Origin of the sequence: Desulfohalobium retbaense DSM 5692 (genome assembly GCF_000024325.1) — a bacterium.
In the GTDB taxonomy this organism is placed as follows: Bacteria; Desulfobacterota; Desulfovibrionia; order Desulfovibrionales; family Desulfohalobiaceae; genus Desulfohalobium; species Desulfohalobium retbaense.
Genome location: NC_013223.1, coordinates 978964 through 1036634, shown reverse-complemented (window position 1 = coordinate 1036634; position 57671 = coordinate 978964). Strand labels below are relative to the sequence as shown.

The 57671-nt window shown below is 57.7% G+C and carries 50 protein-coding genes and 1 tRNA gene (2 of these 51 only partly in view); 28 read left to right on the top strand and 23 right to left on the bottom strand.

Annotated features, from left to right (window positions below; all coding sequences use genetic code 11):
* The 13 genes from DRET_RS04425 to DRET_RS04370 all read left to right on the top strand — a co-directional run.
* On the top strand, positions 1-152 hold the final stretch of the coding sequence (locus DRET_RS04425; RefSeq protein ID WP_015751327.1) for a PAS domain S-box protein. It extends 2131 nt beyond the left edge of the window; 152 of the gene's 2283 nt are visible here — the last part of the coding sequence; the start codon falls outside the window, past its left edge; it ends in the stop codon at positions 150-152.
* A gap of 221 nt (positions 153-373) precedes the next feature.
* Positions 374-2047 (top strand): sulfate respiration complex hexadecaheme cytochrome HmcA, encoded by a 1674-nt coding sequence (gene hmcA, locus DRET_RS04420; RefSeq protein WP_015751326.1) that lies wholly within the window; start codon positions 374-376, stop codon positions 2045-2047.
* A gap of 101 nt (positions 2048-2148) precedes the next feature.
* Positions 2149-3207 carry a sulfate respiration complex iron-sulfur protein HmcB gene (hmcB, locus tag DRET_RS04415; RefSeq protein WP_015751325.1) on the top strand — a complete coding sequence of 353 codons (1059 nt, stop codon included), beginning with the start codon at positions 2149-2151 and terminating at the stop codon, positions 3205-3207.
* Positions 3208-4416 carry a sulfate respiration complex protein HmcC gene (gene hmcC, locus DRET_RS04410; RefSeq protein WP_015751324.1) on the top strand — a complete coding sequence of 403 codons (1209 nt, stop codon included), beginning with the start codon at positions 3208-3210 and terminating at the stop codon, positions 4414-4416.
* A gap of 15 nt (positions 4417-4431) precedes the next feature.
* Positions 4432-4563, top strand: a complete 132-nt coding sequence (gene hmcD, locus DRET_RS14010) for a sulfate respiration complex protein HmcD (protein ID WP_015751323.1) — start codon at positions 4432-4434, stop codon at positions 4561-4563.
* 24 nt (positions 4564-4587) lie between these two features.
* Positions 4588-5265: a sulfate respiration complex protein HmcE gene (hmcE, locus tag DRET_RS04405; protein WP_015751322.1), complete on the top strand. Its 678-nt coding sequence runs from the start codon at positions 4588-4590 to the stop codon at positions 5263-5265.
* A 78-nt stretch (positions 5266-5343) separates the two neighbouring features.
* A complete protein-coding gene (hmcF, locus tag DRET_RS04400) occupies positions 5344-6729 on the top strand; it encodes a sulfate respiration complex iron-sulfur protein HmcF (RefSeq protein WP_015751321.1) in 1386 nt (461 codons plus the stop codon).
* A gap of 67 nt (positions 6730-6796) precedes the next feature.
* Positions 6797-7711: a universal stress protein gene (locus DRET_RS04395; RefSeq protein ID WP_015751320.1), complete on the top strand. Its 915-nt coding sequence runs from the start codon at positions 6797-6799 to the stop codon at positions 7709-7711.
* A gap of 132 nt (positions 7712-7843) precedes the next feature.
* The gene (gene divK, locus DRET_RS04390) at positions 7844-8197 is read left to right on the top strand and encodes a DVU0259 family response regulator domain-containing protein (protein WP_015751319.1); all 354 of its coding nucleotides are present in this window, start codon (positions 7844-7846) and stop codon (positions 8195-8197) included.
* 56 nt (positions 8198-8253) lie between these two features.
* Positions 8254-8613, top strand: coding sequence for a DVU0259 family response regulator domain-containing protein (gene divK, locus DRET_RS04385; protein ID WP_015751318.1), 360 nt, complete (start codon positions 8254-8256; stop codon positions 8611-8613).
* A gap of 213 nt (positions 8614-8826) precedes the next feature.
* Positions 8827-10779, top strand: a complete 1953-nt coding sequence (locus DRET_RS04380; RefSeq protein WP_015751317.1) for a hybrid sensor histidine kinase/response regulator — start codon at positions 8827-8829, stop codon at positions 10777-10779.
* Between the two features lie 127 nt (positions 10780-10906).
* A complete protein-coding gene (locus tag DRET_RS04375) occupies positions 10907-11368 on the top strand; it encodes an RrF2 family transcriptional regulator (RefSeq protein WP_015751316.1) in 462 nt (153 codons plus the stop codon).
* A gap of 294 nt (positions 11369-11662) precedes the next feature.
* On the top strand, positions 11663-11893 hold the full coding sequence (locus DRET_RS04370; protein ID WP_015751315.1) for a hypothetical protein: 231 nt from the start codon (positions 11663-11665) through the stop codon (positions 11891-11893).
* A 123-nt stretch (positions 11894-12016) separates the two neighbouring features.
* On the opposite strand, the gene DRET_RS04365 is transcribed toward DRET_RS04370, so the two are convergent.
* The 7 genes from DRET_RS04365 to DRET_RS04335 form a co-directional block, all read right to left on the bottom strand.
* Complete coding sequence (locus DRET_RS04365; protein WP_015751314.1) at positions 12017-12412, bottom strand: DUF3568 family protein; 396 nt, start codon at positions 12410-12412, stop codon at positions 12017-12019.
* Positions 12413-12472: 60 nt separating this feature from the next.
* Positions 12473-13819, bottom strand: coding sequence for a DNA repair protein RadA (gene radA, locus DRET_RS04360; RefSeq protein WP_015751313.1), 1347 nt, complete (start codon positions 13817-13819; stop codon positions 12473-12475).
* A 325-nt stretch (positions 13820-14144) separates the two neighbouring features.
* Entirely contained in the window at positions 14145-14915 is a 771-nt protein-coding gene (locus tag DRET_RS04355; protein WP_015751312.1) for a DUF3426 domain-containing protein, read from the bottom strand.
* A 179-nt stretch (positions 14916-15094) separates the two neighbouring features.
* A complete protein-coding gene (gene hpt / locus DRET_RS04350) occupies positions 15095-15637 on the bottom strand; it encodes a hypoxanthine phosphoribosyltransferase (RefSeq protein WP_015751311.1) in 543 nt (180 codons plus the stop codon).
* Positions 15638-16026: 389 nt separating this feature from the next.
* Positions 16027-16506 (bottom strand): N-acetyltransferase, encoded by a 480-nt coding sequence (locus DRET_RS04345; RefSeq protein WP_015751310.1) that lies wholly within the window; start codon positions 16504-16506, stop codon positions 16027-16029.
* Positions 16490-16978, bottom strand: a complete 489-nt coding sequence (locus DRET_RS04340; protein ID WP_015751309.1) for a TlpA family protein disulfide reductase — start codon at positions 16976-16978, stop codon at positions 16490-16492. Before DRET_RS04340 ends, DRET_RS04345 begins: the two co-directional genes overlap by 17 nt.
* 15 nt (positions 16979-16993) lie before the next feature.
* Complete coding sequence (locus DRET_RS04335; protein ID WP_015751308.1) at positions 16994-19408, bottom strand: homocysteine S-methyltransferase family protein; 2415 nt, start codon at positions 19406-19408, stop codon at positions 16994-16996.
* Positions 19409-19616: 208 nt separating this feature from the next.
* Here DRET_RS04335 and DRET_RS04330 point away from each other — a divergent pair, with 208 nt between their 5' ends.
* The 8 genes from DRET_RS04330 (at position 19617) to glpX (ending at position 28753) form a co-directional block, all read left to right on the top strand.
* Positions 19617-20669, top strand: coding sequence for a sigma-70 family RNA polymerase sigma factor (locus DRET_RS04330; RefSeq protein ID WP_015751307.1), 1053 nt, complete (start codon positions 19617-19619; stop codon positions 20667-20669).
* Positions 20662-21447: an HD domain-containing protein gene (locus DRET_RS04325; protein WP_015751306.1), complete on the top strand. Its 786-nt coding sequence runs from the start codon at positions 20662-20664 to the stop codon at positions 21445-21447. Before DRET_RS04330 ends, DRET_RS04325 begins: the two co-directional genes overlap by 8 nt.
* A gap of 302 nt (positions 21448-21749) precedes the next feature.
* On the top strand, positions 21750-23441 hold the full coding sequence (locus tag DRET_RS04320) for a tetratricopeptide repeat protein (RefSeq protein WP_015751305.1): 1692 nt from the start codon (positions 21750-21752) through the stop codon (positions 23439-23441).
* The gene (locus tag DRET_RS04315; RefSeq protein ID WP_015751304.1) at positions 23438-24238 is read left to right on the top strand and encodes a hypothetical protein; all 801 of its coding nucleotides are present in this window, start codon (positions 23438-23440) and stop codon (positions 24236-24238) included. Before DRET_RS04320 ends, DRET_RS04315 begins: the two co-directional genes overlap by 4 nt.
* 295 nt (positions 24239-24533) lie before the next feature.
* Positions 24534-24872, top strand: a complete 339-nt coding sequence (locus tag DRET_RS04310; RefSeq protein ID WP_015751302.1) for a hypothetical protein — start codon at positions 24534-24536, stop codon at positions 24870-24872.
* 272 nt (positions 24873-25144) lie between these two features.
* Positions 25145-25597: a ribose 5-phosphate isomerase B gene (gene rpiB / locus DRET_RS04305; protein WP_015751301.1), complete on the top strand. Its 453-nt coding sequence runs from the start codon at positions 25145-25147 to the stop codon at positions 25595-25597.
* Between the two features lie 161 nt (positions 25598-25758).
* A complete protein-coding gene (gene tkt / locus DRET_RS04300; RefSeq protein ID WP_015751300.1) occupies positions 25759-27741 on the top strand; it encodes a transketolase in 1983 nt (660 codons plus the stop codon).
* A gap of 28 nt (positions 27742-27769) precedes the next feature.
* The gene (glpX, locus tag DRET_RS04295) at positions 27770-28753 is read left to right on the top strand and encodes a class II fructose-bisphosphatase (RefSeq protein WP_015751299.1); all 984 of its coding nucleotides are present in this window, start codon (positions 27770-27772) and stop codon (positions 28751-28753) included.
* 93 nt (positions 28754-28846) lie between these two features.
* Here the strand turns inward: glpX and ltrA are convergent, their stop codons facing one another.
* The 13 genes from ltrA to DRET_RS04225 form a co-directional block, all read right to left on the bottom strand.
* Complete coding sequence (gene ltrA, locus DRET_RS04290) at positions 28847-30103, bottom strand: group II intron reverse transcriptase/maturase (protein ID WP_244147922.1); 1257 nt, start codon at positions 30101-30103, stop codon at positions 28847-28849.
* A gap of 628 nt (positions 30104-30731) precedes the next feature.
* On the bottom strand, positions 30732-31811 hold the full coding sequence (secF, locus tag DRET_RS04285) for a protein translocase subunit SecF (RefSeq protein ID WP_015751296.1): 1080 nt from the start codon (positions 31809-31811) through the stop codon (positions 30732-30734).
* A 13-nt stretch (positions 31812-31824) separates the two neighbouring features.
* The gene (secD, locus tag DRET_RS04280) at positions 31825-33426 is read right to left on the bottom strand and encodes a protein translocase subunit SecD (RefSeq protein ID WP_015751295.1); all 1602 of its coding nucleotides are present in this window, start codon (positions 33424-33426) and stop codon (positions 31825-31827) included.
* A gap of 12 nt (positions 33427-33438) precedes the next feature.
* Positions 33439-33870 carry a preprotein translocase subunit YajC gene (gene yajC, locus DRET_RS04275; RefSeq protein ID WP_015751294.1) on the bottom strand — a complete coding sequence of 144 codons (432 nt, stop codon included), beginning with the start codon at positions 33868-33870 and terminating at the stop codon, positions 33439-33441.
* 169 nt (positions 33871-34039) lie between these two features.
* Positions 34040-35452: a beta-barrel assembly-enhancing protease gene (locus DRET_RS04270; protein ID WP_015751293.1), complete on the bottom strand. Its 1413-nt coding sequence runs from the start codon at positions 35450-35452 to the stop codon at positions 34040-34042.
* Between the two features lie 300 nt (positions 35453-35752).
* Positions 35753-37000, bottom strand: a complete 1248-nt coding sequence (gene rho, locus DRET_RS04265; RefSeq protein ID WP_015751292.1) for a transcription termination factor Rho — start codon at positions 36998-37000, stop codon at positions 35753-35755.
* A gap of 633 nt (positions 37001-37633) precedes the next feature.
* The gene (locus DRET_RS04255; protein ID WP_015751291.1) at positions 37634-38158 is read right to left on the bottom strand and encodes a CarD family transcriptional regulator; all 525 of its coding nucleotides are present in this window, start codon (positions 38156-38158) and stop codon (positions 37634-37636) included.
* Between the two features lie 83 nt (positions 38159-38241).
* The gene (gene pth / locus DRET_RS04250; RefSeq protein WP_015751290.1) at positions 38242-38835 is read right to left on the bottom strand and encodes an aminoacyl-tRNA hydrolase; all 594 of its coding nucleotides are present in this window, start codon (positions 38833-38835) and stop codon (positions 38242-38244) included.
* A gap of 258 nt (positions 38836-39093) precedes the next feature.
* The gene (locus DRET_RS04245) at positions 39094-39735 is read right to left on the bottom strand and encodes a 50S ribosomal protein L25 (RefSeq protein ID WP_015751289.1); all 642 of its coding nucleotides are present in this window, start codon (positions 39733-39735) and stop codon (positions 39094-39096) included.
* A gap of 30 nt (positions 39736-39765) precedes the next feature.
* Entirely contained in the window at positions 39766-40719 is a 954-nt protein-coding gene (locus DRET_RS04240) for a ribose-phosphate diphosphokinase (RefSeq protein WP_015751288.1), read from the bottom strand.
* Positions 40720-40742: 23 nt separating this feature from the next.
* Positions 40743-40817, bottom strand: a tRNA-Gln gene (locus DRET_RS04235).
* 6 nt (positions 40818-40823) lie between these two features.
* Positions 40824-41693 carry a 4-(cytidine 5'-diphospho)-2-C-methyl-D-erythritol kinase gene (gene ispE, locus DRET_RS04230; RefSeq protein ID WP_015751287.1) on the bottom strand — a complete coding sequence of 290 codons (870 nt, stop codon included), beginning with the start codon at positions 41691-41693 and terminating at the stop codon, positions 40824-40826.
* A gap of 220 nt (positions 41694-41913) precedes the next feature.
* On the bottom strand, positions 41914-43344 hold the full coding sequence (locus DRET_RS04225) for a DegQ family serine endoprotease (protein WP_015751286.1): 1431 nt from the start codon (positions 43342-43344) through the stop codon (positions 41914-41916).
* 295 nt (positions 43345-43639) lie between these two features.
* On the opposite strand from DRET_RS04225, the gene DRET_RS04220 reads away from it, so the two are divergent.
* The 6 genes from DRET_RS04220 (at position 43640) to DRET_RS04195 (ending at position 53248) form a co-directional block, all read left to right on the top strand.
* Positions 43640-44731 carry an efflux RND transporter periplasmic adaptor subunit gene (locus DRET_RS04220; protein ID WP_015751285.1) on the top strand — a complete coding sequence of 364 codons (1092 nt, stop codon included), beginning with the start codon at positions 43640-43642 and terminating at the stop codon, positions 44729-44731.
* A gap of 146 nt (positions 44732-44877) precedes the next feature.
* A complete protein-coding gene (locus DRET_RS04215; RefSeq protein ID WP_015751284.1) occupies positions 44878-48006 on the top strand; it encodes an efflux RND transporter permease subunit in 3129 nt (1042 codons plus the stop codon).
* 301 nt (positions 48007-48307) lie between these two features.
* Positions 48308-48982: a tetratricopeptide repeat protein gene (locus DRET_RS04210; protein WP_015751283.1), complete on the top strand. Its 675-nt coding sequence runs from the start codon at positions 48308-48310 to the stop codon at positions 48980-48982.
* Between the two features lie 279 nt (positions 48983-49261).
* Entirely contained in the window at positions 49262-51109 is a 1848-nt protein-coding gene (gene iorA / locus DRET_RS04205) for an indolepyruvate ferredoxin oxidoreductase subunit alpha (RefSeq protein WP_015751282.1), read from the top strand.
* The gene (locus DRET_RS04200; RefSeq protein ID WP_015751281.1) at positions 51102-51692 is read left to right on the top strand and encodes an indolepyruvate oxidoreductase subunit beta; all 591 of its coding nucleotides are present in this window, start codon (positions 51102-51104) and stop codon (positions 51690-51692) included. Before iorA ends, DRET_RS04200 begins: the two co-directional genes overlap by 8 nt.
* Positions 51693-51694: 2 nt before the next feature.
* Positions 51695-53248: a sigma-54-dependent Fis family transcriptional regulator gene (locus DRET_RS04195; RefSeq protein ID WP_015751280.1), complete on the top strand. Its 1554-nt coding sequence runs from the start codon at positions 51695-51697 to the stop codon at positions 53246-53248.
* 286 nt (positions 53249-53534) lie between these two features.
* On the opposite strand, the gene DRET_RS04190 is transcribed toward DRET_RS04195, so the two are convergent.
* Entirely contained in the window at positions 53535-55829 is a 2295-nt protein-coding gene (locus DRET_RS04190; RefSeq protein ID WP_015751279.1) for a cysteine synthase, read from the bottom strand.
* Between the two features lie 221 nt (positions 55830-56050).
* Between DRET_RS04190 and DRET_RS13625 the strand changes: the two genes are divergently transcribed.
* Complete coding sequence (locus tag DRET_RS13625; RefSeq protein ID WP_148214014.1) at positions 56051-56311, top strand: hypothetical protein; 261 nt, start codon at positions 56051-56053, stop codon at positions 56309-56311.
* 40 nt (positions 56312-56351) lie between these two features.
* Here DRET_RS13625 and DRET_RS04185 read toward each other — a convergent pair whose 3' ends face one another.
* Entirely contained in the window at positions 56352-57431 is a 1080-nt protein-coding gene (locus DRET_RS04185; RefSeq protein WP_015751278.1) for a phosphotransferase family protein, read from the bottom strand.
* On the bottom strand, positions 57428-57671 hold the 3' portion of the coding sequence (gene cutA / locus DRET_RS04180; protein ID WP_015751277.1) for a divalent-cation tolerance protein CutA. Its footprint extends 107 nt past the window's final position; only the last 244 of its 351 coding nucleotides appear in the window; its start codon lies off the right edge, out of view — the gene reads right to left on this strand; the stop codon is at positions 57428-57430. The genes DRET_RS04185 and cutA overlap by 4 nt, the downstream gene beginning before the upstream one ends.

Sequence of the window (57671 nt, the reverse complement as noted above, 5' to 3'; positions counted from 1 at the left end):
CCAAGGAAGTCGGCAAAGGCACCGGCCTGGGGCTGTCCATCAGCTATGGCATCATCCAGGAGTGTGGTGGCCGGATTACCGTCTTCTCCCACGGCCCCGGACACGGGGCGACATTCAGCCTCCATTTCCCTCCCCACCCGACAAGTGCATGATTCTGCACCACCACTTCCTGTGTGACAGATTTTTCACATTCCCTCTTGACGGCCATTCGACATTCGCCTACTCAGCCGGTAGGTTTTAATACCTACCACTGAAGTAGGATTTCTCATCAACGGGCGTTCCCAGGTGCTTGAGGGAGCCGGCCCTGCACTGGCGGGGCCACCTTGTGGAGGCCTGAGCAACAACGTTCAACCAGAGGGGAAGGAAGGGACTCATGAGAAAAGGGAAACTTGTTTTCGGCGCGGCCCTCGCCTGTGCCTGCGCGGTACTGCTCGCCTTCCAACTCGGGGCTGAAGACAGCCCTGAGGCCGAAGGCCCGCTGACGCGCAGACCGGACGTGATCCGCATCGACACCATGCAGGCTAACGCCACCTTGCAATTGCCTCCGGTGACCTTCAAACACGATGCGCACACCGAGGCGCTGGCTCAAAAAGGCCAACCCGCTGACTGCACCACCTGCCACGCATTCGACGAGGGTCAGCTTGATCCGGCCATGAAAAATGTCGCCGGCAAAGGGTATGACACGGCCAAGAAGGTCTTCCACGACACATGTATTGGCTGTCACACCACTCGCCACGAAGAAAATCGCTCGACTGGACCGCTTGATGGGCAATGCCGTTCCTGCCACGTCGAGGACCCCCAAACCGTGGCCCAACGGCAGGATGGAGGATTCAAGAAAGTCCTCCACGCCCGTCACGTCGCCTCTAAGGACATCGCTTTCAAAGACAAGGACAAAAACTGCGGCAGTTGTCACCACAAGTACGACGAAGCCCAGGACAAACTCATCTGGGCCGAGGGTGAGGAAGGGACCTGTCGCTACTGCCACGGCGAAACCACTCAGGACGACGTCCGGGCTTTGCCTGAAGCCGCCCACACCCAATGTCTCTCGTGCCACCGGTCGCTGATCGAAAAGGACAAGGAAAGCGGACCTCTTTCCTGTCAGGGCTGCCACGGCGAGCAGGGCCGCAAGGAGATTACGGAGAATAACGAGAAGTATCTCGAGAAGCTCTCCGACGGTCTCCCCCGTCTTGAGCGCGGGCAACCCGATCACACGCTGCTCTTTGCCGCTTCGAACGCCACCCAGGCCGAAGGCGACAATAACGGGGAACTGGCCATGAAACCGGTGGCCTTTAACCACAAGGCCCACGAACAGAAAGCGGATACCTGCCGCGAATGCCACCATGCGGCCATGGATTCCTGCCAAAGCGAATGCCACACCTTGACCGGTGCGAAGAAAGGCGAGTTTATCCGCCTGGAGCAGGCCATGCACGAGCCGCAGAGCGAACGAAGCTGTGTTGGCTGCCACGCCCGTGAACAACAACGTCCGGAATGCGCCGGCTGCCACGACAATCCGGTCAAAAAGCCGCAACAAGACAGTTGCGCACAATGCCATGCCGCCCCCACCGGTCCCGACGGACAACCGCTGGGCATGAAAGCCCTGGCCGAGATGCCAGATGAAAAGCTGGAACAAATGGCCGCTGCCTCATTTGAGGCCCGCCCCAGAGCCGATACCACCTACGCGGAAAAGGATATACCGGAAGAAGTGACCATCAAGGTCATGGCTGATGAATACAAACCGGCCACGTTTCCGCACCGCAAAATCGTGAACAAGCTCATGGAGGGCGTCAAAGACAGCGGGCTTGCCACAGCCATGCACTCCGGCAAGGACACAATCTGCAGCAGCTGCCACCACAACAGCCCGGCGAGCAAAAAACCGCCCAAATGCGCCAGTTGTCACGGCAAGCCGTTCGACCCGAATACCCCGCTGCGGCCCGGGCTGAAAGCGGCGTACCACCAACAGTGCATGGGCTGCCATACCCGAATGGAATTGGAAAAACCTGCGGCCACTGACTGCGCCAGCTGCCATCCCAAAAAAGATGCGCAATAGCAGAGCTGGCCGGGGACTTCGCCACATCGAAGCCCCGGCCCGCAGTCGCAAGCGAACGTCGTGGACGATATACGAGACAATGACCGAGGAGAGTTGAGGCTATGAAACGTCGTACGTTTTTAAGCTTGCTCGGCGCCGCAGGGACATCCACCCTGGTGGGCGGCAATGCCCAGGCTGCCGGCAATCACCACTTCGAAGGCTATCCCGACAGCTTCGGGGTCCTTTTCGACAGTACCCAATGCATCGGCTGCCGCAAATGCGAGGCCGCCTGCAATGAAGTCAATGAGCTTCCCCAGCCGGAGGTTCCGTTCGACGACCTGTCGGTTCTTGAAACCCAACGCCGCACCGATGCGGCCAGCTATACGGTGGTCAACAAATACCATCCCGAAGACGCCGCCGATCCGGTTTACCGGAAAATGCAATGCAATCACTGCCAGGAACCAGCCTGTGCGTCAGCCTGCTTCGTCAAGGCCCTGAAAAAGACCGAAACGGGCGCGGTCATCTATGACGAATCGGTCTGCGTCGGCTGCCGGTACTGCATGATCGCCTGCCCGTTCAACATCCCGGCCTACGAATACAACAAAGCCTTAGATCCCGCGGTCATGAAGTGCACCATGTGCTACCCCCGGCTTCAAGAGGGCAAACTGCCTGGGTGCGTCAAGGCCTGCCCCAAGGAGGCCCTGGTCTTTGGCAAGCGGGAGACGCTGCTCAAGCTGGCCCGTCTCAAGATCCAGAAATTTCCACAGCGCTATTTGGACCACATCTACGGCGAAAACGAGATGGGCGGCACTAACTGGCTGTACATCACCGGGACGCCGTATGAACAAATCGGCATGCGTGAAGACCTTGGAACCACCCCGGCGCCCAAACTGACTTCCGGCGCCCTGGCTGCAGTGCCCATGGTGGTCGGTCTCTGGCCGGTTCTGCTCGGCGGATTGTACTACATGAACAAACGCCGGGACAAAGCTGCCCAGCGCGCCAAGGAAGAGGCTGTCTCCGAGGCGGTCTCAGTCACCCAAAACGAGGCCCAGGCGACGCTCAAGCAGGCCAAGGAAAAAGCGGAAGAAGAAAAACAGGCCGCCATCAAACGGGAAGTGCAAAAAGCGCTGGACGAAGCGGCAAAACAGCAAAGCGCAGATAACGACGACGAGGAGGCCTAAATGAGCGGCAAGCAGAACACGACCCAGCCCGCGGCCGGCGGGGTGCTCAGCGCCGCCCGTGCCTTTGTGGGCAAATTCGACCGCTTCACCCAGATCACGGGCACCATTTTGCTGATCGGGGTGGCGATCACCATCGTCCGGTTCACGGCCGGCCTGGGCCCCGTGACCAATCTCTCCCAGGACAACCCCTGGGGGATCTGGATCAGTTTTGACCTCTTATGCGGTGTGGCCCTGGCCGCTGGCGGGTATGTCACCTCAGCGGCCTGCTATCTCTTCGGATACAAACGATTCCATTCAGCGGTGCGCCCCGCCATCCTGACCGCCTTTCTCGGCTACGCCCTGGTGGTCTTCGCCCTGCACTACGATGTCGGGCGTCCCTGGCGACTCCCGTTTCCCATCTTCGTTTCCCAGGGAACGACCTCACTGCTGTTTGAAGTGGGCTTGTGTGTCTTTCTCTACCTGACAGTCCTGTTCCTGGAATTCGTGCCCGCCGCCCTGGAATGGCTGGGGCTGAAAAATGTCCGGCAATGGGCGGTGCGCCTGACACTGGTGTTGACCATTTTCGGTGTTGTTCTCTCCACACTGCACCAGTCTTCCTTGGGCGCCCTGTTCGTCATTGCGCCTTCCAAGGTCCACCCGCTGTGGTACTCCTCGTATCTCCCGGTCTACTTCTTCATTTCCAGTATCGTGGCCGGACTGTCGATGGTCATTTTTGAAGGCTCCCTGTCCCACAAGTACTTCCACCACAAAATGGACGAAGAACACCTGCGCGAACACAACAATGTCATCCTGGGCTTCGGGCGCGCCGCAGCCTTTGTCCTGGCCGGATACTTCTGCATCAAGGTCATCGGATTGGCCAAGGACAACAACTGGCACTACCTCGCTACCGGATACGGGGCGTGGTATTTGGTAGAGATGCTCGGTTTTGTGGCCCTTCCGGCATTGCTGTATGCCATCGGCGTCCGCGAATCGAACTTCAAACTCATTCAATGGACTTCCGCTCTGGCTGTCCTCGGCCTGGTGGTCAACCGGTTCAACGTTTCCATGATCGCCTTCAACTGGCATCTGCCGGCTGAACGGCAATATTTCCCAAGCATCTGGGAATTGTTGATCTCCATCTTCATCGTCACCATCGGCATTCTGGTCTTCAGGTTCATCGTCACCCGGATGCCCATATTCTACACCCACCCGGATTATCCGGAACACTAGTCGAGGGAGGTCGCCATGGAAACCATGTTCCATACGCTGCACCAATTCATGCTCAGCACCAAATCCGTGGTCTACCTGCTCATGGGAGGAACCCTGGTCGGCTTGCTCGGCTTCTGGTTCTTCTTGACCGGCAGAGATGAGGACTAACCCCAGTTATCAGGAGCGAAGCACATGTACGCCTTTGTCACCGGCCCCTTATTGTGGCTGTCATTTCTTATCTGCATCATCGGTGTGCTCTATCGCGTTGTCCAATACATCCGGGGTCTGAATTGGCAGATCGACCGGGTGGCCTACACCGCGTACCCCGGCCAAGGCGCCAAAGCGGCGGCCAAATCCATCCTCCATTGGATCATCCCTTTTGGCAGCCGCAACTGGCGCATCAAACCGCTGTACACCATCATCTTCTTCGCCTTCCATGCCGGCCTGATCCTGGTGCCGCTGTTTCTGGAAGGGCACGTGGCCATCGTTGAACAACGCTGGGGCATCTCCTGGCCGACACTGCCCAGCGGCGTGGCCGACGCGTTGACGATCACCGTCTTCGTCACCGCCGCCTGTCTGATCGTCAGGCGCATCGCCCTGCCCGAGGTCCGGATTCTGACCACCGCTTACGACTATTTCCTGCTGGCATTGACCCTGGCCCCCTTTGTGACCGGCTTTTTTGCCGTCCAGGAAATCGGCAATCCGCAATTCTGGTTGATCCTGCACATCCTTGCGGGTGAGGCCCTGCTCATAGCCATTCCCTTTACCAAGCTCTTCCATATCGTGGGCTTCTTCCTCTCCAGGGCGCAGATCGGCATGGATTTCGGAATCAAGCGCGGCGGTATGAAAGGACGGGGACTGGCCTGGTAACGACAACGCCCGCAGCGCATATGGCGCCGGGGCGGATCTCTGAAGACGCCCGGAAAGGGGCTGGAAGGAGAAGAAAATATGCCCGAAGGAACATTGTGCAACAAACGCCCCATCGAAACCAAAGAAGAGCTCGATGCTCTTCTTTCGGACAAGGGGGGCAAGCTATACTACCAGGAAATGGAAGAACTCGATGTGGACAAAGCCAAGCTGGCCGCATCGCTGGAAAAAACCTGCAATTCCAAAATGCGCACCTGGCTCAATATGTGCGCCCGGTGCGGCCTTTGTGCAGAAAGCTGTTTTCTGTATCAGGTCAACAACCGCGACCCGAAGCAGGTGCCCTCCTACAAGGTCCAGTCCACGCTGGGGGAAATCGTCAAACGCAAGGGCGATGTCGACAACGCCTTCATGCGCATGTGCATGGAAACCGCCTGGTCCAAATGCACCTGTTGCAACCGCTGCGCCATGTACTGCCCCTATGGCATCGATATGGGGGTCATGATCAGTTATCTGCGCGGGTTGCTCTTTTCACAGGGATTCGTGCCCTGGGAGCTGAAGGTCGGGTCTGGCATGCACCGGGTCTACCGGGCCCAGATGGATGTGACCTCCGAAGACTTCACCGAAACCTGCGAATGGATGTGCGAAGAATCCGAGGACGAATGGCCCAACCTTGAAATCCCGGTGGACAAGGAAGACGCGGACATCTTGTACACCATCAATGCCCGCGAAGTGAAACACTACCCCGAAGACATCGCCGAGGCCGCCATCCTGTTCCACCTCGCCGGCGAGAATTGGACTGTCTCCAGCCAAGGATGGGAACAGACCAGCCTGACCATGTTCGCTGGCGACTGGGAAGGCTGCAAGATGCAGGTCAAGGAAGTCTACGACGCCATGGAGCGCCTGCGTCCCAAACGGATGATCGGTACCGAATGCGGTCACGCCCACCGGGCCACGGTCATTGAGGGGCCGTATTGGGCCGGGCGCAAGGACGGCAAGCCCCCTGTTGAATGCATCCACTACGTGGAATGGGTGGCCGAGGCGCTGCGCACCGGCAAATTGAAGATCGACCCGGCCAAAAAGATCAAAGAACCGGTCACGCTACAGGATTCCTGCAACTATGTCCGCAATCATGGTCTGGCCGAAACCACCCGTGAAATCATGAGCTATATCGCCGAGGATTTCCGGGAAATGGCGCCGAACAAGGAACACAACTATTGCTGCGGCGGTGGAGGCGGCTTCAACGGTATCGGCTTGTACCGCGAGCAACGCAATGTGGCCCTGCGCAAAAAACGGGACCAGATCCTGGCCACTGGATGCAAACTGGTCATCGCCCCCTGCCACAATTGCTGGGACGCCATCCGGGACCTGGACGAGGAATACGAAATCGGTATCCGTTGGTCTTTTCTCAAACCGTTACTCATCAGCATGGTCGAGGTTCCCGAGCATCTGAAGCCCGCAGACGAATAAAGCCCCAGGTCCGCCGGTCGAGGAGGCCGGCGGACCGTTGCACCGTTGATCCTGAAGGGGGAAACCTATGTTCAAGAAGATCCTTTTCGCCACCTCCGGCTCGCCGGCCTGCGACAACGCCGCTCGCGTGGCGTTCGACATGGCCAAGCGCTACGACGCTGAGCTGGTCCTGTTCCACTCCCTGGGGGTGCCCACCAGGGGGTTCAGCCAGATTGTCGTCGATGTGCGCACCGGTGAGGAAGTCAGTTTTGACGAGGACTACACGACCTGGGTCGAGGAAGAATTGCGTACGACCTACGCCAAACAGTTGGAGACCCTCTCCAAGGCCCGGGTCGAAATCCGCGTCGGACTGCCGCACACGGAAATCCTGCGCCTGGCCCGAAAGGAAGAAGTGGACCTGATCGTCATGGGCGCTAGCACCCGGGATTCCGAACCTGAGGCACCGCACCGCCGCGGCTTTGCCGGTAGCACGCTGCAAAAAGTAGCCCGAGGGGCGAAATGCCCTGTGCTGACCATCCACCGGCCTGTGGCCTCGTTCTGGGGCGGATTCTCGAATATCGTCTTTGGTACGGATTTTTCCAAAGCGGCCAACTACGCCTTTCGCTTCGCTCTGAATGTGGCCCGGGAACTCGATTGCAAGCTGCACATCTTCCACGCCCTGGATATCAATACCACCGTTGGTCAATTCCAGGCCCAGGACACCATCGAAGACAAGCTTATCGAAGCCAGACGGCGGATGCGCGCCCTGTATGAGCCTCAAATGGACGGATTCACCAATTATGAATTCGAGGTTTGGGAAGGGGTGCCCTTTGTGGAGATCGTCAAATTCACCCGTGAACGCCAGGCGGATCTGCTGGTCATGGCCCACCACACCCGGGAGACCGATCCGGAGAAGGCACGTCTGGGCAGCACCCTGGAACAGGTTGCGTTGCGGGCCACCTGCCCGGTAGCCAGCCTCAACCGGGCCCCGAAAAACGAATAAACCGGTTCCACCTCAAGCGGCCCTGGCTGCGCCAGCCGGAGACGGACTTTCAAGCAACCGGTCCAGGCCCATTCGCCTGGACTACCAGCGGGAGGTATTCCCGCAGACCTCAGCCGAATCAAGGAGGCGGGCATGAGCCACAAGATTATGATCGTTGACGACGATCCGGAAATTGTCAGCTACCTCAAAGAACTGCTGGAAGACAACGGCTACGCGACCTGTGTGGCCACTGACGGCAGCCAGGCCCTGGACATCGTCCGCCAGGAAAATCCGGACCTGATCACCCTGGATTTGGAAATGCCCGACGAGTGGGGACCGCGCTTTTACCGGCGTTTGAGTCAGCACGACGCATTGCGGTCCATCCCGGTTATCGTCATCAGTGGCCTTTCCGGCAGCAAATACGCCATCCCCCGGGCCGTGGCCAGTTTGAACAAGCCGTTTGACAAAGACGAGTTGCTGCGCCTGATCACTCAGACATTGGGCTGATCCGGACGCCTCCGGGGCCGAAACGGCCGACATCCTTATCCCCAGGGAGTAGACTCATGGCCTATAAAATCATGGTTATCGACGACGACCCTGATATAGTGGACTATCTGGTCTCCATTTTTGAAGACAACGACTACGAAACCTGCAAGGCCTACGACGGGCATGACGCCCTGGAAATCGCCCGCAGTGAGCGCCCCGACCTGATTACCCTGGACCTGGAAATGCCCAAGGAATGGGGACCGCGTTTCTACCGCCACATGAGCAAGGACCCTGTGCTCCAGAACACCCCCGTTCTGGTCATCAGCGGGTTGTCCGGCATCCATCTCGCGATCAAAAAAGCTGTAGCCACCATCAACAAGCCTTTTGATCCGGACAAGGTTCTGGACATCGTGCGGACCACACTCAGCGAGGGGTAAAAACCCGTAGCGGCTTGTGACGTTTCACCTGTGCCGCGTCTGCTGCCCGAGACGAGCCCAATCCCGGGACAGCAGGCGCGGCACAGACAAAACCAACGTCAAACAACCTTCCTGTTTGCTCAGCCCAGCAATCCGAACCTGCCGCACAATTGCAGGGAGGCGAAACGGGCAAGTGGAGAAAGGATGACGAACCCCCCAGGCACGGGAGAAGCTATGGACAATGCGCTGTTACTTGTCGACGACGAAGAAGGGATTCGCAAAGTCCTCGGCATCACCCTGGCCGATAGCGGCTACACCGTCCATACCGCGGCCAACGGCAATGAGGCCCTGGAGGTCTGGCGCGAACACAGGCCAGGCATCGTACTCACCGATATCAAAATGCCGGGCATGGACGGCCTGGAACTTCTCCAGGCGCTCAAGGCTGAAGATCCGGAAACCGAAGTGATCATGATCACCGGACACGGGGACATGGACTCGGCCATCGAAAGCCTGCGCAACGACGCCGCCGACTTCATCACCAAGCCCATCAACGACGAAGTCCTCGAATTTTCTCTGCGCCGGGTGCGTGAACGCATTCGCATGCGTCGCCAATTGCAGGAATACACACAGAATCTGGAAAACCTGGTCCGGGAAAAGTCCCAGCGCGTGGTCCAATTGGAACGCCAGCTGGCCGTGGGCCAGGTCGTCGAGGCTCTCGGCTCGGCTGTGGCGGGACTCAGCCGGGAAATGGATCACGGCGATCCGCCCGTTTTCAACGAGTTGCCGTGTTTTGTGGCCATCCACAACCGGGACCAGAAGGTCGTTGCCACGAATGCGCTCTATGCGGAACGGTTCGGCGATCGCAGCGGGAAACCGAGCGCCGAGGTGTATTGCGGCCAAGCCGCTTCCCCGGATGAATGTCCTGTGGGCAGAACCTTGGCCACCGGTCAGCCCCAGCGCTTCCAGGTTACGGCGTGCAGTGCCGAAGGACGGGAATTGCCGCTTATGGTCCACACTGCGCCAGTGCGCAATCACGACGGTGATGTGGACCTGGTCCTCGAAATCTCGGTCGATGTCAGTGAAATAACGCGCCTGCGCGACGAATTGCGTTTTACCCGGCAACGCTATCAGCAGCTGTTCGACGCCGCTCCTTGCTATATCTCCGTGCAGGATATGGACCTGCGCATCGCTGAAACCAACGATCTCTTCAAACAGGATTTCGGGGATTTTTCCGGGGAGTATTGCTACCAGGTCTACCGTCACCGGAGCCGCCCCTGCGACAACTGCCCAGCCTTCGAGACCTTTGAAAGCGGAGAGCCGTTTCATACTGAAGAGATTGTCACTTCCCGCACCGGAGAGCGCTACAACGTTCTGGTCTGGACCGCTCCGATCCGCGATACCAGCGGGGAAGTGGTCCAGGTCATGGAACTGGCCACCAACATCACCCAGATCCGTCAACTCCAGGACCATTTGACCTCCTTGGGCATGCTCCTTGGTTCGGTTTCCCACGGCGTCAAGGGGATGTTGACCGCCCTGGACGGCGGAATCTATCGCCTGGAGTCCGGACTGAAAAAACAGGATTTCGAGCGTATCTCCTCCGCCTCCCAGGTGATCAAGAAGCAAGTTGGCAAAATCCAGCGTATGGTCCTGGATATCCTGTATTATGCCAAATCCCGCGAAATCAATTGGGACGTCGTCTCCGCCCGGGAATTGGCCGAGGAAATCTTGGACACGGCCGGCTCCCGGGCCGAACAGGCCGGCGTGCGGCTGCATTCAGACATCCAGGAAGACCTCCCGAAATTCGAAGCCGATCCCACGGCTGTCTCCTCGGCCGTGGTCAACTTCCTGGAAAACGGCGTCGATGCCTGCACAACAGGCCGCAACGCGGACCCACAGATCCATTTTAGCGTCGAGAGCACAAAAGACCACGTCGTCTTCAGCGTTGAGGACAACGGCCCTGGCATGGACCAGGAGACCCAGGACAAGATCTTCAGTCTGTTCTTTTCCACCAAGGGCAATAAAGGTACCGGGCTGGGCCTTTTTATCGCCAACCAGGTCATTGAACAGCACGGTGGCCGCATTGAGGTTTCCTCCGAACTCGGCAATGGCACCCGATTTATCATCCGCTTACCGCGGCAACTGCCGTCGCATATCAAAAACGCCCCACAACCCCGTTCGACATCCTGAGTTGGATTCCTATCGCCCCCCTTGGATGCCGGTGACGGCAGTCGCATCGATGCTCTCGGGGGGAGGAATGGCCGTCGGCATTTGGACGCTAGACTCTGTATCCGCCGCGCAACCCCACGACTGAGCTATGAAATTTTCCACCCGCAGCCGCTACGGTCTCCATCTCCTGCGCGATATCGCCATCCACGCCGAAAGTGGCCCGGTCTCCATTTCCGAGATCGCGTCGCGGCACAGCATGTCCCTCAAATACACAGAAAAAATCATTCGCCAACTCCGCCAAGGCGGTTGGCTCAGCAGCACCCTCGGCGCCAGGGGAGGCTACCAGTTGACCCGCCAAGCCTCAGCCATGCCCTTGGGCGAGATCGTTCGCTACCTGGAAGACTCCCCTCTGCTCCTCGATTGCCAAAAATTACGCCCCGGATGCCCCCGATGTGGGGTCTGCCTGACCCGCTCACTTTGGCAAGAGGCCCTGGAGGCCATGTACGCCAAGTTGGACTCCTTCACCCTGGCTGACCTGGTCCGCGACACCCAGTTGTGTCCTGTACACGACCCTCCCTCGACGTATTGCTGCGCGCCACGTCGGCAGTAAGCCGTTTCCAGCCGCAAATCGGGCTCAGGAAGAAAAATGGGCATAGCCACGTGTTCAGCGCGTTCGCAAGCGTTGCAGGCCAAGCGGCCCGGTTTGAGGCGTGGGGAATGTTTCCAGAACGGGACTCCCTTTCTATAATCGGTTCTAGCCCATAGACGGGGCCAGGATCCCGGCTTTCCTGGGGGAGGGCTCAACCGGCTCCAGCAAACAACCGGTTGTGAAACTGGGTGCATTGTGCTGGACCTGCGGTCGAAAGTGTGGCAAAGCAGGCCTCGTTTACCAAGGAGGTGCGCAATGATACTAGATGAGAGCTACGTCGACCAATTGCTTGAATACATCCGTTCCGGCCAGTTGGCTGACGACTTTGAATGCAGCGCCGAAGATCGGCGATATGAAATTCTCGATTTTCTGGAAAAAATCATGGAACTTGGCGAAGCTGCTGATGAAGTCGCCACGAAGGTCATTTTCAAAAACTCGGCCCTGGGGCAGCTTATGGGGCAAAGCGATGACGAGACGACGCAATAGCATTGTCTTCTGCCTTTTCTCGCGCGTCTCGGTCGAGACTTGATTTCGTTTTGCAACAAAAAAAGCGCCACAAGGCGCTTTTTTTGTTGCTTAAAAAACGAAGAAAAGATGATGCCGGAGACGTTAACGCAATTGGCTGACAAACTCTTCGTGAATGCGCTGCGAGGCGACTTTATCCCCCAAGAGCCCGACGCGAACCCGCAATTCTGTGCGCCGCGTCGATTGGCTTTCCAGCGTGAACCACACCGTCCGATCGCCGTCAATGGCCGAAACTTTCGCTTCCGAAAGATTGCGGGCCCTGTTTTGAACCTGGAGATCCAAGGCGCGACAGGTCGCCAGGACCGCCTCAAAGGATTGATCCATTCCCGCATTGTATTCCCGCACCAATTGGCCTTTCAAATAGACGTAGGTACCGGCACCCCCCGCGGTTCCGATGGCCACGGCGGCGCACCCTGAGGTCAAAAAGACCAGGGCCAGCACACTGAACACGTACCTGAAACACATCGACGCTTTCACCATTTGACTCTGTCCTCCTGTGCGTAGTGCAAAACTGATCCGGGGGCCAGTTGGCGGACTGTTTTATCCGCTCTGGCGGCCGTGCTCGAAAAGACGATCGCGTAAAGCGACGATACTTGAAATCCCTGAATCCTGATGGGGACAAAAGATGGGTCGGTACCCAAGCCTGCGGGCCTGGTTCCAACGCTTGTCCTGAGCCATCACCGGCCGTACCTGGCCATTGAGGTCAACCTCTCCCCAAAACATCGCTCCGGCCGGCAAGGGACGGTCGTAGAAGGAGGACAACACCGCAGCCACAATTCCCAGATCAAGCCCTGGTTCCTGCAAGCGCAGCCCGCCACCGATCTTGGCGTAAATATCTGACTGGCCTAGATTGACGCGCAGCTTTTTCTCCAAAACCGCCAAAAGCAGATGCATCCGGTTCGCATCAAAACCCAGGGCGGTCCGCCGGGGCATGCTCAAATACGACCGGCTGACCAGGGCCTGAACTTCGACGGCAAAGGGCCGCTGCCCGTCCACGGCCATAACCACGGCTGTGCCGGAAAGTTGAGGATCGCGCGCTTCGAGAAAGAATGTCGAGGGATCGTCGACGGGATCAAGCCCGGAGCCCAGCATGCGCATGACCAGCACATCGTCAGCCGGACCGTAGCGGTTCTTGACCACCCGTAGCAGCCGATAGAGGTGCTGCTTGTCCCCTTCCAGATACAAAACCGTGTCCACCATATGTTCCAGGAGCTTTGGACCGGCGATTTGCCCCTCTTTCGTCACATGACTGACCACGATCACAATGGTCGGAAGCTGCTTGATACGTTCAATGACCGCAGTGGCCACCGCCCGAACCTGGCTGATCGTGCCGGGGGCAGCCTCGGTCTCCCTGAGGCTCATGGTCTGCACCGAATCCAGAACCACCAGGGCCGGCGGGTCGTCCTCAAGGATTTCGAGCAGTTCTTCGGCATTCGTCGTGCTCAAGGCCAGCACATTTTCCGTAAGCACACCGAGCCGCTGGCCGCGCTGCCGCAACTGGGCCAGGGACTCCTCTCCAGAGACATAGACCGCCGTGCGCCCCTGGGCCGCCAGTCCGCCCACGAGTTGGAGCAAAAGAGTCGATTTGCCGATTCCGGGCTCTCCCCCCACCAATACGGCTGAAGAAGGAACCAGTCCGCCGCCAAGCAGCGTATCGAGCCCCGGTGTGCCTGATGGCAACCGCTCGCCGTCACCCTCGGGCAAGTCCTGCAACACAGCGACCTGCGCCCCGCTCGTTCCCGGGGTCGCGGCTGGGCCGGGTTTGCCCGGGGCGGCCCGGACTTCCTGCATGGTGTTCCAGGCCCCGCAGGTCCGGCATTGACCCTGCCATTGTGTGGCGGTGGCGCCACAATCCCGGCAAGCAAATACACGTTTTTCTTTGGCCACGCAGAACTCCTCTTCCATTATCACGGGTGCATCGTCACTCCCCGGCACCGCGGTCCTGGACGAAAAGCCCCTCACAAAGCAGGCCTCGCTGTGAATCATGATCGGATCGAATCAACCCAGGACAGGACGGGCTTGAACGCATTACCCCCCTTGCGCTCAGGAGAGACAAGACTGGCGGGTGTGTTTTGAATGCATCGCGCATTGCAGCCTTGGCAAAAATCCTGTGAGTCGAGGACAAAAAAGCGCAAGATTGCTGGGTATTTTTCTGAACAGAAATGGTGAACATCGTGCCGCTTTTCCCCACAGGGAGATTTGCAGCGACCTGCTAGGAATCGTTGGGCGGGGTCTTGGCCTGCACGACCCGCAGCCCGAATTCCTCTACTGAAGAGGGAGGGGAGAAAAAGACAGCCATGAACGGCACGGATTCCTGGGGGGGCACACTGGTGTTTTTGGTCAGAACCCCGACTTTGGCCGACAGGGCCGATTCCAATTTATCCCGCGAGAGCACCTGCAATTGGAATAAAGAGACCGTGTTGCCGCAAAGCAGGGTCTTTTCCGCGACCACTGTGGAGTTGGCATCGAAGAGTTGGGCTTCGATTTTGATCAAGCCCTTGGGTTCGGCAAATGTGTTGACCGCTTTGCCCTCGATGACAAACAGGTCGCCAAGTTTTTCGTTGTCGACAAAATATTGACGGACATCACGGAGTTCAATCTTTGACAATTCCGCATCCGTCGGAGGCGTGACCGCGGTCTGTTGCGGATTCTGGTCCCCGGGCAAAAAGGGCACCCCTTGAAGGCCGCCCCAATAATACCACCCCGCCCCGGCCAGAACGAGGATCAACAGGAGCAAAAGCATGGCCAGACGCCACCGGGAGGGGCGCCGTGGCGCGGAGGACGTGTCAGCAACACCCGATTCCTCTTCCTCGGATTCCGGACCAAAGGAATTAGAGGCCATCTCGGTGGGAGCCGGTTGCGACTCCTGTTCGGGGACAAAGACATGGCCGCACCAGGTACAGCGCACCCGGACCGTCTTCTCCGAGAGCCGGTCAGCAGCAAGCTGGAATTGTGCCTCGCAATTGGGACAGGTGATGATCATCGGCCGCACTCCCTGTTGCCGTGGTGCCCGGTTGCGGCAGCGGCCAAAGCCGGCTGCCTTCTCCAATCGCCAAGGTGTCTCGTCTGTTCCGGGGGCAAGCACCGGCGCTCAAGGATACGGGCTCCTAGCGCCCCCACAGGACCGGACACCGTTCTCAGAATTGTTTTCCCGTCTCGGTGTTACGCTTCTTCAGGAGGATTGACAAATGTACAAATGGAGTCGAGGTGGCGGTAGCGTTCTGCATAATCAAGGCCATACCCTACAATGAAGCCCTTTTCCAGGTCGAAGCCCGGATAATCCACATGGACATCCACTTCACGCCGCTCCTTTTTGTCCACCAGAGCGCATATCCGAACCGATTTGGGCTTTCGCGCCCACATCACCTGACTCAGGTACTCGATAGAGTGGCCGGTATCGACGATATCCTCGACCAGGAGCACATGGCGATCTGTGACCGGTGTCTCCAAATCCTTGGTGAATTGGACCTTGAAATGGCGTTGTGTCTGCTGCCCATAACTCGCCAGACGGACAAAATCGATCTCCACATCGAGATCCAATTCCCGGACCAGATCGGCAAAAAAAACAAAAGCACCCTTTAACACACAGACGGCCACAATCGGCTCGCGGACATCTTGGTATGCCTCGGTGATTTCCTCCCCGAGGCGCTGAATGCGCTTGGTTATATCCTCACGACTATAGACAACGTGCATTGGCGTGTCCATGAAACGCGTCTCCTCGCAATTCTCGTTTGCTCTCCAATACCATTTCGCACCACGTCTAGCTGTAATTGGCTGGCCCCGATTCTGGAAATCCGCCCACGCTCTTTTTCCAGGCCGAGGACGCCATTGCCGCACCGGGTCACAAATACCCTTGCCGCCAAAGGGCCGGGGCGGCGATTGGGCACACGGCCTGGAAGGGGCCTTCAGCGCCAGAGGAACCAGTGCCGGGAAATATCACCTTGTCGGACGCCATTTCGCTTGTCGCTCGGAGTCCGCCCACGCTCTTTTTCCAGGCCAGGGGCACAATTGCCGCACCGGGTCACAAATACCCTTGCCGCCACAGGGCCCTCTCTACGGATCATCGAAAAGGGCGGCCGTTGCGCCCAGCAAACTCACATCTGCATGAGCATCGCGATTTCGTCACAATCCGGAAATTTCGGGCACCGTAAACAGTCGGCCCAGACCTTTTGCGGGAAAATATCCCTGCTCACGTATTCAAACCCCAGCCCTTCAAAAAACCGCGGCACGTAGGTCAGAGTGAATACGCGGTACACTCCCAGGGTCACCGCTTCACTAAGGCAGGTTTCCACAAGCCGGCGCCCCCATCCCTGTCCCCGGAGCGAGTCGTCAACGACAAGGGAACGTATCTCGGCCAAGTCTTGCCAGGTGATGGTCAGCGCACAACACCCGACCGGACTTTCCCCGTCCCGTCGCGCCACGACATAAAAATCCCGCAAATGGCTATACAATTCGTTATAGGACCGGGGCAGAAGCAATTCCTGTTTGGCGGCCTGCATCAACAGACCGTGGATCGCCGGAACATCCTGGATGATGGCCTTCCGCAGGTACAAAGAGTTAGTTGTTGTGTTCATGAGTGAGCAGTGGGTCGATGGTTTGAGTCAAATCGCCTGTGGACATAAAACCAGTGTGGTCGAGCTGTTTTTGCCCTTTTGGGCCGTAGACAATCGTTTTTGGGATCGTTGTCAAATCGTAGAGCATCTGGATATCCCCGGCCGCGTGGGCCATACGGTAATTGACGGGAAACCGCTCCAGAAAAGCCCGGACAGTGCCGGGATCAGTATCCAAGGACAGGCCCACGATCAGGACCTCGTGGTCCGCATACTTTTCTCGAAGCGCCACGAGTTCCGGGATCTCTTCACGGCATCCGGCGCACCACGTGGCCCAAAAATTCAGGACGACCACTTGTCCCCGGGCCTCGCTGATGGTCTGCAATACGGTATCAACCGAGTACCTCGGCAGGGAAGCGCTTTGGGTCGCCCCCGCCGTCAGCGGTCCGAACACAAGGGCCGCTGTTACCGCTGCCCATACCAGCAAACTGCGCATATTGAACACTCCAGATTACTCCGCCACCAGTTCCTTGGCTTTTTTTACCGCTCCGACAGCATCCGCGGCGTACCCGTGAGCTCCGATGACTCTGGCGTATTCGGGAGTGACGACCGCCCCGCCAACCAGAACCTGGGTTGAGAGCCCCCGCTTGCGAACCAGTTCGAGCGTCTGCTCCATTTTGACCATCGTCGTGGTCATCAATGCTGAAAGACCGATGAGTTCTGCCTCATGCTCCTCCGCTGCCTGAACGATGGTTTCCGCGGGAACGTCTTTGCCCAAATCAACGACCTCGAATCCGTGATTGCGCAACAACAAGGCCACGATATTCTTTCCGATATCATGAATATCGCCTTCAACTGTGGCCAGGATGATCTTTTTCGGTTTCTCCTGGTCCTTGGCGGCTTCCAAGAGCGGACGCAAAAGTTCGAAGCCGGCCTGCATCGCTTCAGCCGAAAGCAGAAGCTGCGGGAGAAAATATTCTTTTTTCTCATATTTCTCACCAACGGCCATGATCCCCGGGATAAGCTCGTTATTCACCAGTTCAAAGGGCTGGCTTCCCTGGCGCAGCGCTTCTTGGACTTCCCGGGTGACCACCTCGGTTTCGCCCTTGATCACCGCGCGCTGCAACACCGTACGCTCCTCCTCTCCCCCTCCCGAGGCGGTGGCCCTGGCTGGCACCGCCCCAGTCCCGGGCGTCCATTCGGCATACCCCTGGATGAAATGCTGGGCCTGAGGATCACGTCCCAGAAGCACTTCTGAAGCGGCCAGGGCTTCCTGAAGCCGAACGGATCCGGGGTTGGCGATACAGCCGGACAACCCGGCTCCCGTAGCCATGGTCAGAAACGTGCTGTTCAGAAGTTCTCGAGCTGGCAGCCCAAAAGAAATATTGGATAATCCAAGCACGGAAGGCACGGCCCACCGCTCCTGGCAGGCCCGGATGGTTTCCAGGCAGGCCCGGGCGGCTTCGGGTTTTGAGGAAACGGTCAATGCTAGAGCGTCGACGACGATGAGACGCTTTGGTACCCCGAGCGCCAATGCCTTGTCGATCAAACGCTGGATAATGGACAGCCGACTTTCTGCGCTGACCGGCAGGGCGCCCCCTTCCAGAGGGAGAAGAATAAATGGAGCTCCGTATCGGACACAAAGAGGCGCCAATCGCTCCATTTTCCCTTCCTCGCCACTGATGGAATTGACCAGAGGGCTGCCCGGTGCAGCCTGCAACCCCAATTCAATGGCGTCTGGGTCCGCAGAATCAAGACACAAAGGGACTTGCTGACGCCGGGAGAGTTCCAGGACGAGCTCTGGAATAAGTTGACTCTCTTCAACCAATGGGGCCCCGACATTGATGTCCAGGACAGTGGCCCCGGCCTGGACCTGTTCAGCGGCCAAAGCGCAGGCTCGCTGGAGTTCTCCGGCTTGCAATTCGGCCGTCAGGTCTTTCTTGCCGGTGGGATTGATCCGTTCTCCGATCAGTGCCAGCGGGCTTTTGGGCCCCAAAGTCACCGAGCCGAAGCGGGAGGTCACCACCACCGGGGGACAAGGCGAAAAAACAGAATTCGCGGCAGCACTTTTCTCCGGGCATTCCCGCCCCAGGGCCCGGATATGATCGGGGCTGGTACCGCAACAGCCGCCGACACACCCAACACCAAGTTCGACAAATTGCCGCATCTGTTGGGCAAAGGCCTCAGGGCCGAGATTGAACACTGTCTCGCCGTCGATCAACTCCGGCAATCCGGCATTGGGCTCGACCAGCAGAGGGGTCTGGAGGCGTGGCAGCATGTCTCTAACCACTTCAACAAGCTGCTCCGGGCCTGCGCTGCAATTGGTAGCCAAGAGGTCCACGTCAAGATTCTGCATGGTGTCCACAAAACAATGCGGCGGCGTCCCGGTCAGACTGCAGCCGCCTTCAAAGGTCATGGACACGCCAACAGGCAGATCGCACTCCTGCCGGGCCGCCACGACGACAGCCTTGGCTTCGGCAAGATCGAAATGGGTTTCCGCCAGAATACAATCCACGCCGCCTTCCACCAGACCACGAATCTGAGTCCGAAACGCTTGGACCAGATCTGTGAACCCCACGTTTCCCAGCGGGCGGACCATATGTCCGGTGGGCCCAACGCTGCCGGCGACAAAATGCTTGTCCCCCGCCTCTTTGCGGGCCACAGCAGCCATCTGGGCATTGAACGCCCGGACATCGATATCCGTTCCAAGTTTGTAGGCCGTTCCCCCGAACGTATTGGTGGTGATCACATCAGCTCCGGCTTCCAGGTAATCCCTGTGTGCCGCAGCCACCGCTTCGGGGTTTGAGCGCCCGAACTGCTCAGGAGATTGCCCTGGAACAAGGCCCCGGCTTTGCAACAAGGTGCCCATGGCCCCATCAAAAATCAGTACCTTGTTCCCCTGTAAAGCCTTGCGAAAAGCGGACACGTCTCGACTCCCTGCTCAATGTGCTCTCTATGTCTTGGAAAAAAAATCATCCCCGTATAGAATGCGGAAAAGGCCTTCGCCTCTCTAGCGCACCCTGCCGTTGATCACGGAAAAACCGGAGGCTCTGGACCCCGGCGGGGCGGAGATGGGTCTACTGAAAATCGTTGAAAAGGACAAATAAAATCTATAGGCTAAAAAGTTCATAGACATGAAACATACTGAAAATAAAGACATCAATTCTATGGAACACGAGCACGATCACGATATCGAACTCGATGAGCCCGAAGCCGGTGAGACCCTTGATGATTCCACCGCTGAAGAGGCGTCGGCCGAATCCCTTCCGGCACCTGCCGCGGTGACAGAACACCTGCCGTCGCTCATCCAGCCGTCGAGCAACGATGTCGCCATTCAGGATCCGCTCAAACTTTACTTGCGCGAGGTCAATCGCTTTCCGTTGCTGGAGCCGGACGAGGAAGTGGAATTGGCCCGGCGGGTCCGTGATGAAAACGATCAGTCTGCAGCCTTCCGCCTGATCAGTTCCCACCTGCGTTTGGTGGTCAAGATCGCCATGGAGTTCCAACGGCGGTGGATGAAAAATGTCCTTGATCTGGTCCAGGAGGGCAATGTGGGGCTGATGAAGGCGGTCCAAAAATTCGACCCCGAGCGGGGTATTAAATTTTCCTACTACGCCTCGTTCTGGATCCGGGCCTATATCCTGAAGTTCATTATGGACAACTGGCGTATGGTCAAATTGGGAACCACCCAGGCCCAGCGCAAACTGTTCTACAATTTGAGCCGAGAAAAACAGCGGTTGCAGGCCCAGGGTTTCGACCCCGACGCCAGTACTCTCTCAGAGAATCTGGATGTCAGTGAAGAAAGTGTCGTGGAAATGACCCAGCGCCTCGGCGGACATGATCTTTCCCTGGACGCCCCCCTGGGCGAAGACTCCTCGAGTTCGCGCATGGATTTCCTTCCAGCCTTGGGGGCAGGCATCGAGGAGTCGCTGGCCCAGCAGGAAATGGGCTCTGCCCTGCGTCAGCATCTGCAGACGATTCTGCCGAAACTCAACGACAAGGAAAAGGAAATCCTGGAACACCGATTGCTGACTGACAGCCCGGTTACCCTGCGGGAAATCGGGGAAAAATACGGAATCACCCGCGAACGCGTCAGACAAATCGAGTCCAGACTCCTGCAAAAACTCAAAACCCATCTCTCCTCAGAAATCCAAGACTTTTCCGAAGACTGGATCGAGCATGAATAATTTACTGCGCCAGCTCAAAGCTGAGGTCAATTCCTGGGCCTGCCGCCGCGAGCCGACGTTTTACATCGAGCATACGGCGGCCATGACCTACGCCCGGAATATGTTCTTCGACCACCCCCTTATCCGGCGGTGCCGCGAAGATGTCCTGCCTTTTCTCAACGACGGCTTCGGACACGGGATCGAGCACTCCAAGAAGGTGGCCATCGAGGCGGGAGCTCTGGTCATGGCCGAATGTGACAGATGGGGCGTAGAGTCGTGCCGGAATATGGCCCTGTGCGCTGAACTCGCGGGGCTGATCCACGACATTTGCCGCATGGAACCGGATCATGCCGCACAAGGCGCTGAAATGTCGGGATTCATCCTCCAAGACTACCCATTGACCGATGTAGACAAAGCCATCATCGCCTTTGCCGTTCGCAACCATGAGGCCTTCAAACCGGTGGAGCGGGTGAACGATCCGGCTTTTGCCTTTCTCAGCGGCGCCCTTTACGATGCCGACAAATTCCGCTGGGGTCCGGACAATTTCGTAACCACCCTCTGGGAAATCTGCGATTACCAGGAGTGGCCACTTGAAAAAATAGTCGAGCGGTTCCCCACGGCCATTGATATGGTCTCGGCGATCAAGGATACATTCCGAACCCAGACCGGCCAGGCCTATGGACCGGAATTCATTGATATCGGGCTTGAACTGGGCCGCCATGTCTTTCGGCGGCTGAAGGTCCTGTGCGAAGAAAAAGACTGTGCCGGACTGACGTTGACTTCCGAGATCGTTTTCTGAGCGCCGGGATAGACCGCTCCGCGCCCGGCACACAGGGCCGGTGAAGAAGTTTTGATGCCGGCCTGCAACCAGAAGCAAAGGCGCACCGGCAAGATTCGAATGGATCGCCCACCCTTACGGCTTGGCACTTCGAGCGATGTTGCTGTACCCTGGTGACGCGGCGACGCCTTCTTCTCCGGCGGTCCCGTCCAGATGAGCGCATTGGACAACAAACAGCTGTCCCCTAAGCATACCGCCTCAAACACGGGCGATTGGTTCATCACTGCTCCCGCTTTACCGTCAACCCGCAGGAATGCAATCCCATGCCGCGAATGCTTCGCTTTGTTCTCGCTTTTCTGGCTCTGGTCTGTGTGGGGTGTACCCCTCGCTCAGCGCCGGATCTCACGCCCCCTGCGCAATGGCAACTTTCACCAGCCGCGAGAACGGATTTTCTTTTCCTGAAAGCTCAGGCGCTGCTGGCCGAGGGAAATGCGCCTGCAGCCGCCCAAGCCCTTTCCCGGGCCTTGGAAGAGGATCCCCAACCGACCCTGTACCTGGAGTTGGCCGAAACCTACTGGCGCAATGAGGAACGGCAAAAGGCCAAAACCATTCTCAAAGAGGCTACCGAACGCTTTCCGGATCAGTTTGCCTTTGTGGCCAACCTGGCCCAGATCTATATGGCCGGGCAACGCCCCAAAGCGGCCGCAGCCACCCTCCGCTCTTATATTCAAGACCACCCCGACAACTGGACGGCCCGGGCTAAACTGGGAGAGATCCAGGTCCGCATCCAGGCGTTTGCCGATGCGGTAGACACATTGCAAACAATCCCCGAGCCTGAACGTGAGCCCGAACACCTCTTCTTCCTCGGCCAGGCCCAGGCTGGGCTGGGACTTTTGCAAAAAGCGTCCGACAACCTGCAAAGCGCAGTGGACAAGGCCCCTCAAATGGCCAAGGCCTGGGCCGAACTCGGGTACATCCGTGAACGGCAAAAAGACTACCCCGCCGCCATCACAGCCTACACCCGGCTGTCTGAATTGCAGCCCGACAATCAGGAGGTCCTGATCCGCCTGATTGAACTCCATCTCGAACTCAATAACCCCGACAAAGCCCAGACCTTGGCCGAGAGCGGGCCGGGTACCGAATCCTTCCGCTTACGCTGTGTGGACGTCTTTTTACAAAACGGGTTCTACACACCAGCCCGGGCAATGCTGGACACCATTCGCGAAAGCGCCGATTTTTCCCCGAAAACTTACCTCTATGAGGCCTTGTACTGGTACCAAAAAGAGCGCAATCCGGCCCGGGCCATCGAAGCCCTGCGTCAGATTCCCGCATCAGCCCCATTTTATAATCAAAGCCTCCACTTCCTCGGCCAAATGCACCTTGAACGGGACCAACCGGAACAGGCCGTGCAGGTCGCCCGGAAAGGCAAGGCGACCTTTCCCGATATCCCCGACTTCTGGCTCTTGCACAGCAACGCCCTGCGGCGTCAGGACAAGCCGCAAAAGGCTCTGGAGGTCATCAACGACGCCCTGGAAAAGTGGCCTGAGGACACCGACCTTTTGTACCAAAAAGGCCTCTTGGCCGAGGCGCTGGACCAAAGCGATACGGCCATGGCCTCCATGGAGCAAATTATTTCTCTGGATCCAGAACACGCCGATGCCCTCAATTTTGTTGGCTATAGCCTGGCCGAACAGGGCCGGGAACTCGACCGCGCTCTTGTATTGATCAAAAATGCCGTAGAACTGCGCCCGGAAAACGGCTACATCCTCGATTCCCTGGCCTGGGTGTATTACCAGAAGGGAAATTACGCCAAGGCCTGGGATATCATCCAGGAGGCGGTACAGCTCAGCACGGAGGACCCGACAATCTGGGAACATTACGGAGACATTGCAGCCAAACTCCAAAAAACAAAAGAGGCCCGCCGGGGCTATCGCAAGGCCATTGAATTGGGCGCCGAAGATCAGACATCAATTGACAAAAAACTCCAAACGCTTCCCGAGCCCGCTCCATTATGAACTCCGGCAGTCAAACCCCAAAATGGGTCTGTGGTCTGTTGGGGCTTTGCCTGCTCCTGCTCCAGGCCTGTCTCCCTCAGGCCCCTCCCTCCCAGCCACAACTGAGCGCAAAAGAGGTCTGGCAACGCTTTCAAACCGACGCCAACGCCACCACCTCCCCTGAAGGGTTCTGGCTCAAGGCGAGTTTGAATTATGCCGGGAACCAGGGGAACCATCGCATTGTTTTCACCATGTGGGGCAATTATAGCCGCCCGGTGCGCATGGATCTCCAGGCCGGTATCGGGACAACCTTTTCCCTGTGGCGCGAAAGCGAGACAGGGTGGATTGCCTATTATCCCGGCCAGGAAAAAGCCTATACCCATGAAAACGGCCGCCGGGGCGCACAAGCCCTTGGCCTGGCAACACCGTTTGATCTTCAGGAATTGTCCAGAGTCATGACCGGCCGCCTCACTGAGATCGTCCCCAACTCCTACCGTTCCGCCACTCGAACACCCCAGGGCACTTTTCACTTCACCTCACCGTCCGGCGCTTCGATTCAGACACTTGAGATAGCACCCAATGGACGGGTACTGGCCGTTACCGGAACGACCCCTCAGCCGTGGACGTTGACCTTTTCCGATTTTCCTAGCACAAAGAGCGCGTTCGCGCGCAAGATCACCCTGGAGGCCGGTGACGCCCACAAGGCGGTCTTACGCCTCAAAGAGGTTCGTTGGAAAAAATCGGGTTGGGACCAGAGCGCGCTCCAGCTCAAACTTCCTCCCGAAACCCTGCGTCTTCGGCTCCACTCCCCCTCTTAGGTTTTCAGCTATGACTGTGCCGGACGAAACGGAGCGGATCATGAACTGTCAATCCCCCCTGTCCCGCAGGCCGTTCAAAAATCCCAAGGAGCGGCAACAAAACGTTCAAGGTCGCACGTTCTCCTTTTGAAATCTCTTTCAAAGGGCGGATGGATCCGTTCGGAAGCGTTGGCAATTTTCTCCGTCTTGCTCCCATTGGAAGATTTTCAGCGGCCTCGCGACGGTCGCTGGGGATGCCTGACCTCTTCCGTTTTGCCTGAGTTCTGTTCTCCACTTGATACCAGGACAAGCGATTATGCCCCACACATCTCACTACCGTTGTACAGGCCTCTTTGATGTTCTCGCGCTGGGTCTGAAAACCTTGGCCAGCGAAATCCGTTGGGGAGCCATTCTCGCCCTGCGCAATGCCGAATTGCGCCAGCTCCGCAAACGGCTTAGCAGCGAATATTGCAATTTGGGACGCCTCCACTCCCAAACCACCGCTGGGGACGCAGCCGAAGCTGCTGAAGCAGATCTCTGCCGTCGTCAAATCGAATTTTATGAACAGGAAATCGACTTTCTGGCCCGGGAAATCACCCAGGCCAGGACCCTGTTCGTCCAGAACCGGCTCCACAAATGGGGCCTGTCACAATAATATTCCCCAGAGCACCCCTTGGGGCAATGGGTATGATCCCGCTCCCCGCTCGCAAGAAGCCCTTAACTGACTGTTATAAAAATTCCTTATACCGTAGGCCGTTCAAAATTCCCCGGGGACGGCGACACAAAGTTCAAGATCGCAGCGTACGTATTCGTCCGGACACGTTGGAGCGTATTACAGCTTTGGAGCCATTGGGACATTTTCAACTCCCTGCTCAGGGGAACGCACCCTCTTCAACACCGAATCACTTATCCGTAAAGGAACGCACCATGCCTGAAGCGCCCATCGTATTCGGCTCCGACCACGCTGGTCTGCCGTTGAAATCCGCTTTACTGGAAATCCTGCAGCAACAAGGAATCGCCACCGAAGACCAGGGCACACACACTTTCGACAGCTGCGACTACCCCGTTTTAGCCTCTGAAGTCTGTCAGCGGATCCAGCAGACCCGGGGCCTCGGCGTGCTGGTCTGTGGTTCAGGACTGGGCATGTCCATGGTCGCCAACCGCTATCAGGGCATTCGTGCGGCTTTGTGCACCAACGAATACCTGGCTCGCATGGCCAGACTCCACAACAACGCCAACATCCTCTGCCTCGGAGACCGGGTACTGGGCATCGATTTGGCCCAAAGCATTCTGGAAACATTTCTCAACACCCCCTTTGAGGGGGGACGTCACCAACGCCGGGTGGATCTGATCGACACCCTGCCTCAAAGGGGGCAGTAAGAGCGCGCAGCCCGTGCTCCACACGACGCTGGGACGACCATGCTCTGCCGCATCCGGCAACGAAATTCCTCGTTGTCCTTTGAAAAATGGCGTGAGTTGCTGCCTGCGGCAGGATCCAAACTCCTTCTCCAAAACCGATCACAAGACCAAAGGACGCTTGCATGCCTTCAGAACACGACCAACACAATATCAATGTCATCAAAGGGTTGATCATGGACGCCACCCGCCGAGCCAATTCCGGCCATCCCGGCGGAGCCATGTCCTCGGCTGATTTTGCCTATATCCTGTTCAAGGAATACCTCAAATTTGATCCCCAGGATCCCGACTGGCCCGACCGGGACCGCTTCGTTCTCTCGGCCGGGCACGAATCCATGCTCCTGTACAGCCTGCTGCGCCTTGTCGGCTACCTCAACGACGACGACTTGCAGTCTTTCCGTCAATACAAAAGCCGGACGCCAGGACACCCGGAACACGATCTGACGCCTGGAGTCGAAGCCACAACCGGTCCGCTGGGTCAGGGATTTGCCATGGCCGGCGGTTTGGCCACTGCTGAACAATTCCTGCGGGGAACCTGGGGTGAGGAGATCACTGACCACTATACCTACGTTCTGGCCTCAGACGGCGATATCCAGGAACCGGTCTGTCTGGGCAGCGCGGCTTTATTCGGGCAATGGGGTCTGGGACGGCTGATCGTTTATTACGACAGCAACGCTATCCAATTGGCCGGCCCTACAGCACGGTGCGATTGCGCCGACAAACGCCGCCTTTTCGAAAGCCTGTGCTGGCAGGTCATCGAAATCGACGGCCACGATCACGAACAGATCCGCACGGCTCTGGACCAGGCTCGTGCGGAAACAACCCGGCCTACATTGATCATCGGCCACACGACCATCGCCAAAGGCAGCGCCTCCCTGGAGGGCAGCGCCGACACCCACGGCGCCCCATTCTCTGAAGAGGAAATCGCCCAAACCAAGGTGAAATTGGGCCTTTCGTCGGAACTATTTGCCATCCCCCAAGAGACTGAAGATGCTTTTCGAGACCGCTTCCCGTTGCTGCGTCAGACGGCGGACGATTGGCGACTCCGGTTGCAGCAGCGCCAGCAAAACGATCCTGCATTCGCTCAGGCATGGGAACGCCAGCACCGCCCAGTGCTGCCGGCTGAGATCACCTGGCCGGAATTCGAGACCGGGAGTAAAGTCGCCACACGCAAAGCCTTCGGCAAATGTCTTGAGAGTCTGATTGAACAACTCCCCCATTTGGTCGGTGGCTCAGCCGACCTGGACCCCTCCAACCAGACAGCGACTTGGCGCGAGAAGGTCGGCATTTTCGGCAACCAGAATCCCGCCGGGCGCAATCTCTGCTTCGGGGTTCGGGAGTTTCCGATGGGAGCGGTGGTCAATGGACTCGCCCTGCACGGCGGTGTCGTTCCCTTCGGGGCCACCTTTCTGGTTTTCTCGGATTATGAGCGCAACGCATTGCGCATGTCAGCGCTCCAAAAACTGCCGGCTCTGCATATCTTCACCCACGACTCCTTTCACGTCGGTGAAGACGGCCCCACCCACCAGCCTGTGGAACATGTCAGCTCCCTGCGCTTGATCCCGAATCTCCTGGTCTTTCGCCCGGCAGATGCGAACGAAAGTCGCGCCTGCATGGAACTCGCCTTGCAACAAAAGGATCGACCGAGCGCCCTGCTCTTTACCCGGCAAGGCGTACCGGTTTTACCTGCCGCCCAGACGCCGGAATTGCAGGAGGGGGTTGGCCGTGGAGCGTACATCGTCCAAGAAGCGCAGGACGGTGCCCCCGACATGATCTTCATGGCCACGGGTTCTGAGGTGCATCTGGCCCTTGAGGCGGCTCAGCAGGTGGATCCTGGCCGCATCCGCGTGGTCAGCATGCCCTGCCTGGAGCTTTTTGAAGAACAGCCACTCGAATACCAGGAACAGATCCTGCCTGCTTCGGTCACGCGCCGGGTGGCCATTGAAGCCGGACGGACCGATATGTGGTATAAGTACACCGGCCGCTACGGTCTGGTCATCGGCCTGGACCATTTCGGAGACTCGGCCCCTGCCGGGGATCTGGTCGAGGCGTACGGATTTACTCCAGAAGCCGTTGCCAAGTCGGTCCGCAGGCACTTCGCCTCCTAACTCACTGGGCAGAGGGAGTATGCCAGCTATGGAAACACCACAACGCAATCTCGCACTGGATCTGGTCCGGGTCACGGAAGCCGCGGCTTTGGCCTCGGCGCGGTGGCTCGGCAAGGGGGATAAACAAAACGGGGACCAGGCAGCCGTGGACGCCATGCGGCTTTCTTTCAATGCTCTGGATATCCAGGGCAGGATCGTCATTGGCGAGGGAGAAAAAGACAAGGCCCCCATGCTATTTAACGGCGAAGCGGTCGGAACCGGACAGGGGCCGGCTGTGGATGTGGCTGTCGACCCTGTGGAAGGAACGAATCTACTCGCCTATGGCCGTCCCAACGCCATAGCTGTAGTCGGGGTGGCTCCGGCCGGAACCATGTACGATCCCGGGCCGAGCTATTATATGCAAAAACTGGTCGTGCCCTCGGCGGCCAAAAATGGTGTCGATCTGGACGCCCCGGTGGGGGAAAACCTCAAAACCATTGCCAAGGCCCTGGGCAAGGATGTGGATGACTTGGTTGTCTTTGTTCTCGATAAACCCCGGCACCAAGACCTCATTGCTGCTATCCGTGAAACAGGAGCCCGTATCCAACTCCATACAGACGGTGATGTGGCCGGGGCGTTGATGGCCGTGGATCCGGAAAGCGAGGTCGATGTCATGATGGGCACCGGCGGAACTCCGGAAGGAGTCCTCTCGGCCTGCGCCATACGTGCCCTTGGTGGTCAGATGCTGGCCCGTCTGGATCCCCAGAAGGAAGCAGAACGCATTGCTTTGGAAGAACGTGGCATTGACACCACTGCAATTCTGGACGTCCATTCCCTGGTTGGGAGCGAGGACGTCTTCTTCGCCGCCACCGGGATTTCCGGCGGAACCTTTTTGCCCGGTGTGGCGTATAAAGGCACTGGTGCCAGCACGCATTCGCTGGTTCTGCGTGGTCGCAGCGGCACCGTGCGCCGCATCGCTTCCTCCCACCGCTGGGACAAACTCATGCGCTTTAGCGCAGTGCAATACGACTAAAATACGCCACGTGGCATGCCAATCGAGTAGGAGGGGGCCTTGCGGCCCCCGTCCTCTCACACCACCGGGCATACGGTTCCGTACCACGGCGGTTCACCTGACACTTTGAGCTTTGCGAAGTTGATCTTGCAGTGACACGAGTCCAAGTGAATCAAAGTATTTCTTGGGGAATGCCTGGTTCATATGCGATGCGCCGGAGTTCCACCATGGCCCGCGGCCGTTGATGGCGGATTTCCAGGCGCGCTCTTCAGTCAGTCCCCGGCGAATCAGGTTCCTTGCTCGGGCGTAGGGTCGTTTCCAATGCCGCCACAGGATATTGCGCAATCTGCGGCGAATCCACATGTCCAGTTCTTCAAAAACTCCCTTTACCTCCGCCAGCTTGAAGTAGTTCATCCAGCCTCGCAGTTTCGGCGCAAGGGTGTCTATCGTCTTCTTGAGCGACCGTCCCCGCCCACGTCGAAATTCCTCCCGTACCGCCTGTTTCAGGCGTTTGACCACACTGGGCGCAACCTTGAGCCGCGGCTGCGTATGCCAGGTCATCGAGTACCCAAGGAATTTCCTTTTCCATGGCCGGTCAACCGCGCTCTTATCCGCGTTGACCCTCAACTTCAACCGCTCTGTCAGAAACCGGGTGATCGAGGCCATTGCGCGTTCGCCGGACCGTTTTGTCTGCACGTAGATATTGCAGTCGTCGGCGTATCGGCAGAACGCGTGGCCTCTGCGTTCAAGCTCCTTGTCCAGGTCATCCAGAAGGATGTTGGACAAGAGCGGCGAGAGGGGGCCGCCTTGCGGCGTGCCCTCCTTTCGTTTCGATGCAATTCCCCCCTGCATCAGCCCCGCTTGCAGGTAACGCCGGATGAGGGCGAGCACCCGCTTGTCCTTCACCTTGCGGGCCACGCGCGCCATGAGCACGTCGTGGTTCACGCGGTCGAAGAACTTCTCCAGGTCCATGTCCACGACCCACCGTTTGCCGGCGGCAGCATGCTCCCGTGCCTTGAGCACGGCCTGATGCGCACTTCGACCGGGCCGGAAGCCGTAGCTGGATTCGGAGAAGTGAGGGTTGAAAATGGGGGAGAGCACCTGGTGCAGCGCCTGCTGTATCAGGCGGTCCAGCGCCGTCGGGATGCCCAGTTGGCGCACCCCGCCGCCGGGTTTAGGGATTTCCACCCCGAGCACCGGCTGCGGCTCGTACCGTCCGTCCAGCAACTCCTCTTTGATTCGGGCCCAGTTGAGCGTGCAATATCCCCATACGTCGTTGACGCTCATGCCGTCGACTCCGGGGACGCCTTTGTTGGCGCGTACACGCTTGTAGGCCGCAAGCATGTTCTCGCGTCCGACCACCGCTTCCATCAAACTCTGCTGCTCCGGATGGGAGTACTCCTTCGTTGCCGTGACGCTTGACGCACCACTACCGTACTCTCGGGGATTCCGTCCCCTACCCTCGGGTGTGGCGACGGGCGTCCCAGCCCGTCCTTCTGCGGCTCCGTTCGTCATCGAAATTTCGGGCTCCCGTCCCGTGTTAGATGTTCGGGCCTTCAGTCCGGTCGGGGGACCTACTATGCCCTCAGCTGACTTCTGCCCGCCCGTCCCGACGACTCGCGACGCCGGTAGCACATGGCAGGCGGACAGACCTCCCCGGGTAATGCGCACCCACCTTCACGCTTATGCCCGCCGCATATACGTCCAAGCTTTCCGTACAAGTACAGGGCTTTGAAGATAATGGACTCCTTACCCGGCATGGCCGCCTCGTATGCGATTCCTGTTCGTCAGGCCAGCGTTTTGCCTGCGGCTTCCTTCAGATCCCACCTCGCGGTGGACACCCTTGCCGTCCGGCTAACAGTTCCCCTTGTCGGGCCTGTAGAGGACTTTCACCTCCAAGTGGGTGCGCCCTGCCGGGCGCACCATCGCAAAAGCCCCCCATCCGGAAACCGGATGGGGGGCTTTTCAATCACACCCCGGCCTGAAAAACCACAGGGAATCAGACGGTTTGTTCTTGAACAGCGTCCTTTTCTTCAGGCGGATCGATCTGAAACCCCAAAAGCAACGGGCTGGCCACAAAGATGGAGGAATATGTCCCGACAATGACGCCGACAAGCAAGGCGAAGGCGAAATTGTGGATCACCCCGCCCCCGAAAAGGAACAACGAGATGACAACCAGCAAAGTCGTTCCCGACGTCAAGATCGTCCGGCTCAAGGTCTGGTTGATGCTGATATTGATCGTTTCCTTCAAAGAGCGGTGTTTGGCGGCCTTGCCCCGGAGATTTTCCCGGATACGGTCAAAGACGATGATCGTATCGTTCAGGGAATATCCAATAATGGTCAAAAGCGCCGCCACGATCGAGAGGTCGAATTCCTTGTTGAGCAAGGAAAACACACCGACAGTGACTAAAACGTCATGGATCAGGGCGATGACCGCCCCAAGGGCAAAATTGAGTTTTAAATACCAACACATTCCCACGGCTATCACCAGGGCGGCGACAACAAGGGCACTGAGCGGAAACCCGGCGATTTGGAGAACATACAGCCCCCCGGCAAGCCCGCCGGCCATGAGCGCCGAAGCCAGCCAGCGGTGTTCAAACCGTCCCGAGATATAAATAGAAATGATCAATATGGCGTAGAACAAGGCTTCTAAAGCCTTGGCCCGTAGATCCGCCCCGACTTTCGGCCCGACCATTTCCAGGCGCCGGATTTCAAAACCGGTATCCATCTCGGCACTCAGGGCCTCCTGGACAGCCTGACGGACCTCAGAGGAACTGATATCCACGGCCGCCACCCGGAACAGATATTCATTGCCCCCCTCTGTACCGAATTTTTGGACATTGAGGCTGGGCAACTCCGCCGTTGCCAGAGCTGCTTTGATATCCTTGAGCGACACATCGGCCGCAAATTGCGTCTGAACGGTGATCCCTCCGGCAAAATCAATGCCGTATTTTGGCCCCCCTTTCAGGAGCAAGGAGCCCAACCCGAGCAGCAGGACCAAGGCCGATACGACCAATGCGATTTTCCGGCGCCCGATGAAATTCACCGCGGTTCCGGGTTTGATCAATTGCAATCCCATACGTCTCGCGCTCCTAAAGCTTCAGGCTCGATGCTGGCTGTTTTCTGCTCAACCACAGGTCGAACATGATCCGGGCCACAAAAATGGCTGTAAACATGGAAGCCACAATACCGAGCGACAAGGTCACAGCAAAGCCGCGGATGGGGCCGGTGCCGAATTGATAAAGAATGATCGCCGCGATGATCGTCGTCACATTGGCATCGAGAATGGTCAATGTGGCTCGTGCAAATCCTTCATCAACCGCTTTCCGGGGACCGAGTCCTCGCCGCAGTTCTTCACGGATGCGCTCGAAAATAAGGACATTGGCATCGACGGCCATACCGATGGTCAGGATGATCCCCGCGATGCCCGGCAGGGTCAGGGTGGCGCCAAACCCGGCCAAACCGGCCAGGATGAGCAGAATATTCAAGGCCAGGACGGTATCGGCCACAATGCCTCCGATCCCGTAATAGATGACCATGAACAACAGAACCAAGGCGCCACCGACGACGATGGACATGATCCCCTGGTCAATCGACTGCTGCCCCAGGGAGGGGCCGACACTGCGCTCCTGAAGGACATCCACCGGCGCGGGCAACGATCCAGCGCGCAGGACAAGAGCCAAGTCATGCGCTTCCTCGGTGGTAAATCCGCCGGTGATGCTGGCCCGTCCTCCGCTGATGCGCTCCTGGATCCTGGGCGCGGAGTAGACCTTGCCGTCCAGGACAATGGCCAATCTATCGCCGACATGTTCCGCGGTTATGCGCTCAAACAGCCTCGACCCCCGTTGATTGAAGCTCAAGGCGACATACGGTTGATTGAAACCGCTGGTGTCAAATTGTGTCGAGGCGTCGGTTATGTATTCACCTGTGAGCAGAGCGTTCTTTTCCAGGACAATCGGCTGCTTCTTGTAGCTGCCGTCCGGCATCTTGCGTTGCAGATAGGCAAGCTCGCTTCCGGGAGGGACAATGCCCCTTTCTGCCTTTTGGGCGTCTGCATCCTCGTCGACCAGCTTGAATTCGAGGTGGGCGGTCTGGCCGATAATCTTGATGGCCCGCTCAGGATCCTCAAGTCCGGGCAATTGGACCTGGATCCGGTTGCCTTGTTGCTTGCGTATATCAGGTTCGGCCACCCCAAACTGGTCCACTCGGTTGCGGATCGTCTTCAAGGCTTGATCCAGAGTCATTTCCTCAAGATGTTCGCGGTATTTGGGGCGGTAGCCGACAGTGTACTTCTGCCGACCGTTGTCGAGGGTTTCCACCCCTTGGATGCTCACATTGGGAAACCTGTCCTCCAAAAGCGCCTGGAGCGTTTCGGATTGTTCCTGTTTGGCCAGCCAAAACTGGAGATTGCCCGCTTTGTCCACTTCCGGTCGCAGGACCAAAATGGACTCCTCCCGCGCCTCGGCCCGGATATCCTGGCCGGTCTGCGACAAGGCGTTCTGGATGGCGGTCTCCAGATCAACCCCCAGGGTCAGGTGCATGCCCCCTTTGAGGTCGAGCCCCAGGTTGACCTCTTTGTCCGGGAGCATTTTCTGTATCCCGGAACCCGACGGCAGCACTGAGGGCAAGGCATATGCCAAGCCAAGCCCCAAGACGATGACTGCCAGCACTATTCTCCATCGCAAGCTGCTCATGGAATCGTGTCCTTATTGTTCGCTGGATTGATCGGCCTTTTCGTCCTCGGCCTGCTCTTGCTGCTTCTTGCCTTTGGCGGGCTTCTTCTCTGCGGGCTTTTCTGCCTCTTTCGATCCGCCCTTCTTGTCCACCAGAGTGGAAATATAATTGCGATTGACCTTCAATTGGACATTATCAGCCACCTCAACGGTCAGCATCTCCTCGGAAGCGGCCACGATCCGGCCGTAGAGTCCGCCGCCGGTAATAACGCGGTCTCCCTTCTTGAGATTGGCCAGCATCTCCTTATGCTCTTTGGCCTTTTTCTGCTGGGGCCGAATGAGCAGGAAATAAAAAATAACAAACAGAATGATCAGAGGCATGAAGGCCATGATCGGATTGCCCTGGGCCGCGCCACCACCGCCGGCTTGCGGGGCCATGGCGTATGCGAGATTTTCGAGAAACATGCATCCTCCTTCACGGGTTGGGAGTCATAGGGGGAATTTCCGTCAGGCCGCTCTGCAGTTGCGGGAAAGGCAGAACAGGCGGGTTGCGCTCACAAAAAAACGCCTGGATTTGCGCCATCGGCGACCTGAGGCAAAGCGGTAGAGCGATACTGCGATTAGAAGAGATATGTCAAGGCGTGAGCTTTTCCAACTTCTTGGACTCCGCCACAGCCTCCTGCAGGGAAGAGAGGCGCTGCCGCTGTTTTTCGGAATGGGCCATCTCTTTGGTTTTCTGAATATGAAACGGGAGTTGCGAGGCGCCGTGTCCATAGAGCGCCGCGTAGGCCAAATGGAGATGGGCTTCAAACAGCTTCCCCCGTTGCCCCTGAAGACGGCCGAGAAAAGCATGGGCCCGCGCATTACGCGGCTCACGACGCACGACCTCTTCTCCAATCCGGATACTGTGCTCTGGATCTCCGGCCTGGGCCAATGTCTGGGCATACCAGAACATCGCCCGGGTATCGGTGTGGCGCTGGTCCAATGCGGCCTTGAGCAAACGTCGGGCTCGGTCCAGTTTGCCCTGGAGATACATAAAGTGACCGGCTTCCCGCTGGACTAAAGGATCGTCCGGCGCACAATCCAGGGCTCGCTCATACGCCTGACCGGCCTCCTCCACCCGTTGCAAGCGTTCCAGGGCGATGGCCCGGCCCAGGGCCAGCATACACGTGTCTTGTTCCGATTGGGTGTCGTTGAAAGCAACAAGGGCACTGCTGGGGTCGGTGTATCTGGCCCGGACCAACATTTGAATGCGCTCAAAACGGGACGTGCCGCTTTGCAACGACGATGATCCAGAAGATTCTCCCTCAACACGGCCCTGTAAGGCGGCAATCCGTTCTCCCACTCCGGGGTGCGTGCTCAGGTAGGTCGGCAAAGAATGGCCTGAGAACCATTTCCGTTTGCGAATGACTTCAAAGGCCTCGACCATGCCCTGGACAGGGTAGCCCGCGTTTTGCAGATAGTGGACCCCTATCTGATCGGCCTCACGCTCGTCCTCGCGCGAATATTTCAGCGCTGCGGCCTGTCCCCCGGCAAGGGAGCCCATGGCCAGGGCTTCACTCCCCTCTCCGCCGCCTCCGAGAAAGACGCCGGCCAGCATACCGGCCAGAGTCCCCAGATTGATCAACTGGCTCCGCTCAATGTTTCGGGCGATATGGCGCTGGGTCACGTGGGCCAATTCGTGGGCGATAACCCCGGCCAATTGGGCCTCGGATTCCAGATGCAAAAGCAACCCGGTGTGAACAAACATGTACCCGGCTGGAGCGGCAAAGGCGTTCAGGCTCTCATCGTTGACAACAGTGACGCTGATGGGAAAAGGCTGGGGAGGAAGATGGCTCTCGATACGCTCAGTGACCGAGCGGACATACTCGGCAACAACCGGATCGTTGAGGAGATCAAAGTGCGAACGAACGAATTGGTTGACTTCACGACCCAATTCAACTTCGTCTTGAATAGTGAAGTCCCCGAGAAGAGCCCCTTGAACAGGGCCGGAAAACAGCAGGCCTGTCAGGGCGACAGCGATCAGTGCCCAACGCAGCACATGCATGGGTCACCTCATTAGACTGGCCCGGCGCGCTGAACAGCACGACCCGCGCCAGCGGGGAACAGGTTCGCAGTACGATTCGATAGAATAAATCTCGAAAAAAATTATCTCCAACGGTGGACAAAGGGCGTGCAACGCACTCTTGAAGAGCCCTCAATGGGCCTGCTGCACAATTGTGTCACTGGCTCGTGTTCACCCCCAACAGGTAGGGGGCAGCAGCACGGCCGCAGCAGCGGTTTGATGACAGACAGAGGTTGAACAGGGCGCCGGTTGGCTCCACCATTGGGCGCTGGGCAGCACCGACTAACTGTTCATCATATCGAGAAACTCGCGGTTGCTCTTTGTGCCGCGCATTTTGTCCAGGAGAAACTCCATGCTCTCCACTGAATTCATGGGAGCCAGAAGCTTACGCAATATCCAAACCCGGTTCAAGACGTTCTCGTCCAAAAGCAGGTCCTCCTTGCGGGTGCCGGAACGGTTGATATCAATGGCCGGAAAGACGCGCTTGTCGGCCAGATGGCGATCCAGGTAAATTTCCATATTTCCGGTGCCCTTGAATTCCTCAAAGATGACCTCATCCATGCGCGATCCGGTATCGATAAGCGCCGTAGCGATAATGGTCAGACTCCCGCCTTCCTCGATATTCCGCGCAGCCCCAAAAAAACGCTTCGGTCGTTGCAGGGCGTTGGAGTCCAGACCGCCAGAGAGGACCCGTCCTGACGAAGGAATGATCGCGTTGTGGGCTCGACCGAAACGGGTGATACTGTCCAGGAGGATAACGACATCTTTTTTGCGTTCCACAAGGCGTTTGGCTTTTTCCAAAACCATTTCCGCCACCTGGACATGACGTTGGGGAGGCTCGTCGAACGTCGAACTGACAACTTCGCCGTCGACGGTACGCTCCATATCCGTCACTTCTTCAGGTCGTTCGTCGATCAGGAGCACAATAAGATAGGAATCAGGGTGGTTGGCGGTAATGGAGTTGGCGATACTTTGCAAAAGCATCGTTTTTCCGGTGCGTGGCGGGGCTACTATGAGCCCGCGCTGTCCCTTACCTATGGGGGCCAGCAGATCCACAACCCGCGAGGAGTAGCTTTCCGCCCCAGTTTCCATGACAAAGCGCTGGTCCGGATAAATCGGCGTTAAATTATCAAACAGGACTAGGTTCTTGGATTCTTCTGGAGTGGCAAACCCAACTTGCTGTACCCGGAGCAAAGCGAAATACCGCTCCCCTTCCTTGGGCGGGCGGATCTGCCCGGAGACCACGTCACCCTTGCGCAGGCCGAAGCGGCGGATCTGCGACGGGGAGACGTAAATATCGTCCGGTCCCGGAATATAGCTGTACATGGGGGAGCGAAGAAAGCCGAACCCGTCGGGCAAAATCTCCAGCACGCCTTCCCCATAGATCGAGCCGTTTTGCGAAGCACAGGAACTGAGGATGGCAAAAATCAGTTCCTGCTTGCGAAGACCGCTTGGGTTTTCGACTTTATACTCCTTGGCCAACTGCATGAGTTCGGCCATGGATTTCCTTTTCATCTCGGATAGATTCATCCCATTCTCCCTTTGCTGTACTCCGAATACTGTCCCCAAATATTGTCAGGCCAAGGGCCTTGAATACATGCCTTCCTTCCCCTTGGACCATATCTCGGCCGAAGGGGTCCTTCACGAGCAAAAATGTATGTGAGTCGTACTGATTTTCGCGAATTACGCCTACAGGAATCGAATAGAGGGGGGGATTGCCTTGGAATCACTACGGACGGCTTCGAGCCGGAATCGCTGTACTGGATCTCCCAAATAGAGTCAATCATCAACCCTGGAGCCAAGACTCCGGTGCCGGGGGATACTCAAGATCTAGAAACGCTTCTGGAAGCCATTCCCTGCCCATGGGGTGGGTCAGGGCACCTTTTCCCACTTGCATACACAATCTGCGGCCAAGCCCTTTTCCGGGTCTCGGACACACTCCTGGCACCGAATGCAAACACGTTTGGCTTCACGGATCCAGAATCCATCACGCCCACCTGTCAACGGCAGGACCGGCCAAACACGTGACTTGTGGGCCCCACCAAGGGGTGGGGCTTGGCGAGATCGAAAATTTTGATACTCTGCAATCGGAAACGATGATGGAGGGTGGGGGAGTCAGGTGGATACCGCTTCGCTGACTAGTTGTGGTGAACAAATGGGCTGCTATACATCCTCTTCATCCGCACCCGGACGTTTGAGAATATCAGCGAATATCTCCTCGATTTCTTTACGCACGGCGTCCTGTTGCGTTCCCAAAGCGTAGGCGATTTCCATAGTGATCAGGGTCATGGCCTGCTCAAGCAACCGCCGCTCCCCAAACGATAACTCCTTGTCTCTACCTATAAGGATCAATTCCTTGAGCACATAGGAGACATCATCCAATTCGCCGCTTTTCAATTTCTCAGAATATTCCCGATACCTGCGGTTCCAATTCTGACCGCTGTATCCCATAAAATCGGAGCGGTCCTTGAGCCCTTCCAGAACCAGACGGCCCTCGTCAGCCCCGCACACCGATCGCAGGCCGACATTTTCGGCATTCGCCACCGGCACCATCAAGGTCACATTATTACTGAGTATGCGGACAATATAAAAATCGGCTCGCGTCCCGCCGATTTCCTGACTTTCTATCCGTTCGACTTCGCCGACTCCCTGAGCCGGGTACACCACCAATTGTTTTTCTGAAAACACGCTGCCCCTCCATTCCTCATATCCAAATTGGAATCTTTGATGTACCAGATTCACCGTGTTTCGTCCATGCCCCGGTACTGTAATCATTCCGCAGGGCGACAAAAATCTTGGGCGCTTTCAAATCCACGGGTGCAATACGCCTGGAGGGCGGAGCTACCGCGCTCACAAAGCTCTTCAAGGTGGGCCTGTTCCTCCAGCGAAAACGGAGAAAGGACATGGTCGACCACACCAACTCCTTCGGTTGGGCGCCCGATGCCGACCCGTAGCCGGGTAAATTCCCTGCTCTGCAAACAATTGGCGATGGATTGCAGACCGCGGTGTCCGGCCAAACCCCCTCCCTGCTTCAACCGCAAGGTGCCGAAAGGCAGATCAAGTTCGTCATGGACCACAACGAGTTGCTCTGGGCCAAGACCCATTGTCTGGCACAACTCAGCCACGGCCTCGCCGCTACGATTCATATAGGTCAAGGGCGTGAGCAATCCCCATGGCAGGACACTACCTGGGACCTCCCACCGCCAGACTCTCCCCCGGACCGGAAGCACGACTTCACGGCAGGGACTTGGGGTGTGGCGCCGCAGGGCGTCAAGAACGAGAAACCCGCAATTATGCCGAGTCCGAGCGTATTGTGGACCGGGATTGCCGAGCCCGACGATAAGACCGGCGAATGCAACGGACATACAAACGTCCTTGGGCAATACAACGTCTATGGGGCCCCGCCCGAAACGGCGAAAACAAAGCCAAGTCCCACACGCAAACAAGTCGGGTGTCAGGAGCGGTGTCCGGTTCAGGCAGGACAAACAAGAAAGGAAACCATTTCCGGCACCCCAGGAGTCGGGTGAGCTTTTCTATGGCCAGAGGGGAGAAGAGCGATTCCGGCCTTTGGCCAGGAAAGGGGGGAACTCAGGGTGCCCCGGAATCCGGGGCACCCTGAACAATTATTCTTCTTCGGCTTCTTCAGCTGGAGCTTCGCCTTCGGCTTCTTCTTCCTCTTCTTCCAAAGAGGCCTCAACGATGGGGTTGACACCAGCCACAGCAAAATTTTCCTCGCCGTCGTAGACCGGAACCACCCCTTCAGGAAAGGTCACGTCCTCAATGTTCACATTCTCGTTCATCTCCAGCGCGGAGACATCAATGCGAATATTTTCAGGAATCGCGTCCGGCAAACAGGAAACAAGCAGCGCCTCATGGTACACGGTCAATTGGCCGCCATCCACAACACCTTGAGCCTCTCCCTCGATCTGCACGGGAATTTCGACCTGAATTTCCTTGCTCATGTCCACCCCGAAAAAATCGACATGGAGAATGAGGTCTTTGACCGGGTGGTGCTGGATATCCCAGATCATGACCGGACGGGGCGTGCCTTGCCCCCCGTTGGCGATCTCCAACTGGATAACGTGGTTTGAGTGGGCCTTTCGGAAGGCCGACTCCAAAGCCCGGTAGCGGACTTTGACCGGGACGTTGTCGCCCTTGGCATCATAATAGATACCGGGAATATATCCTTGCTGGCGGACGGACCGTAGGCCCTGTTTGCCAACTTCATCCCGCTTGAAAGCTTGTAAACGTATTTCCTCAGACATGGACGCGCTCCTTCATCTCACCGACAGCGTTTACGGAGTAAAAAGAACACTGACAGACGATTCAGTATGGATATTGTGAATGGCCTTGGCCAAAAGGCTGGCCACGGAGATGACTTCTATCTTTTCGCAGGCCTGGGCTTCTGGGCGCAAGGGGACAGTGTCCGTGACAAGAATTTTTGAAAAGGCCGACTGCGACAAGCGCTCGATGGCCGGCCCAGATAAGAGCGGATGGGTTGCACAGGCGTAAATCTCGCGAGCCCCTTTTTGGGCTAGCACCTCGGCCCCGGCGACCATGGTGCCGGCGGTATCGACCATATCGTCAAGGACCACAGCGATTTTATCCTGGACATCCCCGATGACTCGCATCGCTTGCGCCTGATTGGGCGCGTCGCGACGCTTGTCGATGATCGCCAGGCTTGCCCCCAACCGCTTGGCATAGGCACGGGCCCGCTCCGTCCCTCCGGCATCGGGAGAAACAATGACCAGATCTTCTGGAGAGCCGATGGACTTGACGTATTCCAGAACAACCTGAGCGGCGTAGAGATTATCGACAGGGACGTCAAAGAAACCTTGGATTTGCCCGGCATGCAGGTCAACGGTGAGCAGCCTGTGAGCGCCAGCCACCGAGATAAAGTCGGCGACCATCTTGGCACTGATCGGAACGCGGGGAACGACCTTCCGGTCCTGGCGGGCGTAGCCGTAGTAGGGCACTACAGCCGTGACGCGATTGGCGCTGGCACGTTTCAAGGCATCCAGAATCAGGCACAATTCCATGAGATTGTGATTGACCGGATGGCAGGTGGGTTGAACGACAAAAACATCGTCACCACGAACGTTGGCCCCAACTTCAACCCGGATTTCCCCGTCGCTAAACGTGCCCACTATGGCAGGAGTGAGATTGCATCCGAGGTGTTCACATATCGCTTCGGCCAGCTTCGGGTTTGCCGAGCCGGTCAAAATCTTGAGTTCACCGTGGCCTGACATGATTCCGCCCCATAAAATAAAATTGGCTGGGGTGGGAGGATTTGAACCCCCGCATGACGGGACCAAAACCCGTTGCCTTACCACTTGGCTACACCCCAGCACGATCAGATGGCATAAAAAGAAACCCGGCGGGCTTCCAACTTCGAGCAGACAGATTCTAATGTCATCGCGTTCCGTGTCAAGCCGACAAGGGCTGAGCCGGAACCACTCATCACACAGGCGTCCATTCCAGCGGCCAGAAGGGCCTGCTTCAGCTTCCCAAGCTCTGGAAAGTAAGGAAAAACGGCCTGCTCGAAACTATTGTAAAGAACCAATGCGCCGCTGGAGCAGCATTGTCTATACGCATGTCGTGGACTTGTCAAGTCTTCCTGGCGGAGAATTTGAAAGGCGGACTGCATCTCATCCCAAATGCGGTAGGCCCAACCGGTTGAAATACTGACGTCAGGACAGACAACCAGAAATCGCCACTGAGCAAAAGAGACCGGTAACGGCTCCAACCGTTCGCCAATGCCACTGACCCAGCACGGCTGACGGTGCAAAAAGAACGGGACATCAGCGCCGACCTGCAAAGCGAGCCGCTGGAGGTCCTGTTCAGGCAGACCTGGACACACATGGGCATGGAGATACTGTAAAACACAGGCGGCGTCGGCGCTGCCCCCTCCGAGGCCCGCCCCTTGGGGAACCTGTTTGTCCAAATGAATCCGGAGATCTGGTGCCTTGTCGCTCACGCTCCGAAAAGTTTCATACGCGACCCGAATACTGTTCGAGGGTGTTGCAAGGTCGGGATCCGAGCAGGTCAATGTCAAACCGCTACCCGGAGCACCGGGTTCGAAATGGATCTGGTCCGAAGGCTGCTGCAAGGGGAGGAAAAGACTTTCCAGTTCGTGGTAACCGTCCTCGCGCTGGCCTGTGATGCGCAAGTACAGATTCGCCTTGCATCCAGGGGCCTGCTGCTGATGGGGCACAGGGGCCATACCGCTTCCTGCTCCTTATTGCTCGTTGCACTCGGTGTGCCGAAATCTTCAAAATTTCAAGACGCAAACAGCGCCAGGGGAACGCCCCGATCGGGAATCGCTCCCGGTTCCGCCTTTGCCTCCAAGCACCTTATCACCTCTTGTTCACACAATCGGCCCGCCAAAAAAAGCGGGGGCAATTTTTCCTTGCCCCCGCTTTTACGGTATCTGATCCCGTGCGTTATTGGCCATCCCCGTCAGTCAGGGGAATGCTTACAAAAAGGTTCTGTCCCTTGCGATTGACGAGGAAAAGAACAGCCCCTTTCTCAGCGGCGTCTTCATTCAGGATCTGCGACAATCCCCGAACGGTTTCTACCTCTTGCCCATTAGCAGCCAGGATGACGTCTCCGGGGCGCAACCCAGCCTCTGCGGCGAGGGAAGCCTGTTCGACATCCTGGATCAAAAGCCCCCTGGCTTCATCCATGCCCAGGGCTCGGGCCTCTTCATCGCGAACCGGCCGGACGACGATGCCGAGTCTGCCGCTGGTTTGCTCAGAATCGGGTTGCTCGGCTCGAGCTTCTTCCTGGGCGGTGTCCCGCTCGCCAAGCACGACGGCGATTTTCTTGACCTTTCCCTGGCGCCAGATCGTCATATTCGCTTTTGTATCTGGCTCCATGCGCCCGATACGACGAGTCAATCCGTCGGCATCCTCCACCGGCTCGCCATTGAGGGAGACGACCACGTCACCTGCCTTAAGACCTGCCTCATCGGCCGGATCACCGGCCCGGACGCCAGCAATCAGGGCGCCTTTGGGCGCGTCAAGACCAAGAGCTTTGGCCATGTTTTCGTCCACGTCCTGGATGGTCACACCCAACCAACCACGCTTGACCTTCTGGTATTTCTTGAGTTGCGCAATAACCTGTTTGGCCATATCAGACGGTATGGCAAAGCCGATGCCCTGGCCGCTGGCAATGATCGCGGTATTGATGCCGATGACCTTACCGTCGGTGTTCAGGAGCGGGCCGCCGCTATTGCCGGGGTTGATCGAAGCATCAGTCTGCAAGAAATCATCATACGGACCGGCACCGATGACTCGTCCTTTGGCGCTGATGATGCCTGCGGTCACGCTGTGGTCGAGGCCAAAAGGATTGCCGATGGCCATAACCCAGTCACCGATTTCCATCTCTCCGGAATCTCCGAATTCGAGAACTGGCAACTCGCGATCGACCTCGATCTTTAAAAGCGCCAGATCGGTTTCAGGATCCCGACCAACAATATCGGCCTGGTAGGAGGTCTCCCCTCCCTGAAGATTGACGGTGATTTTGTCCGCCTGCTCAACAACATGGTTGTTGGTCACGATATAGCCGTCCCGGGACATGATAAACCCCGAGCCCAGCGACCGCTGCTGGCGTTTGGGCATCTGCTGGGGCCCAAAGAAGCGTTCAAATTGATCGAAAAAATCCTCAAAAGGGCCACCACGACGGTGGAAACGATTAAAAAACTCCTCGACCCCCTGGGATTGGTCGACTGTTTTGACCGTACTGATATTGACCACAGCCTTGCCGGCCGACTTGGCCAATTCGGTGAATTCCGGGAGTTGAGCCAGGGCCGTACTGCCGCTTAACACCAGCAGGGCCAGCCCGCACACGATTGTCGAAGCAATTTTGCGCATGAACGTGTCTCCTTATTCAGGGAACCCGCGGGTTCCGGTTCGCTCCTTCCAAGACAAAATGCCTATTCTTGTCAGATTAATCACCCCATGCGGCCTTGACAAGAGCTAAACCAGAAAACCTGAATCCGTGCCCTGTGGCCATTCAGCTTTCAGGTCCACAACTCCAGACGGAAAAGGAACAAAGACTTGTCAAATGGAGACGCTCCAACTACTTTGCGCGCTCTGAAAACGCTTTGAATCCCTCCTTTCGCCCTGCGAACAGAGGACCGCATCACCAGCCAATGGAGAACAACCTATGCGCCGCATATTTCTGCACGCCCTGTGGGCGCTATTCCTTGTCGGCATCGCCGTGTCCGGAAGCCCCGCTCCGGCAACTGCCCAGCAAGACCGTCCCCCCGCGCCCGTGGTCACCGCCCCGGCGAGCGAAGGCTTGATCGCCCCGACAACCGAATACATAGGCAGCCTGGACTACGCGCAGTTGGCTGATGTTTCCGGAGAGATCAGCGGACTGGTGGCCAGCGTCCATTTTGAAGCTGGCGACGCCGTCCAGTCAGGAGACACCCTGGTCCAATTGGAGTCGACCCTCCTTGAAGGCTCTATCCGGGAACAACGCGCCGCCCTCGCCCAGAGTGAAGTGCAATTGGAACAGTCCAAACTGCGACTGCAGCGCATTCACAACCTCTACAAGCGCGAGACAGTATCCGAACAGGAATACGACGATGCCCGCCTGACGACTCGCGCCCTGGAGCAACAGGTCGCGGGGCACAAGGCCAAACTGGCCCGGCTGCACGATGAACTCCAGAAAAAACGGATCACTGCCCCTTTCACGGGCATCATCCTGGAAAAACATCTCAGTCAAGGCGAATGGTTTGCGCCTGGACAACCAGTGGCAACCCTTGCTGGTCAAAACAAAATGGATGCCGTGTTTCCTGTTGACCAGCAGGTGCTGCCCTTCATCCACACCGGCCAGGCTCTTTCCCTGACCACCGCTGAAACCACTTATCAAGCCCGTATACAGGCCGTTATCCGCCAGGGCGATGCTGTCAGCCGCACGGTCCCGGTCAAACTCCGTTTCACTTCCGACGCGCGTCTGGCGGCAGGAATAGAGGCCCGGGCCGCTTTCCCCACCGGCCATGAGGCCAAGGGATTTCTGGTGCCGCGGGAAGCCGTCCTGGAAAAAGAGGGGCGTTCAGTCCTCTATATTGTGCGCGAGCAGAAGGTGTTTCCCATTGAAGTGGCCATCATCGGGTACCGCGACGACGCAATTGGCGTGCAGTCGGACAAACTCCAGACCGGTGCCGAGGTGGTGATCAAAGGCAACGAACGTTTGCAACCAGGGCAAAGTGTCCGTCCCTCTTCCCGGCAGACTCCCGCCACCGAAAAATAACGCCCGCGGCAAACGCCCTCGGTGCCCGGTATCGCCCCACGCATTATTTTTGCTGGCGCTAGGAACGACACACCTCTCTCAGGGCGGATAGTGCGCAGAACCGTGTCCCCTTCCCCCCCAGCAGAGGACCAACCAGAGATAACGCCATGAATATCGTCAAATTCGCTATTACCAAACCGGTCACCGTGCTTGTCGCGGTTATTCTGATTCTCCTTTTCGGCATCCTGGGTCTGCGGCAAATGCCCTATCAGCTCAGTCCCACGGTCACCGAACCGGAGATTACGGTCACCACCGTCTGGCCCGGCGCGACACCATACGAAGTGGAACGGGAGATTGTCGAAGAGCAGGAGGATGCCCTGAAAGGGGTCTCCAACCTGGTGGAAATGGAAAGTTCCTGCCAAAACAACCGCTCCCAGATCACACTGCGCTTTAAGGTGGGCACGGATGTCGACACCGCTTTGCTACGCGTCTCCAACAAACTTGACGAGGTCCCGTCGTATCCTGATGGCGTCGAAAAACCGATTATCAATGCCTCAGGGGCCTCCACCTCTCCTGTGGTCTGGATGCTTCTGAAGACGAAAGAGACCTCCCCCCGGCCCATCCAGGAATACCGGACATTTTTCGAAAACGAGGTTCGTCAATACCTTGAACGTGTACCCGGGGTCGCTGACTTGCTGGTCTTCGGGGGCACGGAAAAGGAAATGCAGGTCACCCTGGACCCGGAAAAACTCGCCGCCCATGCGCTCCGGGTCCAGGAAGTCATCGCTGTTTTGCAAGGGGATAACACAAATGTCTCCGCAGGGACGACTGGTATCGGCCGCCGCGACTACCGCCTGCGCACCATCGGGGAATTCAAGACGCCTGCGGATATCACTCAGACAGTTATCCACGCCCGAGGCGACAACGTTGTCCGCGTCGGGGATGTCGCCGAGGTCCATTTCGGGTATGCGGACAACGATGCGGCCATGATGCACAACGGCCAAAACGGCATCGTCTGCGGCATCAAACCTGAGCCCGGGGTCAACGTCCTGGATATGACCAACCGCGCCGAGGCCGTGGTCAACGACCTCAATCAGGGACTGCTCGCCGACCAGGACGTATTTTTGGACTGGGTGTACGATCAGCGTCCCTACATCAACGGGGCTATTGACCTCGTCAAGCGCAATATCCTGCTTGGGGGGCTGCTGGCGGTATTGACCCTGCTCATTTTCCTGCGTTCAGTGTCCTCGACGATCATTGTGGCCGCGGCGATTCCCATAAGCATTATCGGTACCTTTGTCTTCATGAATGGCTTTGGCCGCAACCTCAATGTTATCAGCCTGGCCGGAATTGCTTTTGCTGTCGGCATGCTTGTCGACAGCGCCATCGTGGTCCTGGAAAATATCGACCGCCACCGATCGATGGGAAAATCCCCTTTCGAGTCCGCCTACCATGGGGCCAGAGAGGTCTGGGGGGCGGTGCTGGCATCGACCCTGACCACTGTCGCCGTCTTCCTGCCGGTGGTATTCATTGAACAGGAAGCCGGGCAATTGTTCAAAGACATCGCTATCGCCGTGACCTGCGCCATCGCATTGAGTCTTTTCGTTTCGGTGCTGGTCATTCCCATGCTCGCAAAACATTTCTTCACCTGGTCCCGCCGCCGCCACGATACCAAAAAACAGGGGCTACTCGGCACCTTCGGATCCTATTTTGTACGCGCCATGATGGGCCTGGTTCGATTAGCCACGGCCAATTGGGCCTCTCGACTGATTACACTCACTGGATTGACCGCCCTGGCGATTTTCCTGGCTGTCGCCCTGTTTCCCAAACTCGAATATCTCCCCCAGGGCAACCGCAACCTGATCTTGAACATCATGATCCCTCCGCCCGGCCTGTCCTACGCCGAGCGTGAGGACATCGGCCAGCAGATCGCGGATATGGTCGCCCCCCGCATGGGCCAACAGGATGGGGGAGAAACCGGTATCGAGGATCTGTTTTATATCGGAGCCGACACCTTGATGCTTTTTGGTGCGACCGCCACCCACGACCAAAAGGGCAGAGAACTCATCCCGACCCTGCGACGGGTGGTCAACAGTTTTCCAGGCATCTTCGGTGTCAGCCTCCAGGCCGGTATTTTCGAACAGGAACTCGGCGGGGGACGCAGTATCAACGTCGATGTCCGGGGCAAAAATCTGGACCAGGTCATCCAGGCTGCAGGGGCCCTGTATGGTTCGATTTCCAAAACCCTGCCCGGTTCCCAGATCCGTCCCCAACCCTCTCTGGAAACCTTGTATCCCGAGATCCGATATATCCCCAAACAACAGCGCCTCAAGGCGCTGGGCCTGACCGTGGGCGAACTCGGGACCACCCTGGATGTCTTCATGGACGGACGGGATATTGATGATTTCAAACAGGAAGGGGAAAAGAAAATCGATCTGGTGCTCAAGGGCAAGCCGGGCATCAATACCCCCGAAGACCTGTTCCAGTCCCAGATCGTCACGCCAACGGGAGCCGTTGTTCCGATCTCTTCGCTCAGTCGGCTGGAACGGAGCTACGGCATCAGCGAAATCCGCCATCTCGAACGCCAACGAACCGTGACCCTTGAAGTCACCCCCCCGGAAACCCTCGCCTTGCAAGCTGGCATGGAGACCATATCCTCAAAGGCTGTCCCCCAACTCAGGCAAGCGGGGCTACTGGACGGCATTTCAGTTGACATGAGCGGTGCGGCAGACAAACTGGAACAGACCTGGGACGTGCTCAAAGGAAATTTTATTCTGGCGATCATTATCACCTATCTGCTCATGTCCGCCCTGTTTGGAAACTTTCTCTACCCCTTGGTGATCATGTTCACCGTCCCCTTGGCTGCCGCTGGGGGGTTTTTGGGGCTCAAACTGGTCGATTGGTTCCTGGTGCCCCAACCTTTGGATGTACTGACCATGCTCGGTTTCATCATCCTGATCGGGATTGTGGTCAATAACGCTATTCTGATCGTCCACCAGTCCCTGAACAATATTCGTCTCAGTGGCATGGGGCACCTCAAGGCGGTCCGAGAATCGGTCAGGACCAGAATCAGACCGATTTACATGAGCGCCTGTACGTCCATTTTTGGAATGCTCCCGCTGGTGATCGCCCCGGGGCCCGGCTCCGAACTTTATCGCGGCCTGGGCAGTGTCGTGCTTGGTGGATTGGCGTTGTCGACGATTCTCACAGTCTTTGTCACGCCTTCTCTGTTGCTGTTTTTTATCCGCATGGAAAAAATCCCGACAATCACAGAAGAAAAATACGAATCGCCCTGAATCCGCCCGGCCGGGCACAGAGGCAAAGAGCGTCCCCCCCCCAGTCGACAATCTTGCGGAACAACAACAAAAATATCGGGTTATGACGTCCCTCGACTATCGAACTGCCGGACATCTTGGCTTTTGTTTCCAGGAAGGCCATGTCCGGCGGCAAGGATGACGACGCGGGAACCTTTTGACCTTTGGGCCCGTTGCCTTTATAAGTGTTCCGTTTTTTCCTAGAGGAGTCTCTTTTGCTCCGGCCCGGCCCCGGACTGAGAGCCACTATCGCAGTATCCGCAAACCGAAGGACCAGAACCGTATGCAACCCAGCCAGCCCCATGAGAGTTTCAGTGACCATCTGGAGCAGGAAGTCAGCGAAGACATCCATCCCCTGTTGCGCAAAATCACCGACAATTTGAAGACGATAGGCATCGTCATCGGTGCGGTGGTCCTGATCGCTGCCGGCTATTCCGGGTTCACGCTCTACCAGCAACGCCAGATCGCCTCGGCCCAGAACGAACTGGGACAAATCCTGAGCATGCAGGATCCGGCCCAGGCTGCTCAGGCCCTGGACACCTTCGCCTCAAAAGCGCCTTCTTCCATGCAGCAGGGGGTGCGGCTCGAAATGGCCCGCCTGGCCATGGAAGCCGAAAAATATGAACAGGCCAGCACGGCCTGGGAGGCATTGGTCCAAACCACTCCTGCCGACGCCGCGCTGCATACCGTAGCCCAATTCGGACAGGCCAAGGCGTTGCGACTCAGCGGCAATACCGAGCAAGCGCTCGATATTCTCCAAAGCCTGCGGGAGACCATTGCTGAGCCCTACCGTCAGTTTTTTCTGACAGAACTCGCTGCGACTGCCGAAGCCGCGCAGAACTGGGACACAGCCCTCTCGGCCTATCAGGAATTGCGCACATCGCAGGAGCCCGGGCGTCAGGATTTTCTTGAATATAAGATCTCGCAGATACGCCAGCACCAGGAAAGTGCCTCCTAACTGACTGTTGAAACAATCTTTATCACGCAGGGGTTCAAAAATCCCAAGGGCAAGACGTAAAAACGTTCACGTTCACAGCGCATGCGCTTCTGGATTCAGGTGTGAACGGTTTCTCACAACACTGCCCGTGGGATCTTGTTGAGTAGCCCGATGAGTGCAACACTGGCTCCTCCTTCCCTCTGGTTCTGGGTGGGGGAGACCAGCAATTCGAAGCGGCATGAGCAACTGCCGCTGGTTGGTCCTCACTTCTCACAACTCCAAGCACGAATGGACAGAACAATGCCACATCCTTTGCTTGCCGATGCCCCGGGAACAACGCACCTCTTGCTGGGTAACGAGGCCATAGCCCGCGGCGCCCTCGAGGCCGGTGTTGGTTGTGTGACCTGTTATCCCGGCACCCCATCCTCTGAAGTCCCGGACACTTTGTTCAGGGTCTCTCCAGAGGGGAACTTCCACTTTGAATATTCAGTCAACGAAAAAGTGGCCTTGGAAGTCGGCGGAGGGGCTGCCCTGGGAGGCGTCCCCACTCTGGTGACCATGAAACATGTCGGGGTCAATGTGGCCGCCGATCCCTTGATGACCCTGGCCTATATCGGCACACCGGGAGGTCTGGTCCTGTTGAGCGCCGACGACCCGGGCTGCCACTCCAGCCAGAATGAGCAGGATAATCGGGCCTACGCCCGGCTGGCCGGGATGCCGTGCTTTGAACCGTCAACGGCTCAGGAAGCCAAAGACATGACCCGTGACGCCCTCCTGCTCTCGGCCAAATGGCAGCAGCCTGTTATGCTTCGAACGACCACCCGGGTGAACCACCTCCGGGGCCCTGTGCGCTTCGACGCGTTGCCGCCCGCCAAACGGACCGGCCAATTTGAAAAAAATCCCATGCGCTTTGTGCCCATTCCAGCTGTGGCTCGGGACAGGCACCCGAAGCTATTGCACCAACTCGCCTCCATCGAAGAGGAAATCCAGAATCAAGAGTGGAATACGGTTTCCGGGCAAGGCCCTGTGGGCATCATCGCCAGCAGCATCTGCCGTGCCTATGTCCAGGACGCCTTGCTGGACATGCCTCAGGCCGACCAGTTCAGCCTGCTGGAACTCAAGGTCAGCTATCCTCTGCCCCAGCACCAGCTCCTGGAATTCATTCAGGGACGTGACAAGGTAGTTGTCGTCGAGGAACTGGAACCTTTTGTGGAAAGCGCCATTCGGGAAATGGCCCAACGCCATCAGCTGGATCTGGAAATCATCGGGAAAAGCGAGTTCCTGCCGCGTTGCGGGGAATTTTCCACCAGGACAGTCGCTCACGCCCTGGCCCAGGCAGTGGCAGGCACCCCGCCCTCTGCACCGGCCTGCCAAGGCCAGGAAGGACTTCCCAATCGACCGCCCAACCTGTGCGCCGGGTGTTCCCACCGGGCAACCTATTACGCCGTGCGCCAGGTTTTCGGTGACGAGGCTATTTATTCCTCAGATATCGGCTGCTACACCCTGGGCATCCTGCCCCCGCTCAAGGCTGCGGACTTTTTGTTCTGCATGGGATCTTCGGTTTCCGGAGGGTCCGGCATGGCCGCGGCCACGGGGCGGGACGTTGTCGCTTTCATCGGCGACTCCACGTTCTTCCACTCCGGCATTACCGGATTGGTCAATGCGGTCTATAACGACCACGACATCCTGGTTGTGGTCCTCGACAACCGTACCACAGCCATGACCGGCCACCAGCCCCACCCAGGGGTTGACCAGACCGCTCTTGGCGAAAATGCAAACAAAGTGGACATTGAGCAGATCGTCCGTGGTTGCGGTGTCAGTCAGATCAAGACTGTCAAACCGTTCAACCACAAGGCCACTCTTGAGGCATTGCAGGAACTCAAGGCCATGTCGGGTGTCCGAGTGCTCATCGCCAAGGATCCATGTGCGCTTTTTGCCAAACGAGTGCTGAAGAAAAAGGCCCCGCAAGTGGCGTATGTAGCCCAACAGGGTCAGGAAGTGCTCCAGTGCGCCGAACAAGTGGCCTGTCCCGCCTTCACCATCTCCGAAGGACAGGTGACCATCAGCGAAGACCAGTGCACGGGGTGCATGCTCTGCGTTCAGATTTGCCCTGATATCAAAGCTCGGAAAAGGAGCGATAATGGATAAGGCACGTATATTTCTGGCTGGAGTCGGCGGGCAGGGAACCTTGACGGCCACGACCCTTTTGGCCCGCACCGCCCTGGACGAGGGCGCCCCTGTCACTTCGGGAGAGATCCACGGCATGGCTCAGCGCGGGGGCGTAGTTGAATCCACCGTGCTTATCGGAGGCTATGCCAGTCCGCGTATCGATCACGGCGAAGCCGACATTTTGCTCGGTTTCGAACCCCTCGAGACCTTACGGGCCTTGCCGTATCTCCACGAGACAGGCACCATTTTCTCCAATCAAGACATCCTTCCGCCGCCCGGAGTGGCGCTGGGCCGGGAACAGTATCCGGAAACCGCGGATATGGAGACCAAAATCCGCGCTTGTGCAGACACGGTAACCTTTTTGCCCTGTTTTGCGCTGGCACGACAGGCTGGCAGTGTTTTGACGGCGAACATGGTCCTTCTTGGCGCCCTTTTTGGGGCCGGGGTGCTCCCCTTTGGTTTCGACGCCCTGGAACGGAGTATCCGGTCCTACCTCAAACCTGCCATTGTGGACATCAACATCGCTGCCGCGCACCTCGGGCGCCAAGCAGGGGCGGCCTGACCATGACCGAGTGCATGCCGTTTCTCAATACCCTCAAGCAGGTTTTGAGCGAACTCGATCCCCAAAGCCCGTTGCAAACCGGTTTGCAACGGCTTTTGGATATCATTGCCGCCAACCACGGGTACGAACGGCTCTCTCTGGCCATCTTCGACCCCCAGACCGCAACCCTGCAATTCCATCTCAACTACGGAGACGACGCAGCTGCGGACGTGCGCTACGCTCCGGGCCAGGGTATTTCCGGCCAGGTACTGGCCTCGGGGTCACCGTCTATTATTCCGCGCATGGCGGACAACCCCGAATTCCTGAACCGCGCCTTTGGCCGTCCTCCGGACGAACTGGCCGCGTGCGCCTTTATCTGTGTGCCCATTTTGTTGCCAAGCTCTGCCGAAGAGGGCAAAAGCCAGGAGACCATCGGTGTCTTGAGCGCTGACCTGGCCACCGCTCCCAAGGAAAAGCTCGAAGAGCACTGCCGGTTTCTGGAAACCTTGGCCGGGATTATCGCCCGGCAGGCCGCCCATCTCCAGGACGAACTCGCCCGGCGCGAACAATGGCAACGCCTCGGACTTTTGCACCAGGACGGCGATTTGCTCCAGGTCGACACCGAAGAGATCATCGCCTTCTCCAAGACCATGGGCATGGTCCTGCAACAGATCTATCAGGTCGCACCGAGCCGGGCCACGGTCTTACTGCGCGGCGAATCCGGGACCGGGAAAGAACTCCTGGCTGAGGCCATCCACCGCGCCAGCCCCCGCCGTGACAAGCCCTGCATCAAGCTCAACTGCGCTGCGCTTCCTGCAGACCTGTTGGAAAGCGAATTGTTCGGTCACGAAAAAGGGGCCTTTACCGGGGCGGTCAGCGCCAAAAAAGGCCGCTTTGAAATGGCCCATGAAGGGACGCTTTTTCTGGATGAGATCGGCGAGCTCAGTGCCGAGGCCCAGGCCAAACTCCTGCGGGCCATCCAGGAGGGCGAAATCCAGCGCCTGGGCAGCGAACGCCCCATCAAGGTCGATGTCCGCCTCGTTTGCGCCACCCACCGTCCTCTGGAAATGCTCCTTGAAGATGGCAGCTTTCGCGAGGATCTGTATTACCGGATCAATGTTTTTCCGGTTTTCATCCCCTCCCTGCGCGAGCGCCGCGACGATATCATCCCTTTGACCGAACATTTCCTGTCCTATTTCGCCCGGGAGTACCAAAAAAGTATCAAGCGGGTCTCCTCACCGGCTATCGATCTCCTCGTCCAATACCATTGGCCGGGAAACGTCAGGGAATTGCGCAACTGCATTGAACGCGCTGTTTTGTTATGCAACGAAGATGTTATCCGGACCTACCATCTGCCGCCGTCATTGCAGACCGCTGAGAGTTCGGCCACGGACACCGATCTCTCCTTCGGCGAGGCTGTGGCCCGTTTCGAACAGGAACTCCTGGTCGAGGCGCTGAAAAAAACCAAAGGAAATATGCTCCAGGCGGCCCGCAATCTGCGCGCCAGCTACCGGATCATCAATTACAAGGTCAAAAAATACGGGATCGACGTCAAACGGATCTCAGGAAAAAAATAATCTCCACCTCACAGGCCCGGTGATACGCCGCAGACGCCAAAGAGCAAAGGCCCTGCCTGAACAATTCCAGACAGGGCCTTTGCTCTTTTGAACCATGGGGACACCGCTTGCACACCCATCGCCCGACGAGCATTCGTGATCCCTGGGCTAACTGCCTGTTGAGAAATCTCAAGGGCAAGCCAACAAAAATTCAAGATCGCAGCGCAGGTATTCGACCCCAAGAGTATGAACAGGTGGCAGCTTTGCTCCCATCGAGAGAGTATCAACGGCCTGCAAAGCCCCTGCTTCAAGCCGGAAATACTCGCGGCCCTTGGGGGGTGTCTTCAAGCCGGTACCCTTTGGCGACGATTTCCTGACGCAGGAGATCGGCCCGGGCAAAATCCCGATCGCGCCGGGCCTGTTCGCGCAATGCGATCCGATCCCGAACCCCCTCAGGCCACTGATCCTGACGTAAGGGCAGTGTATGCCAATCGACCACGCCGAGAATCGTGTCCAGATCCGTCACAAGTTTCCAGCCTCGAGCGGCCTCGACCGGAGCCAGTCGGCCCTGGGAGGCCTTTTTGAGGATCGTTCGGCATAAACTCCAGAGTACAGGCCAAAAATGCTGGAGATCCAAGTCGTCTTCCAATTGGTCCCAGAACATTGTCTTGACATCGTAGAGCGTCTGCTCAAAGCCCGGATCCACCTGTCCACCCTCGCCGCGGGCGACATGCAGCGTAGCCACGCTTTCCTGTAGCCTCTCCCAATTGCGGCGCCACATGGTCGCGTTGTCCTCAGAGGAGTGCAGGGGTTTGCGATACCCGCCAGAGAGCAACCACAAACGCAAAGCATGCATGCCGCCGAGCCGTTCGCTGGCCGTTTCGATATCAGGGACGATGGCCTCTCCTTCCACCGCCTGGGTCATGAGCCAGACCTGAGGCAGGGCATTGCGAACCGCCCAGAGAGCCCGGAGGTTTTCCATATGCGGAAAATGGTGGGCTCGCCCGGCCAAGACCACATCCATGGCGATACCCTCTGCCAAGGCCGCGGCGGCCATTTGCAGATACCAGCTCGGCCGGACATTGCCCCATTCTGTCTTCCAGAAATCCCCCCGCTTGAGATCGGCGAGGTTGGTCCGTTTCAACAATGTAAAATCCCGGGGATTATCTTTGGCATAGCGGTCGAGATCCACAGTTTTTCCCAGGGAGAGCTTCGCCAGATCGGTACGTCGTAAGACCCCGTAATCGGTGTCACGGCCGACGTCATAATAGACCGAGCGCAATTTTTCATACCCCAGCCCCTTACGGACCAGTTCACGGCACAGCGCCAATTGGGTCTCGCGGCACTGGCTTGCCGCCTGACAATGCCAGCCAGTTTCCAACCCGAGCCGGCGCAGCAAAGCCTCGGCCCGATCGAGCATGGCCCCTCGCATTTCCTGCAAATTGCAGCCTTGCTGTTCAGCCAGATGGGAAAGGTGTTCATCCCAGTCTGCAAGGCCGACCACCCCGTGCACCTCGAAATCCTTGTGCCGGAGATAGCGAACCAGGATGTCCGCCCAGACCAGACGGCGCCAGAGCTCCGGCTGCTCCAATTCCTCGGGGCCGGGCCCGGGCGTGAAGACTCCCAGGGCGTTTTTCTGGACAAATATATGCCGCTTCTCACCGCTTTGCAGGTCCAAAAGGCGCATGCCCTGCTTGGCCGGAGGATCAAAGACGGGAGTGCTCAGGTACCGCTCTCCACCATCCGGAAAGATGATAACAATTCGCCCTGAGGGGATCTCAGCGGCCAGGGTCAGTGCGCCTGCCAAGGCCGCACCGGAACTCAGGCCGGCAAAAATGCCTTCTTTTTGAGCCAATGCCCGGCACAAACCAAAAGCCTGTTCGTCATCGACCCGCACAATACGATCCAGTTGGTTCCGCTCATAAATTCCGGGCGGATAGGACTCCTGCATATTCTTCAGGCCCTGGATCTTGTGCCCCGCATAGGGTTCCACACCAACAACCTCCACGGCCGGGTTGTATTCCTTGAGCCGCTGGCTGAGCCCCATGGCTGTCCCGCTGGTTCCCAAAGCCACGACCACATGGGTTACCTCCCCTGCGGTCTGCTCCCAGATTTCCGGGGCCGTGGTCTCATAATGGGCGGCAATCGACGCTGGATTGTTGAACTGGTCCATCAGGACATAGAACTCGGGCTCTTCCCGGGCCATGCGATAGGCCTCTTCAATCGCGCCATCGGTACCGAGGTGACCGGGCGTCAATTGGATTTGCGCTCCATAGGCCCGCAGGATACGACGACGCTCTTCTGAAGCCGATTCGGGCATCAACAGCCGCAGGGTGTACCCTTTGACCGCACAGACCATGGCCAACCCTATTCCGGTATTGCCGGAGGTCGCTTCAATAAGGGTCTTGCCTGGCGTCAATTGCCCACTGCGTTCCGCTGCCTCGACCATGGCCAGCGCCACGCGGTCTTTGACCGAACCGCCAGGATTGAGCTTTTCCAGCTTGGCCTCAATACAGACACTGGGATAGGGATTCAGGCGATGGACAGGAACCAGAGGGGTCTTGCCGATCAAGGAAAGGACATTGGGTGGTGTTGGCGACAAAACTGGTCTTCCTTTAAGCTGCAACAGGTCGAAAACGCACAACTTCCAGACAAGGCTTTTTTAACAGGTGTGTCACAAAAAATCACCTGTTTCCCGGGCGTTACCCACGTCCAGGAGGACTGAAAGTAGGCCAAAAGGGGTTTGGCTGCAAGCTGCCAATTGGCTCAAGGCCCCTTTCAGGCCGCAGGGCCCACAGGGATCCGCCTTTCGACGAACCGGCTGTGGCACAAATTTCCCAATCCACGACCCGGCTCTCCGCTCCAGTGCAACGCCTCCGGGCCCCACCCATTTTCACCTTCACCGTACTGCTGACCATATCGTACAACCGATTGGGCGATGCCTGGAGAAATGCCACCGCTTTCAGTCCAGACGAGCACCTGGACCACCTCTACAGCCGCGCACGAAAGACGCTGACTTCCGAAAACGTTGAAGGGCCGCAATCCAGAAAACGATTGCGGCCCTTCAATCAGGTATCGATGTAGGCGGGAAGCAGAAAGACGGCTTCCCGGTTGGCTCCCGGAGCTAGGCCATGTATTTATTGATGTTACGATAGTCAAAGCGGTCGGTCTCGAGCACATTCTCCAAGAACCGGAGTAACCCCCGCCGGACCTCGGGCGGATGGTTCGGATACCATTCCGGGTTGGCAATGACCAAACCTCTGAAGACATAAAAAGGGCCGATCACGTCCAGGATCTCCTCGTCGCCGCTGGCTTCGAGATACTCTTCCCAAAACCGCATGTACAGCCGTTCAAAATCGCCTTCAAGCCGCTTGCCGTGGTACAAGCCGTAGAGCAGGTAATTGCAGCTCATAGTCGAGACGTCGTCGGCGGGCTCCCCCCATTCCCCTCGGCTCCGGTCCAAGACGGCAAAATCCCCATCGGGACGGACCAGGACATTCCAGGGATGAAAATCGCCGTGGGTGGCCGAGAGGCGGTGGGAATACTCCCTGAGTTTCCAGCGCCACTCGATCAACTTCTTTTCCAGGGCCTGAAACCGTTGCGGCGGAAATTCCGCATACGGATAGGGATAGGTGTCAATCAAGCCCCAGATGCATTCAGAATCGCCGATCAGTTGCCGGACGCGGCGCAGATAGAGATCGTGATCGTCCCGTTTTTCCCCATGCACCCGGGCCAACCAGCGAGCAAAGGAGGCGGCCATCTCTGCGTCCGCCTCGCGAAACTCGCCAGCGCGAATCCGCTCCAGGTCATGAAAATAATCTTCCCCAGGCACCTTTTCATTAAGGATAAAGAACTCCTGGGGTTCCTGAACCGGGACAAGCTGGCCCCGACCATCGATATATCCCAGCCCAAGTGGTTGGGCGTGTTTCTCCAAACGGCCGCCGGCGTCGTATTGGAACATGAGGATAGCCGCACGGTCCCAATAAAATTGGTGACCATAGCGATCTCCGCGCATGGCCGAGAGCACGGCCTGCTGCTCCTGGCCATCCTGGGTATACGTTACCAAAAGCGGTTTGCCGTACCCGAAATCCTTCATGCCCTGCTCGTCCAGCGAGCCGATTTCGCCGATGCCCTGGAGTTGGACGTCCGGGCCCAGGGTGGCTTTGAGGTATTTTTCCAAATTTTCAGGACGCACATCAATCATAGGTATTCCTTTGGTTCTTGCGAAGGGCCTGGGTTGCGGGTGGAATCCTCAATCCAGGCCAAAAACTCCGGATTGCCGCCCGCTATGGGCAAAGCGACAACACAGGGGCAGCTATAACTGTGGATATTCTGCACGGTTTCAGTCACTTCGGGGACTAACGTCTCACGCGTCTTGGCAAAACAAACGACTTCACCTTCATTTTGCACTTGGCCCTGCCAGGAAAAATACGAATCCACTTCC

What these genes read in the sequence shown, in the direction of transcription:
- hmcA (WP_015751326.1), top strand. Translation starts at nt 374, where the DNA reads ATGAGAAAAGGGAAACTTGTTTTCGGCGCGGCCCTCGCCTGTGCCTGC.
- hmcB (WP_015751325.1), top strand. Translation starts at nt 2,149, where the DNA reads ATGAAACGTCGTACGTTTTTAAGCTTGCTCGGCGCCGCAGGGACATCC.
- hmcC (WP_015751324.1), top strand. Translation starts at nt 3,208, where the DNA reads ATGAGCGGCAAGCAGAACACGACCCAGCCCGCGGCCGGCGGGGTGCTC.
- hmcD (WP_015751323.1), top strand. Translation starts at nt 4,432, where the DNA reads ATGGAAACCATGTTCCATACGCTGCACCAATTCATGCTCAGCACCAAA.
- hmcE (WP_015751322.1), top strand. Translation starts at nt 4,588, where the DNA reads ATGTACGCCTTTGTCACCGGCCCCTTATTGTGGCTGTCATTTCTTATC.
- hmcF (WP_015751321.1), top strand. Translation starts at nt 5,344, where the DNA reads ATGCCCGAAGGAACATTGTGCAACAAACGCCCCATCGAAACCAAAGAA.
- DRET_RS04395 (WP_015751320.1), top strand. Translation starts at nt 6,797, where the DNA reads ATGTTCAAGAAGATCCTTTTCGCCACCTCCGGCTCGCCGGCCTGCGAC.
- divK (WP_015751319.1), top strand. Translation starts at nt 7,844, where the DNA reads ATGAGCCACAAGATTATGATCGTTGACGACGATCCGGAAATTGTCAGC.
- divK (WP_015751318.1), top strand. Translation starts at nt 8,254, where the DNA reads ATGGCCTATAAAATCATGGTTATCGACGACGACCCTGATATAGTGGAC.
- DRET_RS04380 (WP_015751317.1), top strand. Translation starts at nt 8,827, where the DNA reads ATGGACAATGCGCTGTTACTTGTCGACGACGAAGAAGGGATTCGCAAA.
- DRET_RS04375 (WP_015751316.1), top strand. Translation starts at nt 10,907, where the DNA reads ATGAAATTTTCCACCCGCAGCCGCTACGGTCTCCATCTCCTGCGCGAT.
- DRET_RS04370 (WP_015751315.1), top strand. Translation starts at nt 11,663, where the DNA reads ATGATACTAGATGAGAGCTACGTCGACCAATTGCTTGAATACATCCGT.
- DRET_RS04365 (WP_015751314.1), bottom strand. Translation starts at nt 12,412, where the DNA reads ATGGTGAAAGCGTCGATGTGTTTCAGGTACGTGTTCAGTGTGCTGGCC.
- DRET_RS04355 (WP_015751312.1), bottom strand. Translation starts at nt 14,915, where the DNA reads ATGATCATCACCTGTCCCAATTGCGAGGCACAATTCCAGCTTGCTGCT.
- hpt (WP_015751311.1), bottom strand. Translation starts at nt 15,637, where the DNA reads ATGGACACGCCAATGCACGTTGTCTATAGTCGTGAGGATATAACCAAG.
- DRET_RS04345 (WP_015751310.1), bottom strand. Translation starts at nt 16,506, where the DNA reads ATGAACACAACAACTAACTCTTTGTACCTGCGGAAGGCCATCATCCAG.
- DRET_RS04340 (WP_015751309.1), bottom strand. Translation starts at nt 16,978, where the DNA reads ATGCGCAGTTTGCTGGTATGGGCAGCGGTAACAGCGGCCCTTGTGTTC.
- DRET_RS04330 (WP_015751307.1), top strand. Translation starts at nt 19,617, where the DNA reads ATGAAACATACTGAAAATAAAGACATCAATTCTATGGAACACGAGCAC.
- DRET_RS04325 (WP_015751306.1), top strand. Translation starts at nt 20,662, where the DNA reads ATGAATAATTTACTGCGCCAGCTCAAAGCTGAGGTCAATTCCTGGGCC.
- DRET_RS04320 (WP_015751305.1), top strand. Translation starts at nt 21,750, where the DNA reads ATGCCGCGAATGCTTCGCTTTGTTCTCGCTTTTCTGGCTCTGGTCTGT.
- DRET_RS04315 (WP_015751304.1), top strand. Translation starts at nt 23,438, where the DNA reads ATGAACTCCGGCAGTCAAACCCCAAAATGGGTCTGTGGTCTGTTGGGG.
- DRET_RS04310 (WP_015751302.1), top strand. Translation starts at nt 24,534, where the DNA reads ATGCCCCACACATCTCACTACCGTTGTACAGGCCTCTTTGATGTTCTC.
- rpiB (WP_015751301.1), top strand. Translation starts at nt 25,145, where the DNA reads ATGCCTGAAGCGCCCATCGTATTCGGCTCCGACCACGCTGGTCTGCCG.
- tkt (WP_015751300.1), top strand. Translation starts at nt 25,759, where the DNA reads ATGCCTTCAGAACACGACCAACACAATATCAATGTCATCAAAGGGTTG.
- glpX (WP_015751299.1), top strand. Translation starts at nt 27,770, where the DNA reads ATGGAAACACCACAACGCAATCTCGCACTGGATCTGGTCCGGGTCACG.
- ltrA (WP_244147922.1), bottom strand. Translation starts at nt 30,103, where the DNA reads ATGGAAGCGGTGGTCGGACGCGAGAACATGCTTGCGGCCTACAAGCGT.
- secF (WP_015751296.1), bottom strand. Translation starts at nt 31,811, where the DNA reads ATGGGATTGCAATTGATCAAACCCGGAACCGCGGTGAATTTCATCGGG.
- secD (WP_015751295.1), bottom strand. Translation starts at nt 33,426, where the DNA reads ATGAGCAGCTTGCGATGGAGAATAGTGCTGGCAGTCATCGTCTTGGGG.
- yajC (WP_015751294.1), bottom strand. Translation starts at nt 33,870, where the DNA reads ATGTTTCTCGAAAATCTCGCATACGCCATGGCCCCGCAAGCCGGCGGT.
- DRET_RS04270 (WP_015751293.1), bottom strand. Translation starts at nt 35,452, where the DNA reads ATGCATGTGCTGCGTTGGGCACTGATCGCTGTCGCCCTGACAGGCCTG.
- rho (WP_015751292.1), bottom strand. Translation starts at nt 37,000, where the DNA reads ATGAATCTATCCGAGATGAAAAGGAAATCCATGGCCGAACTCATGCAG.
- pth (WP_015751290.1), bottom strand. Translation starts at nt 38,835, where the DNA reads ATGTCCGTTGCATTCGCCGGTCTTATCGTCGGGCTCGGCAATCCCGGT.
- DRET_RS04245 (WP_015751289.1), bottom strand. Translation starts at nt 39,735, where the DNA reads ATGTCTGAGGAAATACGTTTACAAGCTTTCAAGCGGGATGAAGTTGGC.
- DRET_RS04240 (WP_015751288.1), bottom strand. Translation starts at nt 40,719, where the DNA reads ATGTCAGGCCACGGTGAACTCAAGATTTTGACCGGCTCGGCAAACCCG.
- ispE (WP_015751287.1), bottom strand. Translation starts at nt 41,693, where the DNA reads ATGGCCCCTGTGCCCCATCAGCAGCAGGCCCCTGGATGCAAGGCGAAT.
- DRET_RS04225 (WP_015751286.1), bottom strand. Translation starts at nt 43,344, where the DNA reads ATGCGCAAAATTGCTTCGACAATCGTGTGCGGGCTGGCCCTGCTGGTG.
- DRET_RS04220 (WP_015751285.1), top strand. Translation starts at nt 43,640, where the DNA reads ATGCGCCGCATATTTCTGCACGCCCTGTGGGCGCTATTCCTTGTCGGC.
- DRET_RS04215 (WP_015751284.1), top strand. Translation starts at nt 44,878, where the DNA reads ATGAATATCGTCAAATTCGCTATTACCAAACCGGTCACCGTGCTTGTC.
- DRET_RS04210 (WP_015751283.1), top strand. Translation starts at nt 48,308, where the DNA reads ATGCAACCCAGCCAGCCCCATGAGAGTTTCAGTGACCATCTGGAGCAG.
- iorA (WP_015751282.1), top strand. Translation starts at nt 49,262, where the DNA reads ATGCCACATCCTTTGCTTGCCGATGCCCCGGGAACAACGCACCTCTTG.
- DRET_RS04200 (WP_015751281.1), top strand. Translation starts at nt 51,102, where the DNA reads ATGGATAAGGCACGTATATTTCTGGCTGGAGTCGGCGGGCAGGGAACC.
- DRET_RS04195 (WP_015751280.1), top strand. Translation starts at nt 51,695, where the DNA reads ATGACCGAGTGCATGCCGTTTCTCAATACCCTCAAGCAGGTTTTGAGC.
- DRET_RS04185 (WP_015751278.1), bottom strand. Translation starts at nt 57,431, where the DNA reads ATGATTGATGTGCGTCCTGAAAATTTGGAAAAATACCTCAAAGCCACC.